Source organism: Chitinophaga filiformis, assembly GCF_900102545.1.
Lineage (GTDB): Bacteria > Bacteroidota > Bacteroidia > Chitinophagales > Chitinophagaceae > Chitinophaga > Chitinophaga filiformis.
In genome coordinates this window covers 1-57,671 of record NZ_FNBN01000015.1, presented here as the reverse complement: position 1 = coordinate 57,671, position 57,671 = coordinate 1, and the positions used below count along the sequence as shown (strand labels likewise).

Genomic DNA, 57,671 nt, shown 5'->3' with positions numbered 1-57,671 from the left:
ATTCTTTGCGTTGTCGAGATATTTAGCGATCTTATCGAAAGAGCGTTCATCGATCACGGCGTTGATAAAGTTGGTGAAATCTTCTGTAGTACCCATTTTCATGGTCTTCAGTTCAGCTACCAGTTTCGCTTTCACGGCTTCTGCGATATTGGATGGCAGGTAAGCGCGGGAAGCGGCGGAGCATTTCTGTCCCTGGTATTCGAAAGCACCACGGGCCAGCGCAATGGCCACTGTATCTACGTCAGCAGATTTGTGTGCCAGTACGAAGTCTTTACCACCGGTCTCTCCTACTATACGAGGGTATGTTTTGTATTTGCTGATATTGGTACCGATCGTCTTCCACATCTGCTGGAATACGCTGGTAGAACCTGTGAAGTGGATACCTGCGAAATCAGGATGACTGAAGCAGATATCACCCAGTACCGGACCGTCGGCATATACCAGGTTGATCACACCTGCTGGCAGGCCGGCTTCCTGTAATACTTTCATGATCACGTGTGCAGCCAGTACCTGGGTATAGGCAGGTTTCCATACTACTACGTTACCGCACATAGCGGCAGATGTAGGCAGGTTACCTGCGATAGCGGTAAAGTTGAACGGCGTGATAGCTACCACGAAACCTTCCAGCGGACGGTATTCCAGGCGATTGTGCACACCTGGTGAACTAACTGGTTGCTGGTTATATATATCTGCGAGATAGTGTACGTTAAAGCGGAGGAAGTCGATCAGTTCACAGGCGCTATCTATTTCTGCCTGGAAAGCATTTTTACTCTGCCCCAGCATAGTAGCCGCATTGATCTGATAGCGGTATTTGGTAGCGAGTAAGTCTGCAGCTTTCAGGAATACGGCAGCGCGTTGTTCCCATGGCGTGTCTGCCCATTTAGCGCGGGCAGCCAGTGCTGCAGCAATAGCGTCTTTTACGTGGCTGGCATCACCTTCATGGAAATGGCCCAGCTTATGTTTTATTTCATGAGGAGGACGAAGGTCAATCGTCTTGCCGGTACGCACCTCCTTATCTCCAATGTACATGGGGATATCAAATTCCTGGGCTTTAAAAGCGGCCAGTTGTTTTTTCAACGCTTCCCTTTCGGGGGAACCCGGAGCATAGCTGTACACTGGTTCATTGGCAGGTGCAGCAAAGTGGAAATAAGCATTATGCATTCTCAGAAGTTTTTATGTTCGATCTTGTTGTTTCTTCCAATTGTTTGCAGGTTGAGTTTAGATTTCTCTCATTAAGCAGGGCCGTTGTCGGCCATAAGCAGGCATCATCTTTCTCCCGGTCTGGTCTGAGTCAGCATTCCATCCTGGTCCGGATTAACATGCGAAGCACCATCATTCCCATCCGTGGCAGTCTTGCCTAATATGCAAAAGTGCTGATAAGTTGAGCATTCTCAAATTATCAGCACAGGGCATATTTGCAAAGTTACGTTATTCTTCTCCTTTGGACATCATCAGGTAAGCCTTGATGAAGCCCTCCAGTTCGCCGTCCATAACAGGTTGAACGTTACCTACTTCATAATCCGTACGGTGATCTTTGATCATTTTGTAAGGATGGAATACGTAGGAACGGATCTGCGATCCCCATTCAATTTTGCGCTTGTTGGCGTTGGCGGCGTTTTTCAGTTCTTCCCTCTTACGCAGCTCTTCTTCATATAAGCGGGATTTCAGCATGGTGAGCGCCTTTTCACGGTTCTCGCCCTGCGTACGTGCCTGCTGACATTCGATGATGATGCCTGAAGGAATGTGTTTCAAACGCACTGCGGTTTCTACCTTGTTTACGTTCTGCCCTCCTTTACCTCCGGAACGGTAGAATTCCCATTCCAGGTCGGCAGGGTTCACTGCAATTTCAATGGTATCATCCACCAGCGGATATACAAAGATGGAAGCGAAGGAAGTATGTCTGCGGGCGTTGGCATCAAACGGAGAGATACGCACCAGCCGGTGCACACCGCTTTCCGCTTTCAGCAAGCCATAGGCAAAGCTTCCGTCCATTTCCAGGGAGGCTGATTTAATACCGGCGCCATCCCCGTATTGTACATCAATTTCAGATACTTTCCAACCCTGCTTTTCGCCGTACATACGGTACATGCGTAACAGCATCTCTGCCCAATCCTGGCTTTCGGTACCACCGGCGCCTGAATTGATAGTGAGCACTGCCGGCATCTCGTCTTCGGGCTCGTTCAGTGTTGATTTAAATTCCAATTCGTCAAGAGCTGTCAGTGCTGACTGGTATGCCTGCTCCACTTCTTCCTCAGTGGCTTCGCCTTCTTTCTGGAAGTCGAGCAGTACACTGCTGTCCTCTATGGATGTTTGCACGCTCTCATAGAGATCCACCCAGAATTTGTTCACCTTGATCTCTTTCAGAATTGACGTAGCCCGGGCGTTGTCGTCCCAGAAGCCGGGGGCTAACGTAAGTTGCTTATCATTTTCTATTTTTGCTATGCGGTCCTGGACGTTAAAGAAAACCTCCCAGGACATGGAGACGGTCCCTCATAGCTTTAAGTTGTTCTGCTGTCATAGGGCGCAAATGTACGGAAAAAGGGGAACAATATTTGCGGGACTTTTATCATATTAATTCCCAGTTATTTAAAAACTATTGCTATCTATGACAACCTCCCATAAAACCCTCTATTACAAGAACAGCGCGGTTTTCAATACAATAGGGTACATGGTGGTAGTTATTGTCAACGCACTGGCCAACCTTAATCTGATCAACAACAAGAGCACTGCCGACATCTCCGACAGATATGACAGCCTCTTCGTACCGGCAGGATATACTTTCGCCATCTGGGGACTCATCTATCTTGCACTGCTGGCTTTTATTGTGTTCCAGTTATGGCTGGCGTTCTCAAAAGGACGTGTACCTGCGCTGGAATTGTTTATGGAGCGACTGCGCGGCTGGTGGCTGATCAGTTGTATGGCCAATTCCTGCTGGCTGTTTGCCTGGCATTATGAGCTGCTGCCACTATCCATCCTTCTCATGATTGCCCTGCTGGTATGCCTGCTGGCCATTCACCTGAACTTTAACATTGCACTGCCGCATCTGCCGGTCACCAGGGCTGAAAAACTGTTTGTACACATTCCTTTCAGCCTCTATCTCGGGTGGATATGCATTGCAACAGTGGCTAATATTGCGGCCTTCCTGGTATACCTGGGATGGGATGGCATGAGCGTTCCGGGGACTATTTTTCTCATAGTGTTATGCACTGTGGCTGCAACGTTGCTGATTATACGCAGACACAATATTGTTGTAGGCCTGGTGGCACTTTGGGCGCTTTCGGGCATTATTGTAAAACGTCAGTCTGTCGGCGGCTCTGCAGAAATGCCTATTGTCGGCGCCTGCATCGGTGCAATGGCAATTATTGCTATCAGTAGTACCTGGCGCCTCATCACCAACAGAAGATTGTCATAACGAATGTCTTTATTCCCGATTCCCTTGTATATATTACCGGAAGCATAGTTTACTCTGCCTGAATGAATTATCTTTAAATATTGGTCTTCCTTTCCGGCGGATTGGTTCTGAGACTATCCAACTATTTATTACTTTTGATGCCATAAAATGCGTTTTTATGTTCCCAACGACTAATCCGACTGCTACAAAAGCCTGGCAACAATTGCAGCAGCATGCTTCCAAAATGAAGGAAACGCACCTGCGCACGTTGTTTGCGGCGGATGCTGACAGATTTAAGAAGTTCACGCTCTCTTTTGAAGATATTTTGTTCGACTATTCAAAGAACATCATTACAGAAGAAACGCTCTCCTACCTCCTGCAGCTGGCAAAGGAAACCGGTGTGGAAGAAGGTATCAAAGCCATGTTCAGTGCTGAAAAGATCAATGCTACTGAAAACAGGGCTGTACTGCACACCGCCCTGCGTAACTTTTCCGGTAATCCTGTAGTACTGGACGGAAAAGATGTAATGCCAGATGTAATGGCCGTGCTGAAGAAAATGGAAAACTTTACCCAGCGTATCCATAGCGGCGAATGGAAAGGTTATACCGGCAAGCCTATACGTTACATTGTGAATATCGGTATCGGTGGTTCTGACCTGGGCCCGGTAATGGTGACCGAGGCATTAAAGCCCTACTGGAAAGAGGGAATACAGCCTTATTTCGTTTCCAATGTGGACGGTACTCACATCGCAGAGACACTTAAAAAAGTAACTCCGGAAGAAACACTATTCCTCATAGCTTCCAAAACCTTCACCACCCAGGAAACAATGACCAACGCGCTCACCGCACGTAAATGGTTCCTGGATGCTGCGAAAGACGAAGCATTTGTAGCGAAACACTTTGCTGCCCTTTCTACTAACGAAAAGGCGGTAAAGGCATTCGGTATTGATCCAGCCAATATGTTCGAATTCTGGGACTGGGTTGGCGGCCGTTATTCCTTATGGTCTGCTATTGGTCTGAGCATCGCGCTGACTGTAGGTTACGACAATTTCAAAGCCTTACTGGAAGGTGCACATGCAGTGGACAACCACTTCCGCACTACTCCGCTGGAAAAGAACATTCCTGCTATCATGGCTTTGATAGGCCTGTGGTACGGTAACTTCTTTGATACCTCCACCGAGGCAATCCTGGCATATGACCAGTATATGCACCGCTTCGCCGCCTATTTCCAGCAGGGAAATATGGAGAGCAACGGTAAATATGTAGACCGTACCGGTAAACCGGTAACCTACGAAACCGGTCCTATCGTATGGGGCGAGCCTGGCACCAACGGCCAGCACGCATTCTACCAGCTGATCCACCAGGGTACTCGTATCGTACCGGCCGACTTCATCGCTCCCGCCATCAGCCATAATCCTATCGGCGATCATCATGTGAAACTGCTGTCCAACTTTTTTGCACAGACAGAAGCACTGATGAATGGTAAGACAGAAGCAGAAGTACGTGCAGAACTGGAGAAATCCGGCCTGAAAGAAGAAGAGATCAAAGCGCTGCTGCCTTATAAAGTATTTACCGGTAACAGACCTACGAACTCCTTCCTCGTAAAAGAGATCACTCCCCGCTCACTGGGTTCACTGGTAGCGCTGTACGAACACAAGATCTTTGTACAGGGTGTAATCTGGAATATTTACAGCTTTGACCAGTGGGGTGTTGAACTGGGTAAACAACTCGCTAACAAGATCCTGCCTGAACTGGAAAGCGCGGATGTAGTTACCAGCCATGATGCATCTACCAATGGATTGATCAATGCCTGGAAACAGATGAAGAAATAATTTCAATCGACAGATATTTATGGCAAAGGGCTTCCGCAGGGAAGTCCTTTGTTGTTTTAAATCGTTTCTGCGTTACCGGATTGACGCCTGTATTGTCAACCCGGGATTGAAACCCGTTTCGTTACGGAGGGGTTGACGCCCCGTTTTTGTTGACACGGGGTTGAAAACCCGTTTCGTTATCCAGGGATTGACGCCCCGTTTTTGTTGCCCCGGGGTTGAAAACCCGTTTCGTTACGCAGGGGTTGACACCCCGTTTTTGTTGCCCCGGGGTTGAAAACCCCGTTTTGTTATCCAGGGGTTGACGCCCCGTTTTTGTTACCCGGGGTTGAAAACCCCGTTTTGTTATCCAGGGGGTTGACGCCCCGTTTTTGTTGCCCGGGGTTGAAAACCCCGTTTTGTTATCCAGGGGTTGACGCCCGTATTGTCAACCCGGGATTGAAAACCCGTTTCGTTACGCAGGGGTTGACGCCCCGTTTTTGTTACCCGGGGTTGAAAACCCGTTTCGTTATCCAGGGGGTTGACGCCCGTATTGTCAACCCGGGATTGAAAACCCGTTTCGTTACGCAGGGGTTGACGCCCCGTTTTTGTTACCCGGGGTTATCACCCCGCGCTACAAACACTAAGACCCCTAAAGGGGTCTACTGAAGCGAATGATATCCGTATTATTAATATGCTTTTGCCATGCTTTTACCATGCCTTTACTATTCCTTTACCATGCCTTTACTATGCCTTTAGGTTGGACTTAAAGCCCCCTGACTATTCATGGTGATACATCGCGTCTGCCTTTAGTCGACCTTTAGCGGAAAGTTATGCGCACAAAAAAACCTCCGGAGAAACCGGAGGTCTTATTTATCATCAAATAAAAATGAATGATCTAAGCTTAGATTACCACTTGTCTACATCTTCACTATGAGAAGAAGCGGATGCAGCAACAGTTGGTTCAGCAACAGCAGCTTCAACTTCTACTACTGATTCAGAAGTTTCAGCTCCTTCGCCATCCTCATCGTCGCGCACATAATCGTGGTTGTAGGCATCAAAATCGAAGTCGGGCATCAACTCAGTTTTCACGTAGTTGATGGTCTCTGTCAATGCATTCAGGAACTTGTTGAAGTCCTCCTTGTACAGGAATACTTTGTGCCTGTCATAACCATTGTCGTTGAAGCGTTTCTTGCTTTCGGTAATGGTCAGAAAATAATCATTTCCACGAGTGGTCTTTACATCAAAGAAGTAAGTTCTTCTTTTGCCCGCTTTCAATCGTTTAGAAAAGATACTGTCATTATTTCTTTCCTGCTGATTGGTATTTTCGTACGCCACAGTTGATAGATTTAAGTTGTTAACGAATCAAATCCTTTTTCCAATAAGAAACAAATATACTATTAGTTTACAAATATCAAAATAATTTTAAATGATTTTGAAAAATGATAGAATATCACTTTACCTACTGGTTTACAGGCATGTATAAGGAGATGATTATTATTCTATTACAGATTCCTCTTCGCCGGACTGCTGACGGGCATACAATTCTGCATAGTAACCGTTTAATGCCAATAATTCGTTATGTGTTCCCGTTTCAACAATCCTTCCGTCTTCCAATACGATGATCTTATCGAAGTCGAACAGCGCAAATATGCGGTGGGTAATGATTATAGCCGTTTTATCTTTAAGATAGGCATAGAGGTTACCGATGATCTCTTTTTCCGTACGGGCGTCAACGGCTGACAGGCAGTCGTCGAATACCAGCAGGTTAGGGTCCTTAATGAGTCCACGGGCAATGGAAATACGCTGTTTCTGCCCCCCGCTGAGCGTTACCCCTCTCTCCCCTACTACCGTGTCAAAGCCTTCCCTGAAGCTCAGAATATCCTTTTCTACCGATGCCTGCCGGGCAGCTGTCTTTACCAGTTCCGGACCTGCCTCGGGGGTACCGAAGCGGATATTATTCATGATTGTATCGGAAAACAGGAACACGTCCTGAGGCACATAACTGATCTGGTGGCGCAAGCTTTCCAGTGTTACCTGGCGGATGTCCTGGTTATCGAGCAGGATCTCTCCTTCCTGCGGATCATACATACGTATGAGTAACTGGGCGAGGGTGGATTTTCCGGAACCCGTACGACCGATTACCGCTACCTTTTCTCCTGGCTTTACCGTCAGGTTAAAGTTTTTGATGGCCTGGATGCCGGTATGAGGATAGGTAAAGGAAACATTCTTAAACACTACCTCTCCCTTAATATGAACAGGTTTGGCACCAGGTGTATCGGCGATAGCCGGTTTTATGTCAAGAAATTCGTTGATACGTTGCTGGCTGGCTGCGGCGCGCTGAATCATGGAAGCAACCATCCCGATGGAAAAGAACGGGAACATCAGCATGTTCACATAGATCACAAATTCGGCCAGGTTACCTACCGTAATATTGCCATGGATCACCTGAATACCCCCTATGAAGATGGTCAGTACCACGCTAAGGCCTATCATGAGGGACATACTCGGCTGAAACAGGGCATCTGTTTTAGCCAGACTCACAGAACTTTGCTTGTAAGCCTCGCTGGCTTCCTCGAAGTGTTTGATACTGGCTTCCTCCTGTACGTAAGACTTGATCACCCTGATACCGGAATAGGACTCCTGGGCAATGGAGGTAATATTAGACAACTGTGCCTGTATACGCTCGCTTTTACGGTGAATGATATGGTTCACATAATAGATGATCAGCGCCAGTACAGGCAAGGGGGATAAGGTGTAGAATGTCAGCAATGGATTTACATCTATCATCAGATACACCACTATCACAATCATGAAGATGGTACGGGTAGCATACATAATAGCCGGTCCTACGTACATACGCACGCGGGACACATCTTCCGTAATACGGCTCATCAGATCGCCGGTACGGTGCATTTTATAGAAGTTCAGGTCCAGTATCTGGTAATGCTGGTAAATTTCGTTCTTGAGGTCATATTCAATGTGGCGACTCATCACAATGAGGGTTTGCCGCTGGAGATACAGGAAAAATCCGCTGAGGAGGGCAAACAACAGGATACTGATGCCATAGAAAGCCAGGACATTGGTAAAGTTGCCACGGAAAGCAGCTTTCAGGCCGGTATCGCTGAGGAGATTGTAGTTGTTAAGATTGAGGGCAAGAAGGTCGAAGATCTGTCTTACCATAATAGGCTGGAACACGCTGAATACAATGGATACAGCAGTACAGATCAAACCGGTCAGGAACCTCCACTTGTATTTTACGAAGTACTTATTGAGCGTGGCCAGGTGTTTCATGTTGGTTATAGTCGGATATCTTTGTCAACCGACCACAAACAGGAACATAAAGCGTTCCTGTTTGCGGTCGGTTGACACTGTCTTATAATTTCTGCAGCGTCTCGGCAATCTTCTTTTCAGCATCTGCCAGGGAAACATCCTGCTTCACAAATTTCTGACCAGTGATGTTCTCGAACAGCTCGATATAACGTTCGCTTACGCTATTGACAAACTCGTCGGTCATCTCAGGCACCTGCTGACCATCTTTACCCTGGAAGCCGTTTGCCATCAGCCATTCACGAACGAACTCTTTACTGAGCTGTTTCTGTGGCTGACCTGCTTTCTGTTTTTCTTCATAGCCTTCTGCATAGAAGTAACGGGAAGAGTCAGGTGTATGGATCTCATCGATCACATAGATGGTATCGCCGATCTTACCGAATTCGTATTTGGTATCTACCAGGATCAGGCCACGTTTAGCTGCCAGCTCCTTACCGCGTTGGAACAGGGCGAGGGTATATTTTTCCAGCTGCTCATAATCTTCCTTGCTTACAAGTCCGCGGGCAATGATCTCTTCACGGGATATGTCTTCGTCATGGCCTTCGTGGGCCTTGGTGGTAGGCGTAATGATCGGAGAAGGGAAGAAATCATTTTCCTTCAGTCCTTCCGGCATAGTTACACCACACAGTTCGCGTTTACCACTTTTGTACGTTCTCCAGGCATGCCCGGTGAGGTTACCACGCACCACCATTTCTACAGGGAAGGTCTCACATTTCAAGCCGATGGTTACACCTGGCAAAGGAACTGCCTTTACCCAGTTAGGAACGATATCCTTAGTAGCTTCCAGCATAACAGCTGCCACCTGGTTTAGTACCTGTCCTTTGTAAGGAATCGGGCGGGGTAATACCACGTCGAATGCTGAGATACGGTCGCTTACCACCATTACCATCAGTTTGTCGTTAATAGTGTATACATCCCTTACCTTTCCCTTATAAAAAGCCGTTTGTCCAGGAAGCTTAAAATTCGACTCTAACATGAACTTAATAATTACCTATTAAAAATGATTAATGAATAGCCCTCATTCACAGGCTGTTGACAAGAACATCAACAAGCGGTTATGTATTCAGGTTCGCAAAAATACTTTAGGTTGAGGGAATTATTACAGATAAATTCTAAGAAAACTTTACGAGCTCCTGGTGATGATTACCCGCATGCGCGTGGATGAGGTTCAGAATATACTCATTTTCAGGGTACTGTGTCAGCCATTCTTTTACTCCAGTTTCTTCCGTAATGGCCGTATCGCGGGGTATATAGCCCATTCCGTAGAAGCGGCCTTTCTCCATCAGGATACAGCTTTGCTCCTGTGCATCACGGCCTGTGCCCATAATGATAAAGGAGGGTTGTTGCTGCTGCATATGATTAATAGCGGCTTTTACCCGAAGGTTGTATGTTTCAGGTCCTTCTTTCTTCTCGCAGGCGCCCCGGCAGGTATGATCGGGGATGGGAGAACAGGCGCCGTTTCCTTTCTGAAGGAAGCACAGACGCGGACAAAGGTCAAACTCCCTGATCAGGCCCCGCAGCATCTGGTGCCCCTGCACCAGCAGCGGAAATGCATGTAATGGCATGGTATACTTCCTGCGTTTCTCTATTGCCAGGCGGAGATAACCCTGCTGGTCTTCGAAACAGTAGAAGCCATATTTAAATTCGATATGTTTCTGGGAGTAGTTGTAGATAGGCCATAGCCGTTTGATCTCCACGCTTTCCAGTATGTTGGCCATCAGCTCTGTACCGGTTACCTCGTGGGAAATACTGTAAATGTTGCGGAGGAACTCCTGGCGTTTACGACTGGCGCTGTTGCCGGTAAAATGGCTGTTCACCCTTTTCCGGAGATTCTTAGCCTTACCAACATATACTACTTTTCCTTTCTGATCATGGAAATAATAAACACCCGGATTACGTGGCAATGCGGTTACCTGTTCCGGAGGAAGATTTGGCGGCAGGAACTGTTCCTTGGAATGCACGCTTAGCGCATTGGCAATGGCGTTGTTGGTGTCCTGTCGCAATAACAGGCCGAAAAGCGTTACAGTAGCTGCAGCATCGCCGGAGGCCCGGTGGCGCTGTGTCACTGTTATCTGCAATGATTTACATAGATTACCCAGGCTGTATGATGGCAGTCCCGGAACGATCTTACGCCCCAGTCTTACCGTGCAGAGTTTTTTACTGCGCAGCTGGTAACCGGCTTTCGCCAGATGATATTGTAAAAAGGAATAGTCAAAATTGACGTTGTGGGCCACGAAGATCTTATCGTGTATAAGGGCATATATATCGGCCGCCACCTCTTCGAAGGAAGGGGCGCTGGCAACCATATCATCTGTAATACCTGTCAGGGATTGAATATATCTCGGAATCGGCACACCGGGGTTGATCAGCGTTTCGTACTGCTGCACTACTTCCTGGCCGTCATAAATAAAAATGGCTATTTCAGTGATACCATTGGCACTGGCATGGCCTCCTGTTGTTTCTATATCTACTATTGCGTACATAACTCTCCACTCAGCAAACAAATATAAATACAAGTTTGTACGTGGAGAATTATATCTTTTATAAAAGAGTTGTTAGCCACCGGGTGCGACATCCTCGAACTCAACAATCAAAACAAGTCCCGGGGACTAACAACTACATAGTTACCATTAATGCCGTAGCGTTATTTATTTCTTAAGAGATTCCTTGATAGCCTTGGCTGAATCCTGGTGAGCTCTCAGTGTAGGCAGTGTATTACCAGCCCATGTTTTCAGATCAGGATCGCTCAGGTTGCCGGATGCCTTTTCAAATTTATCCACGTCTTTATCATGATCATCCACCATCATATCGATATAATGTTTGTCGAAGTCTTTTCCTGACATCTTACTCATTTTGTCGATATGGTCTTTAGCATCTCCGCTTACGCTGTCAGGCAAGGCGATATTCTTACTCTGTGCCAATCCTTTCAGTTCATCGTTTGCCTTGGAGTGGTCACGTACCATCATAGCGGCAAAATCTTTTACCCGCTGATTCGTTGCTTTTTCCTGAGCCAGTTTACCGGCTTCCACTTCCATCATACCTCCATTTGCAGCTTCTATTGCAAAGTCAGAGGATTCCTTGTCAACGGGGGCAGTTTCTTTATTTACGGCCTGTGCGCTATCCACAGCATCTTCATGTTTCGCATTAGTATTTCCTCCATTACAAGCCTGTAACATCCAGGCAGCCAGCAAAGTAGCGGCAAAAAAAGTGAGCTTTTTCATTTGTACCCTTTTTGGTTTAACAATTTGAGATGTAATCAGTAATAACGTGTCGTACCGTTTACGTCTGTTGTTTTGCAAAAAGGGTACCATGCCAGGTTCCGGACAGGACAGATAGCGGGCCAATCCTTGGAATCCATTAATCCTTCTAAGTTTGACAAATGCGACCTGTACCATAATGATTATCAATACTTATATAAGAAATTTGTAGATCAATCTCCCCGTCCTGTCCTTTCAGGCAATACAATTCCAGAACAGTCGTTCTAAAATAATTTGGAACATTCATTCTGAAATTCTAATTTTGTGTCATGGCACGTAACAAAGCATTCGATCCTGAGGAAAAGCTGGCAAAAGCAAGGGATCTCTTCTGGGAGAAGGGATACAATGCTACGTCTATGCAGGACCTTGTAGACGAGATGCAATTGAACCGGGCCAGTATATATGATACTTACGGCGACAAGTACGCCCTCTTTCAACAGTGTCTGCAGAACTACGCGAAAGAGAAACTATTTGACTATAAACAATGCTGTGATAAGGTCTCTCCTATGACAGCAGTGGAAAGTATCGTACGAAGAGCCGTTACCAATAGAAAAGAGGGAAAATCCTGTATGATGGTCAAAACATCCTTTGAACTCGCTTCGATGGATGATGGCATTAAGATGATCGTCAGGGAACAGGCCAAAGCAAGCATCAGCGTTTTACAGGAACTACTGGAGAAAGCAAAACAGATGAATGAAATACCGGCAGAGAAAGACCCTGCTACATTAGCCCAGTTCCTTTACGCCAGCTTCAGCTCCCTCTGGATGATGGACGTCCTTTTTGGTGATAGAGAGATGTTGGAACGTATGGCAGACCATATATTGGATAGCATCAGGCATTGATATTTTTTTACTCTTTTTTGGAATAATCATTCTGGAATTAATAACGACACGACAGGCTATGTATCCAACACTATTATCATCTACTACAATAGGCAATTACGCCATATCCAACAAGGTAGTCATGGCGCCTACCTTGGGCAAGACGCACGTTCCTGCGGGTATTCCGAACGACGTGATGGTGAACTACTATAGCCAGCGGGCCAAAGCTGGCCTGATCATAGCAGAGGGGACCGGTCCTGCGGAGAATGGTATGGGCAAAGCGCACATGCCTGGCATCTACAGCAAGGACCAGATAAACGGATGGAAGAAAGTTACAAAGGCAGTTCATGAGAACGGAGGCCGGATCTTCCTGCAGATCATGCATACCGGACGTATATCACATCCGGCAAACATGCCCGGAAAGGCAGAAGTGATTGCTCCTTCAGCGGTTGCCGCCAAAGGAGAGATCTGGACAGAACAACACGGATGGCAGCCATATGCCACTCCGAGAGCGATGACCACTTCAGAAGTACAGAAAATGGTGCAGCAGTATGTGAAGGCAGCCACCCAGGCTATTGCAGCCGGGTTTGACGGAGTAGAACTGCACGCAGCACATGGCTACCTGATGGACCAGTTCCTGCATCCTGATACTAATCAGCGTACAGATAAATACGGCGGCAGCATCCCTAACAGGGTCCGCTTTATACTGGAAACGGTAGCTGCTGTGAGTCACGCCATCGGCAAACACCGCACAGGTATCCGCCTGTCGCCTTACAGCCAGGTAAACGATCTTCAGCATCATAATGAGATAGATGCAACTTACGCTTACCTGGTGGATGCACTGGACACTTATGGCTTGTCTTATATCCATCTGCTGACAGAACCTTCCACTCCGGCTACACTGATAGCAGGTGTCCGTTCAAGGTTCAATGGTACACTCATCCTGAATGGTGATTATGATGCCGTATATGCGGAACAGACCGTGCAGAACGGATTGGCAGATCTCATCGCTTTCGAAAATCCATGTGTTTCTTCTCCCCTCTCCGGTAAGTTTGAAATGACTTCCAGTGAGCCACTTAAAAAACCCAATTACGCTTGCGCGAATTGTTAATCATAAATCTGAGAGTTGTTTAGTTGTTTACACTTCCGTAACGGGAGAGCTGTTGCGGAAGTGGTTCTTCGGGTAAGAAAATCAGGATACTTAAGTGCAGGATATAAATACGATTAGCTTTAGACAATCGCTTGAAGAACGTTGAATGGATAAATAAAACTTAGGCTGGGAAGAGCAATTCTCTAATAGTACCGGCAGTATAAAATGGGCTGGATCTGTTTTAGGAATAAATATCAGACGTAAACAGATTGGATTTCAAAAAAAACAGCTTAGCCATAGTTATAATGTAACAGATCGGCCCATTTTATATTGCCCGGATCCCCGGGGTTGTCACCCCGGGCTACAAACACGGCCACCCCTGACGGGGTGGATTGACGCGAATATCGCATCATGTTCCCGGGGTTATCACCCCGCGCTACAAACACAACCACCCCTGACGGGGTGGATTGACGCGAATTATCACATCATGTCACCATAGTTGCACCCCGCGATATAACAACGTCACTCCTGCAGGGCGGAAATTATCGACCCACACCCGCTTCAACGCCGAGTTCTTTCCAGTTGAAATATTGTTGCGCGTTATAGTAGCAGATATCTTTAACGACCTTGCCGATCCATTCTATATCATTTGGTAATTCACCATTCTCCACTTCCTGGCCCAATAATTCACATACGATACGGCGGAAATATTCATGACGCGGATAAGATAAGAAGCTACGGGAATCTGTCAGCATACCTACGAAGCGGCTTAATAATCCCATATTGGATAAGGCATTCAGCTGTTTGATCATACCATCTTTCTGATCCAGGAACCACCATGCAGAACCAAATTGCACCTTGCCAGCAATAGAGCCGTCATTGAAGTTACCAATCATCGTTGCCAGCAGTTCATTGTCGGCCGGATTGAGATTATAAAGGATAGTCCGGGCCAGTTTATCCTGGCTATCCAGGCGATCCAGGAACTTCGCCAGTGCTCTTGCCTGTGAGAAATCACCAATAGAATCCCAACCGGTATCAGGACCTAACAAGCGCATCATACGAGAGTTGTTGTTACGTAATGCGCCCAGGTGATACTGTTGTACCCAACCCTTTTCCCAATCCCATTCCGCCAGCTGTAACAGCAATGCAGACTTAATCTGTCTTGTTTCCTGCAGATTCAGTCTGGTACCGCCTCTTACCTTCAGAAAAACAGCGTGGATATCTTTTTCCTGGAAGTCTTCTGCATAGATCTCTTCGATACCATGGTCAGATACAGAACAACCCTGTGAGGCAAAGAAATCGTGTCTGTTCTTCAATGCATCCAGCAGATCATTGTAAGTGGTGATCGTGATGCCGGAGGCTTCTTCCAAACGTTGCAGATATTGATTATATTTTTCAGGGTCATCAACATTCATGGATTGATCGGGCCGGAACGCAGGCAGGATAGGTATTTCAAAACCATCCTGTCTTAATTGCTGATGATATTCCAGCGTATCTGCCGGATCATCTGTTGTACAAACCAATGCTACATTCATCTTACGCAACAGGTTGCGCGTACTGTAAGCGCTGGTGCCCAGCTGTGCACTGGCGTTCTCATAAATGTCTGCAGCGGAAGCAGCATTCAGCACATCATGAATATCGAAGTAGCGCTGCAACTCCAGGTGTGTCCAATGATACAATGGATTACGCAGCGTATAAGGTACTGTCTCTGCCCATTTCTCAAACTTCTCCCAGTCAGACCTGTTACCGGTGCAATAGCTTTCAGGCACGCCGTTGGTACGCATCGCTCTCCACTTATAATGATCGCCGTACAACCATGCCTGCGTGAGATTGCCAAACTTCGTATCTGCTGCTATCTGCGCTGGTGGCAGGTGACAATGATAATCAATTACAGGCATCTCTTTTGCATAGTCATGGTACAAACGTTTCGCAGTATTATTACTCAGGAGAAAGTGTTCATCCAGGAACTTCTTCATTGTTGACATTAATTAATAGTTAGTAAGATTACAGTGACACACCTCTTTTCCAGGGAATGAAATCATCCTGTCCGTTGATAACGGATCTGGCTTTTGTAGTTCCGCTGGCCACATCGATCACATAGTTAAGAATGCGTTCACCAGCTTCCTGAATAGACTCTTCTCCATCGATGATAGTGCCTGTATTGATATCGATGATATCGGGCATGCGCTCATAGAGCTTTGTATTGCTGGATAGCTTTATAACGGGCGTCACAGGATTACCGGTGGGTGTACCCAGGCCGGTGGTGAATAATACGATCGTAGCGCCTGATCCCACTTCAGCTGTTGTTGACTCTACATCATTGCCGGGTGTACAAAGCAGGTTGAGACCTGGTTTACTCACCTTCTCCGGATAATCAAGCACGGCTGCCACAGGCGAAGTACCGCCTTTCTTGGCCGCTCCGGCGGATTTAATAGCGTCTGTGATCAGGCCATCTTTGATGTTACCTGGTGAGGGGTTCATATCGAAACCGGAACCTGCTTCCTCTGCACGTCGCTGATAGGTACGCATGAGATCTATAAAACGTAATGCATCTTTTTCATCTGCACAACGGTCGCTTAACTCCTGCTCCACACCACATAACTCCGGGAATTCGGATAATATTACTGAGCCACCTAATGCTACCAGCAGGTCAGAAGTATAGCCAATAGCGGGATTGGCGGAGATACCGGAGAAGCCATCGGAACCGCCACATTCCAGTCCTATGCATAATTTAGACAGTGGTGCTGGCTGACGGGTGATCTTGTTAGCTTCAATCAATCCAGCCATGGTCTGCTTTACCGCCGCAGTGATCAAAGCCTGCTCAGTACCTGTTTGTTGCTGATCCAGTATGTATAAGGGTTTGCTGAACTGAGGCGACCGCTTTTTAATCTCTTCCTCAAGCATAGAGATCTGTGCATTCTGGCAACCCAGACTTAATACGGTAGCTCCTGCTACATTTGCATGTGTGATATATCCTGCCAGCAATCCACACAGCGTTTGTGCATCCTGCCTGATACCACCACAGCCACCTTCATGTGTCAGGAATTTGATACCGTCTACATTTTCGAAGAGGCGGGGTTGTTGTGCAGCGCCATCATCTTCTGTATATACTGTTTCCAGTATACTATTGGCATCTGCGCCTTGTTTATACTGCGCTGCCAGTTTACGGGCAAATGCTGCATATTTCTTCGGACGGCCATAGCCCAGTTCCTCTACCAGTGTTTCTCTTAATACTTCCACATTCCTGTTCTCACAAAACACCATTGGGATCACCAACCAGTAATTGCCTGTACCTACACTGCCATCTGCCCGGTGATAGCCCATAAACGTGCGTTGCTGCCATTTCGAAATATCCGGTATATGCCAGGATGTTCTTCTTGCAGGCGCCAGCTGAAAGTCGCTGGCAGCATGTTTTACATTGCTTACCGCTATTTTAGCACCGGCTGGTAATGTTTCTTTTGCGCGACCTACCAGCACACCATACATCGTTATTGCATCTCCTGTATTGAGCGCTGTTTCCGTGAATTTGTGCTTTGCCGGTATATCTTCTACCACTGTATATACCTGGCCATTTTCCTGTACACTGTCGCCTTTTTTCAGGTCAGTAAGCGCTACTACCACATTATCATGCGGATGCACTTTTAGCACTTTCCGTTTCGTCCCCGTCGTCATATCTGTATTCATTTTTAAGCAATCGTTATTTCTTCGGATACTCTTCTGATCAATGAAAGAGCTCCTTCCGTCTGCAATGCGCCCAGCATCACTGTCACTGCATGCGCAAAGCCTGTTAATGTGGTTAGGTCTGTACCCCATAGCGTGGTGTCCTTCAATACTGTCTGTACCAGTACTGCCGGTTCCAGCCTTTGCCATTTCTCTTTGAAATAAGCTGCATGATCGTCTGTTACATTACCATCCCGCATAAACAGCAGGTAGGCCGCAAAGCCAAGCGCCATCAATGCAGGCACTTCTTCGTAGCGCTGGTAATGGTGTTGTAATACCGGTATCACCCGCATCTTCATCTTGGAAGTATACTGCATCGTGATGCTTAACCAGCGGTGTTCGATATAAGGGTTCCTGAAACGGTCCAGCACACTTCCCGCAAAGCGCAATGCCGCGTCTTCACGGATGGTCATATCTGTAATAGCGGGTACTATTTCATGTTTCATCAGGGCAGATATACAGCTTTCCATGGCCGTATCTTCCATTGCCTCCTTCACGGTTTCAAATCCCGCTAAGGCTGCAAGTCCGCAGGTAAGCGTATGCGTACCATTCAGCAGACGTAACTTCAGCTCACGGAACACGTTGATATCCGGCGCTAATATTACACCGCTGTCAGTCTGGTAGAAGGACAGTTTCTTCCTGACTGTTTCATGGTCTGTCTCTATTGCCCACAGCGCATATGGCTCAGACATGATCATCAGCTGATCTTCATAATCCAGTTGCTGTTCCACCGCAGTATGCGCTGCCGGAGCTAATGCACCCGGTACAATACGGTCTACCAGTGAATTGCAGATATGATTGGCAGCATTTAACCATTGAATGAAGGTCTCATCCAGCTGATTACGTCTGGCCAGTTCAAGCAGTATATTTTTCAGTTTGGTGCCATTGTCAGGAATCAGTTCCGTAGGAATGATCACCATTCCTTTATCCGGATCTCCTTTGAAATGCTGATAACGACGCAGAAGGAATGCCAGCAGTTTACCGGGAAAAGAGGCAGGCGGCGCAGCATGTACATTATCATCTGATAGAGTAATACCTACTTCTGTCGTATTGGAAATCACTATTTCCATGTCAGGAGAAGCCGCGCAGGCCAGTATTTCTTCCCATTCTGCTGCGGCAGATAATACCCTGCTGATGGCGGCATTGACAATATACTCCTCCACTCTCCTACCCTGCATGATACCCTGTATGCAATGTGTGTACAGGTTGTCCTGTTGCTGGTAGGCGTCTGTATTGCCTTTGTCTGTCGACTTGATCACTACGATACGGCCATTGAAAATGCCTGCTTTATTGGCCTTGTCAATAAAATAATCCGGCAGCCCACGTAACAGTACCCCGGTACCGAATTGCAGCACTTTCTCGGGCAAGTCCCGACGTTCTTCGCCGCTCAATAACTGTTTGTTCAATTGCATATGCCTCGTTTACATTATTTACGCGCTACCTGTTTGAACAGCCATTCAGTAAGATCAACAGCTGCCTGGTAGTTTTCAAAAGATGCCGGTAAGCGGCGTCCGTCAAGATATTCGTTATAGAACCATGGATCGCCTACGGCGAATACTGTTCCTTTACCCATTTTAGATACGGCCATTATTACGTCTCCCTTATCGGTATACACCGCTCTTGCCGGTTGTGCCGTGGTGATGGTAGAGATCTCTTTGATATAAACCTTTTTGGTATGCGGGAATACTTCATTGCCGGCAGGCAGGAATAAAGCGCCCTGTTCAAACTGTTTACCTTCTACGTGATTACGGCTGTCTTCTTTGAACGTAATGCCGAAACGGCTTGTTAATTTATTGAAGGTTTTTATTTCGGAATTACCGGCGTCATTCTGCAGGATCACCAATACGCCTCCTTTCTTTACCCAGTTATATATCTCTTCTGCATGCGCATCCGTCATATAGTTTGGCTGCGTCGTTTCCCTTTCTGTATCCGGGTCAACGATGAGGAAAATGTTAGTCTTTGCAAGACTTGCAGCAGTAGGCGCTGCAGACAATGTATTTATTGCGGCGCCTCTGTTGCGGAAGATATGTCCCCAGAGAGAATAACCACCATTGTCCATCTCATTCCATACGTAATGCCAGGATTCCGGTTGCCCTACAGGACCTTTTCTGAATTCGTTATTGAAGTAATTGTCGATCGTTACTGTTACACCTTTTCCTGTTTTGGGAATAGCTGCCTGCTCCATTTCATTTGCTGCCATCATATATGCCCCTACTCCTTTGGGGTCATTCGTCACGACTTTCTCACTGAGGTAATAAGCATAACTACCATCACGGTAAGGATCACCACCTAATCCGGCAACACTTACAGTACCTTCCAGGTTCACACCACCTTCGGGGGCAGGTCTTACAAACTGTTTTGTTAATCCTTTATAACCTTTATCAGCCACTGCGCTATAGCTGGCGGGAAGATATCCCAGGCGTACGCCTTTGGCCAGTGTATACACAAACATGCAGGAAGCAGAGGCTTCCAGGTAATTGCCTTTTTCCTTTGCTTTATCCAGTACCTGCCACCAGCAACCGCTGGCAGGGTCCTGGTATTTCTTAATGGCAACAGCCAGCCTGTTCAGGATCTGTATCAGGCTGTCCCTGCCGGGATGTCCCTGTGGGAAATATTCCAGTACATCCACCAATGCCATTCCATACCAACCCATGGCACGGCCCCAGAAATTGGGAGAACGACCGGTGGTCTTATCCGCCCATTTTTGGGCACGTGATTCATCATACCCATGATACAACAATCCCGTTTTAGTATCGCGGGAATGTACTTCCATCAGCACAAACTGACGTGTAATATCTTTGAACGCGGCGTCATCATGAAAGAGCGCTGCATACTCAGCATAGAAAGGCTCTCCCATATACAGGCCGTCCAGCCACATCTGGTAAGGATAACGCTTCTTATGCCAGAAACCGCCTTCATTTGTACGTGGATGTTTATCCAGCTGCGCTTTCAGTTTATCTGCGGCCAGTTTATATTTCTCATCATTGGTCACTTTATACAGCAACAATAAAGAGCGGCCATTTTTAATATTGTCTATGTTGTAATCTTCAGCCTTATAAGTACGGATAGTTCCATCCTTTTCGAGATAATGATCAATGCCGGTCTGTATGAAACGGAAGTATTTTCCGTCACCTGTATTCTTCCACAATCCGGTAAAGCCTTCCAGTACCACACCCTGGTCATATGTCCAATGTGCGGGCCTTCCTGCCAGTTGTAACGAATCTCCCCATAACCTGATCATCGTTTCAGCCATCTTTGCAGATTGCGCAAAAGCGAAGGCAGGCAGCAGGAGAAAAAGGATGTTCAATAGTTTTTTCATGCCGTGTGCGTTTTCTTAGATCCAGATAGTAAACACCAGGAGATAAATGCGGTAATAATCCCGCATTTATTCCTGGTGCTTTGGTGTCTGATTAGTTTATCGTTTTGTAATATCAAGTTTCACCTGTTTGCTGTCCTGCACATTGAGCTTGCCGTCATCTTTCGTAACAAGGGTAACATTGGTCAGACTGATATTACTGCCCGCAATACAGTCGCCCGCTGTCTTCGCCTTGATCGTAATATCCTTCAGGTGGATATCGCTGATCGGCATTTCCGGTAGGCCACGGATAAAGATGGCTTTCTCAGCGCCATGACATACTACATTGCTGATATGGAAATCCCTGAACTGTGGCGTTGCCTCCGTTACAGGAAAGAGCTGCACTTTAGGCGCTTCACGCTTTTCGCCCGACAACGGCACAGGGTCTTTCGCCATGTAATACATGTCGAACAGGATAGCCTCTGCCGGAATATCTTTCATGTTGATATTATTCACGTAGATCTTTTCTACTACACCTCCACGGCCACGGGTGGTTTTAAAACGCAGCCCGATATCTGTGCCCAGGAAAGAGCAATTGGATACATAGAGGTTACGTGCGCCACCCGACATTTCACTGCCTATTACAAAACCACCGTGTGCATGATATACGGTACAATTGCTGACAATCACATCTTCCGTAGCCACGCCCCTTTTACGGCCCTGTTCATCTCTGCCGGATTTGATACAGATACCATCGTCACCTACATCGAAAGTGCAGCCCTCGATGCGGGAATAGCGGCAGGATTCAAGATCCAGTCCATCGCCATTCTGTGCGTACCATGGATTCTTTGCATATACATTGCGTAACGTGATATGCTCTGTCAGCAGCGGATGGATACACCAGGCCGGGGAATTCTGGAAGGTCACTCCTTCCAGCAATACATACTTACAGGAGGTAATACTGATCATATTCGGACGGAGGAAATCCTTGATGTCGTCATAGTCAGCCGCCGTCTTACCCGGCTCTATTACACCCGCCAGCTTAGTATGAGAACCTTTTAATGATTTTGCGGAAGGATACCAGGTCTTTTTGTCCTCTCCTTCTATGCCACCGGAGGCCAGCAGTTTAGACCATTGTGATTCCGTCAGTTTATCCTTCTTCACAATACGCCAGGCATCTCCACCACCGTCCAGTATACCATTGCCGGTAATAGCAATATTCTCCACATTTACAGCAGATACAGGCGCCTGGCAACGGATGGCCTTTAAGCCCTCGTACGTAGTTTCCACTAATGGATACTGGTCAAAGTCTGTTGTGAACTGTAAGATGGCATTAGGCGCCAGGTACAGGTTCACGTTGCTCTTCAGCACAACAGGTCCTGTGAGCCATAGCCCCGGAGGTACCATCACTACACCACCGCCTTTGCTGTTACAGGCCGCGATCGCATCATTGATGCTTTTACCATTCAGGGTAATACCATCAGCCTTTGCGCCAAAAGCAACAATGTTGAATGTGTCCCTTCTGAAATGTGGCTCATAGATCTCCGGCAGGTCAAAACGGTACTTTCCCTCAAAGTCAGTCTGTTCCAGGTATTTTTCCAGTCCGATGTGTTTATCCCTGATCTCCCGGGCTACCAGTCCTGCTACCAGGGTAGCGCCATAGGTATTGAAATGAGTATTGTCGGTAACGCCATTGGGCAATGTTGTATAGTGTCCTGCCGGAGTTGTCTTGAACAGCTTTTCAGAGCCCTGTACGCCATGCTGCAGGAGCAGTGCTTCGCTGCTCTTATGCAGGTCAATCAGGGGCACTTTATTGCTGGCAGCCACTTCTCTCACTACACGGGGATAGTCCCCGTGCTGGTCTACAAAAGCGCCTTTTTCATCAAACTTCCGGCGTTGTACCGGGGTAATGAGGATAGGATTCGCACCTTTGGCTCGAGCTTCCTTAACAAAGCGGATCAGGTTATCCTTGTATTCGCCCTCAGGAGCCGCATAACGGGTCGGATCTTCCTTCTTTGAGTCATTATGCCCAAACTGGATAATAACCCAATCTCCGGGCTTTAATTGTGCCAAAACACTATCCCAGCGATGCTCATTAATGAAGCTTTTGGTACTGCGCCCGTTGACGGCATAATTCTTTACGGTCACACCTTTCTGTAAAAAGAGCGGGAACAGCTGCCCCCATCCTCTTTCGGGATTGTCTTCCAATGGCTTGTTGGCCATGGTAGAATCACCGATCATAAACACGCGCGGCGGATCGTCTGTCGCTATCCAACTGATCAACGGAAAAAGCAGCGCCAATAGATACAACTTCATGAGCTTTCGGTTTATAGTATTACTGATAGTTCGGATTCTGAGTAAACTCACTCTTATTCGTCACCGCATCGATCTGGTCCTGCGGGATAGGACGAACGGTATGATATGACTGGAAATTCTTGGCCGCATCCGGATTGTGCGCAGAGATCTGGGCGCCCAGCTTACCGGTACGTTTAAGATCAAACCAGCGTAGCTGTTCGCCTGCCAGTTCACGGGCCCTCTCAGCCAGGATAAAATCAATGGTCATATCTGCATCTGTCACCTGCATTTCAGCTTCATGACCAGGAATGATAGAACGTTTGCGTAAGTTGGTGATGTATTCTGCCGCTTTGGCTTTGTTACCCAGATTGATCTGCGCTTCAGCAGCGATCAGGTACACCTCGCCCAAACGGATAATATAGGCATCACGCGCACTTTGTTCTTCGTCCTTGCTACCACGGGTAGGATCTTCAAATTTCTTCAGGGAGATATAATGGGTACGGTCGGATCCTCCTTCTCCTGAAAGATAACTAGTATTCCTGTCATATACACGATATGGTTTACCAGCGGTATCCCCGGGGGCTACAACGTATTTGGTACATACCACGGCGGTATCACCCAGTTTCATACCTCTACGTCCTGTTGCCGGATTATTACAGAACCATACAGTTTTGAAAGACGCATCAAAACGCGCATCTGCCTTTTCATTAAAGAGCTGCAGCAGGTACAATGTAGGCATATACCTGTTGAAAGGACGGCCATTCGCTATATCACGCTGCATACCCGGCAGGTCATCATATTTCATCGTAAACATCAGGTGGCCATTGTTAGCGCCACGGGAATGCCCGTTAGGATATAAAGTAGCGTCCAGTCTGTCGTTAAACACCAGGTTCTTCATATAATTAACGGCCCATACAATCTCTTTGTTTTGCAGGTTATCCATACGCCAGAGGTCAGCATATTTAGCCTGCAGTGCAAATCCGAAGTTATTGATGACTGAATCGGCCATTGCCGCAGCTTTATCATTCTGACCACGGGTGAGGTACATACGCGCCAGGAATGCCATTGCCGCCGGTTTTGTAGCACGGCCATAGTCGCTGGTAGTGCGCGGCAGATTAGCAGCCGCTATTTCCAGGTCGCGGAAGATCTGCGCATAAAAAGTATCTACCGGGGTACGGTTGGCCGTTGTCTGTACACCGTTTGTTTCCGTCAGCGTAAAGTGAACACCACCCCATGTCTCCACAATATGCCAGTAATAGAAGGCCCGGAGAAAACGCAGCTCCGCCTCACGGATCACTCTTTTGTCTTCTGTGAACCCGGCATTACCAACCCTGGCTATACCTGTATTACAGAGATTAATGGCGGAATACATCTGTCTCCACAATCCCCCCATCACGCTATTGCTTGCCTGAAGATTGATGTACTGTGTGAGATCAGGGTATTTGTCGCCGGTACCACTGGTCCAGAGGTCTGTACCCATTTCAGCAATACTATAACCCTCTTCTTTTCCATACCACCAGCGGTTGTAGGAATAAGCAGCATTTACCAGTGTTTCAAAGCCGTCAGGTGTACTGAACACCTGGTCGACGGTAAGTCCGGAAGGATTATACTCTTCCAGCTGTTTGTTGCAGGCGGCCAGCAAACCGGCGCCCAGCAGTATAACGATAAACAGGTTTATATAACGTTTCATGGTTTGTCAGGTTAGTTGAATGAAATCAGAATTCTACGTTCAGGCCAGCCACATACATTTTGGTCAACGGATTGCTCAGGTCACCGCCCCTCTCAGGATCATAGTCTTTCACTTTACTGAAGGTGAAGAGGTTTTTACCCGTTACATAAACACGCAGATTGCTCATATGCATTGTTTTCAATGCGCCAGCAGGCAGTGTATACCCCAGCGAGATGTTGCGGATCTTTACGAAAGAACCATCCTTATATCCCAGTGTTTTAATGTAAGGCGTACCATCTTTTGATACACTCGCATTTGGACGTGGATAGGCATTCGTTTCATGCTCCGGTGTCCAGTAGTCAAGTGGCGCACTATTTTCCAGTCCCTGCGGATCGTATTTAGCTGCATATTCTGAATTGATCCACTGACCGATACGTGCAAACACGTACACGTTCAGATCAAAGTTCCTGAAGCGGATATCGTTATTGAAACCACCGCTCCAGGTAGGTACCTGTTTACCTACTATTACACGGTCGGCAGAATTCAGCACCCCGTTATTGTCCTGATCACGTACTTTAATATCTCCCGGCTTGTTCTTGTATTTGGCAGCAGCATCTGCTTCTTTTGTCTGCCAGATACCGATCTTCTCATAGTCGAAGAATACTTTTACAGGCTGACCAATGAACCAGCTGTTGGCTACGTCATTGGTGTTGGCATCAGCCAGCGCCACGATCTCTTCCTTGTTCTTCGAGAAAGTGATATTGGATGTCCAGCTAAGTCCATTCACTCTTACATTAACAGTATTGATACCGAGTTCAATACCTCTGTTCCTCGTTTTACCAATGTTCTGGATCACTGTACTTACGCCTGAAGAACTAGGCAATGTTCTCTGCAACAGCAGGTCTTTTGTATGCGTATCGTAGTAGTCGATAGTAGCATTGATCCTGCCATTGAGGAAACCCATATCCAGTCCGACGTCGGTAGTGGAAGACAGTTCCCATTTCAGGAATTTATTACCAACCTGGCTGCCGATGGCGTATCCCATTGCAGAGTTGGTATCATCATAAGAGAATGGGATCTTGCTCAGATAGCTGGCGGTTGCATAAGGCGGCACCGCATCATTACCGGCGATACCATAGCTGGCACGCAGTTTCAGATCGCTGAAGATATGCTGGTCGCGCATAAAGGCTTCGTCAGAGACACGCCATGCTCCCGCAACAGATGGGAAAAATGCCCATTTATTACCAGGCGCCAGTTTGGAAGAGCCATCGGAACGACCTGTTAATGACAGGAGATATTTTCCTTTATAACTATAGTTGATACGTCCTGTGAAGGAGATCAGTTTGTTGGCCATATAGCTGGAACGGATCGCAATACCGCTCACGCTGTTCTGTAAGGCGTAGTATAGCTGTGAAGGTAGCAATTGTCCTTCACCCTGCAGGAAACTGGAATCACGCTGATCGGAGAGTATACTGGCCACGCCGGTTACTCCGAATGAATGATCGCCGATAGAGCGCTGATAGTTCAACACGTTCTCCCAGCTGAGAAAACGTCTGCTGCCATTATTGAGCTGCGAGCGGGAAGCCGAAGCGGTAGCACGGTCGATCGTATTTTTGGCGGCATAGATACCTGTACGTGAGTTATCCAGCGTAACACCGAAGTTGGAACGTAGCGACAACCCTTTTAAAGGTGTCAGCTCCACATAAGTGTTCACGAAAGTGCGGGTTATTCTACCATTGTTCTGATATGCATTGGGTTGTTCATCCGCCAGTGGACTGATCATCGTACCTCCATTAGGGAACATGATCAGGTTACCATTCTGATCATAAGGAACGCCGAGCGGTATGATCTTGTTACCCTGATTCAGGGGATCGCGGCGGCTATCCTGGTTGTAGTAAGTGATCTGGCTCTGCATACCCACTTTCAGGTATTCATTGACGATCTGATCGAGGTTCAGGCGGGCAGAATACCTTTTCAGGTGATCCAGTTTGAAGAGCCCTTTCTCATCGAAATAATCCAGCGAGAGATATACTTTCGTTTTATCTGAGCCACCGGATACACCTACCTGGTAGTCCTGTTGCAGGCCATCATGGATCAGCAGGTCGGCATAGCTTGTCCAGAGATTATTCTGGATAGCATTCACTTCTGAAGCGTTAAAGATCAGCGGATCATCTGCTTCACTTTTCCAGCGGCCGGTAGTGCGGTTCGCTTCACGTTTCAGTGCAACATACTGCGGACCGGTAGACAAAGCGGGATAACCTGCTACCTGCGATGTGCCGACATAGGTGTTTACAGTGACGCGTGGTTTACCACTGGCGCCTCTTTTAGTTGTAACAATGATAACGCCGTTGGCGCCTCTTGAACCGTAAATAGCGGTGGAGGAAGCATCTTTTAATACTTCCATTGACTGGATATCGTTCGGGTTAATATCCTGGATGTTCTCATACTGTACACCGTCTACAATGTAGAGTGGTCCGTTGTCTGCACGGATAGAGCGGTTACCTCTGACGGTCACATTGACCTTAGCACCGGAGGCGCCACTGCTTTTGGTAATATCTACACCAGGCAGTTTACCCTGTACAGATTCCATTACGTTTGTAGATGGGATCTTCTTCAATTCTTCTCCTTTCACAGAAGCAACAGCACCGGTGAGGTCACGTTTCTTTACTTCACCATAACCCACTACCACGACTTCATCGAGTTGTTTATTGTCTTTTTCCAGTTTCACTATGAGGTTGCTGCTACCATTAATGTTTTGTGTCAGCGCCTGATACCCCAGGTAACTGAATACCAATACACCGTTTCTGGCATCGGGAACTGTAAGGGAAAATGCACCGGTGGCATCTGTCTGCACACCTGTTGTTGTACCTTTAAGATGTATGTTCACCATTACGAGCGGCTCGCCTGTTGCTGCGTCGGAGACACGCCCTTTTATAAGCTGGCTCTGTGCAAATGCCATCCCGGCACTACCCAGCAATAGCCAGTAGATCAATAACAGTTTTTTCATAACGTAGTGTTGTATATGTCTTTCTAAATTTGGGTTTTGTTAATCCGCAACGGAATTAGTATTACTACAGTGGCAATACAAAGCAGTACTGGTTTGTATCAGTTCCTTCTACCGATATCCCCGAAACAATTCTACAGCTATATTCATTAATATGGAAAGGTTTGCAGGTATTTATTTACGCAAACGTTTGCGGACTACATGTGTTTTAGTGCATGACATATACAACTACAATTTTATGCCTGCTAATGTGCAGCGGTGATCCGGAACCAATCAAAATCGGCAAACCCCGAATCGTTGATCTGTGAAGCGCGTGTACAGAAGATCCCTACTTTGGCCCCTATCCATCTGCCGGGTTGTGCAGTAAATGGTTTGCCTGCGGGAATGAATTGCTGACCGTCCAGGCTATAGCTAAACTGGCAAACTGCCCCCTTGCTTACCTGTACGCGGAACCAACAGGTGCTGTCTTTTGCAGTGGTCAGTACTTCCTGTTCTTCCGGCGTTCCTTTATCGGCATGCAGGCAGGAGGCATAGACCACCTGTAAAGTATTTCCCTTCTTTACGAGTGAGATCCCCGCATAGTCTGTACCCATGATGATCAATCCCGTACGTTCACCTTCCAGCGAAGGATTGGGGGTAAAGGTCAATTTGGTAGTAGCAGTAAAACTATCCGCAGGAAATTTCTGTAACAACAGGTTGGGGACCTCCCAATAGTTACGGCAGGAATCCGGCATCCTGGCAGAGAACAAACGCAGCACACCACGTGCAGGGAAAGGCATCATCCAGGTGGAGACAGGGTTTGCCTGCCATTGCCATTGTAATCCCAATGATTGACTGTTAAACTCATCCGATTCCTGTGGGGTTATTACCTTGCCTCCCTGCAGCGGCTTACGGTAAGTCATTACCGGTTCTCCTTTTCCATCTTTGTCTGGATCATTACCGATCACCGGCCAGTTATTTACCCACTGTAAAGGTTGCAGGTGTACCACACGACCATAAGCTCCTTTGTCCTGGAAATGCAGGAACCAGCCGGAGCCGGAAGGCATATCTACCCAGGCGCCCTGGTGCGGACCATTGATGGTCGTATTTCCCTGGTCCATTACGATCTTCTCTTCGTAGGGACCATAAATATTCTTCGACCGCATGATCAGCTGCCAGCCGGTACTTACGCCTCCGGCAGGAGCGAATATGTAATAGAAGCCATTACGCTTGTATAATTTCGGGCCTTCCAGTGTTGGCTGCGCACCATGGCCATCAAATACCAGTACCCCTTCATCTGTGACAGCTGTTCCCGCTGCATTCATCCTGTTGAGTGTCAATATGCTTTTAATACCGGCCCTGCTGCCAGCCCAGGCATGCACGAGGTACACTTTGCCGTCGTCATCCCACAGCGGACAAGGATCTATCAGCCCCTTCCCTGCTTTCACCATAACAGGATCTGACCAGGGCCCCGCTGCATTTTTCGCTTTGATCATATAGATACCAAAGTCAGGATCAGGATAATAGATATAGAATTCTCCGTTGTGATAACGGATAGAAGGTGCCCATACGCCATTGCCATGCCTTACTTTACTGAAATGTTCAAAAGGCGGTTGCCTTTGCAGTGCATATCCTGTCAGTTCCCAGTTCACCAGGTCTTTTGAGTGCAGAATAGGCAGCCCCGGTGCAGCATTGAAACTGGAGGCTACTAGATAAAAGTCATTTCCTGCCCGGCAGACGTCAGGATCAGAATAATCGGCATTAATAACAGGATTTTTATAGGAGCCATTTCCGAGGTCCGGTACCCATGATTGTGAGAGCTGCTGCCCGTAAACAGTGGAAAAACAGGTTAATCCGGCAGCTAAAAATATCAGCGCTTTAGTCATCTGTGAGACGTTTTTCATACGTGTTAGAATGACACTAATATAGTATAAAATAAATTATAAGTATATTTACTCATTGCGTTATGAAATTTGAAGCTGCCACTATAAAAGATATCGCCATTGCGCTGGGGTTGTCCACCTCTACTGTGTCCCGTGCCCTGCGGGACAGTCATGAGATCAGTATTGCTACCAAACAGCTGGTTCTCGAATATGCCACCAGGATCAATTACCATCCTAATCCGATCGCGCTGAGTCTGAAGGAAAAACGAAGCCGCTCCATAGGCGTCATCGTTGCGGAGATTGCCAATAGTTTCTTCTCACAGGCGATTAATGGTATAGAATCCGTTGCGAAAGATAAAGGGTATAATGTAATGATCTCGCAGACGCATGAGTCGTTCGATAAAGAAGTGATGACATTGCAATACCTCGCATCGCGTTCTATCGACGGACTGCTAATCTCCGTATCCAGTGGCACGGAGAACCTGGACCATCTGAAGGCTTTACATGAAAGAGGCTTTCCAATCGTGTTCTTCGACCGTATTGTGGAAGAGATACAGACCCACAAGGTGATGGTAGATAATTTCAGGGGCGCTTACGATGCTACACTCCACCTGATCAATAAAGGGTATAAACATATTGCTGTTATTGCGGGGCCTGAGAACCTGTCTATCAGCCGCGAACGCATTGCAGGATACAGGGAAGCACTGGCACATACCCGGGTAAAACCAGGCAAGGCGCTGATCAAATACAGTCGCTATGCCGGACTACAGCTGCAGGAAGTAGAACAGGCCGTGAGCCAGCTACTAAAACTGCGCCCACGGCCTGATGCTATATTTACGGCGTCAGATAAGCTGACCACCAATTGTATGCGTGTACTAAAAAGTAAGGGGATCCGCATTCCACAGGACATTGCCCTTGTCGGCTTCTCCAATTCAGACCTGATTGAACTGCTACACCCACCGTTGACTGTCGTAAGGCAACCGGCCTTTGAAATGGGCCAGATTGCTACCCAACTGTTATTGCAACTGATTGAGAGTAAAAAGCCCGTCAAGGAATTCGAGAGAAAAATACTGAACACAAATCTTATCATACAGGCCTCTTCCTGATACGGCATATTATGCAGTCACCTGCTGTCCGGCCAGTTCCACTGTCAGTTCAGCGATCCTGTTGGAGATACCTACTTCATTGTCGTACCAGGCCACTATTTTCACCAGATTACCTATTGCACGTGTCAGGGTACCGTCTACGATGGAGGAATGTGTATTGCCCAGGATATCCGCAGAAACCAGTGGTTCTTCTGTATACTCCAGCACTCCTTTCAGCGAAGTATCCGCATAATGTTTGAACAGCTGGTTGATCTCCGCTGCTGAAGCAGGTTTCACCAGATTCAAAGACATATCAGCTATAGAACCATCAATCACAGGCACCCTGTAAGAGAAACCATCCATTTTACCTTTCAGGTCGGGCAGTACATCGCCGATCGCTTTTGCAGCACCGGTGGTAGTAGGGATGATAGACTGTGTGGCAGCTCTGGCCCTTCTGTAATCTTTATGCGGACCATCCTGCAGCATCTGATCCATCGTAAATGCATGCACAGTGCTCATAAAGCCGGATGCAATACCGTATTCTTTATCCAGCAGGTATAATACCGGTGCGATACAGTTTGTAGTACAGGACGCAGTGGAAAGAATTTCATCATCCACGCTGATCTGATCATTGTTAACGCCTGCTACGATCGTCTTCACACCACCGCTGGCAGGCGCTGTGATCAACACTTTTCCTGCACCGGCAGCAATGTGTTGCATCGCCAGTTCCTTCTGTGTAAAGCGGCCCGTGGATTCGATCACCACGTCCACTCCCAGTTGTGCCCAGGGCAATTTCTCGGGCGAGCGTTCATTCAGCAGCAGGATATTCCTGCCATTTACAATAAGATGTTTATCATCGTGTGTCACTGTTCCCGGGAATTTCCCGTGAGAAGTATCATATTTCAACAGGTGCGCGAGCAACCCGATATCTGTCAGGTCATTAACAGCTACTACTTCCACTCCTTTCTTGTCCTGTAATGCTCTTAGCGTCATTCTGCCTATACGTCCGAATCCATTAATTGCTACTTTCATCGTGATATATTTTTGGGTGATCAATTAAGTGTTTGTAATGATGTTCTGAAAGAACGGCGGTAATCTGAAGGCGATACCATCATATGCCGCATAAATGTGCGCCGCATAGACACCAGCCCTCCCAGTCCGCATTTGTCAGCGATCTGCTCCATGCTCAGGTCACTGTCTTCCAGGTATTTCCGTGCAATTTCTACCCGCAGTTTTTCTACAAATTTCGCCGGCGTCATCCCTGTTTCTTTGATAAATACACGGTTGAAATTCCGCAGGCTCATATTGCTAAGTTCAGCGAGGTGCTCTACGCGGAGATCTTCCTGTAAATGGCGGACGATCCAGGGATGCAGTTTCCCTGCGATGGAATTCCCCATCGTATGCACCTCTAGTAAAGAGCTGAACTGTGATTGATAACCTGTGCGTTTCAGGTATAAGACCAGTTTGCGTGCTGACTGCAGGGCCAGATCCCGTCCATAGTCTTCCTCCACCAATGCCAGTGAGAGATCTATGCCCGAAGCGACACCTCCCGAAGTATAGACATTACCGTCGCGTGTATAAAAAGGATTAGTGTCCACTTTAATATCCGGATACCGGCGCTGAAAGTCCTGGCTGAACTGCCAGTGTGTAGTAGCATGTTTACCTTCCAGGATACCGGCTTCTGCCAGTGCATAGGTGCCTACACAAACGGAACAGATACGCCGTACCTTCGGATAAGTGTCATGCAGCCATTGAATAAAAGCGCCGCTGGTTTCCAGCATAGACATCGGAAAGCCCGCAATGATCAGTGTATCAATAGGCTTATCGATCGCGTCTGCTCTCACCTCGCAACTCAATTCCATACGGCTTTTTGTCGTGATCTTTTTTGTGCTGAGTGGAGAAGCCAGCAACAGGTCATATCCCTCACCAGATGATGCCCCCATTTCGTTCAGTATGCCGTCGGCCGCAGTGAAGACGTCCACTGGTCCGGCGATATCTAACAGGAAAGTACCTGGCATAGGTACAACTACAATCAGTTTCTTTGTTTTAACCGGCATAAGCTTGCTTGAACGTTACAAATGTAGTATGTGTCTGAGATGGCACAAATGCCATATTTTATACAATTTATGCCATTTAAGGATTCAAAGGCTTTTAATGCTATTTTCTTATCTTTAGCGCTTCAGCTAGTCTTTACATATTTGGATATTACGGAATTACATAATGAACGTGAACTTTTGGGACAGGTCGCAGCAGGTGATGAATCTGCATTCCGTACTATTCTCCGCTTCTATCATCCCAGGGTCTTCTCCCATGCCCTGACTTTCACTAAATCCTATCCGGAGGCGGAAGAGATTACACAGGACATCTTTTTGCGAATATGGCAGCAAAGGGAAAAACTGCCGGAGATTGAGAACTTCCGGAACTTTCTCTACATCCTGGGCCGTAACCAGATCATTTCCGCTATGCGGAAGCAGGTAATGAAAACGGACGCGGCTGCTGAGTATCCTATGGAAGATATGCTGATCCCCGATCAGCAGTACCAGTATAAAGAAACCTACGCGCTGATCCTGAAAGCGGTTGACAAACTCCCTCCCCGTCAAAGGGAAGTATTTACCATGAGCAGGCTGGAACATCTCAGTCATGAACAGATCGCCGAAAAGCTCAATATTTCAAAAGCAGCGGTCAACTGGCATATTGTACAGGCCCTGAATACCCTGAGAACCTATCTGGCCAACTATCCCGAAGTACTTATTTTCCTGATAGCTATCGCTCCAATGTATTAATAAAATAAAAATCTGAATTTATTTCCCTGTTGACCTATTATTCTCCTTTTACGATTGCGTCTTTATATGTGCAAGGGGCAATTATTTATTCAGAAAGGCGAACAGCTCATGGATCAACACGTTTTTACTTCATTACTGGACAAGTATATTGACGGCAGTATCAGCACAGCCGAAAAAGCGCAATTCGCCCGTTTGATGGAGCTGCCGGAAAACCGGGAGCTGCTGGAGCATGCGTTACAGGATGCTATGCTGACTGACAAATACCTGTTCCCCGTACCTGCATCTCAAACCGACCGTTTTATAGAACAGTTTACAGCGCAGGTCCATGGGCTGCCGCCTGCCCCTGTCAGACCTATATACGCTTATCGGCGCTGGGCTGCTGCTGCCGCAGTTCTTCTGTTACTGGGAACAGGCGCCTGGTTCTGGTACAGGCATACGCCTGCCTCCCGCCCTATTGCCTCCAATACGGCCACAAAACCAATACACGATGCCACACCGGGTGTAACAGGCGCGTTGCTTACACTGGATGATGGATCGCAGGTGGTGCTGGATAGCACCAGCAACGGCGTCATTGCGAACCAGAACGGTACAAAGGTGCTGCTCAGTAAAGGCCAGCTCGATTATGAATCCGGCAAAACTTCAGGCGGCATCTCCTACAATACCATGACCACACCCCGCGGCCGCCAGTTTAAACTGGTATTGCCGGATGGCACCAAAGTATGGCTCAATGCCGCTTCTTCCCTGAAATATCCCACCGCCTTCACAGGCAATGAAAGAAAAGTGGAGATTACCGGAGAGGCATATCTGGAAGTAGCACAAAATGCAGACAAACCCTTTATCCTGTCTGTAGCCAATAATATTACCGTAAAAGTGCTAGGCACCAGCTTTAATGTCAACGCCTATCCTGATGAAAGTACGGTGCATACCACACTGGTAGCCGGTAGCGTGCAGGTAGCCGCCGTAAACAGCGATGCAGCTGTTACCCTGCAACCGGGTAAACAGGCAAACCTGTTGAAAAGAACAGGAAAATTCAGTGTGCAGTCGGCCGACGAAGAGCAGGTCCTGGCCTGGAAAAACGGCTATTTCTATTTTGACAGGGCCGATGTACAAACCATCATGCGACAGATATCCCGCTGGTATGATGTGGAGGTGGAATACAAAGAAATACCGGATAAAAAATTCAGTGGTACTATACCTAGAAATGTCAATGCTTCACAGCTGTTTAAGATACTGGAGCTGACCGGGAATGTACATTTTACTATAGAGGGCAATAAAGTAATCGTAAGATCATAAACCAACCATACAACCAAATCAGCCACCACAACAATTGTATTTGTTCACATTTTAAACAGCATTTTATAGAAAACTACAAAACACAATTCTGAAACTGTCTTCCCATTAAAAACTAAACCGGCGATGCGCTAACATCCCGGTTTATTGGGTGACGAATGTAACGTTGGATCACAATTTCTTCAACCAAAACAAATTTATGTATTTAACTGCTTTGTGCAAAAACAAAGAGCGTGGCTTTGTTTTGCCAACCAAAATCTGGATGATCATGAAATTGTCCTTTGTACTTATGCTGGCTTGTACGCTGCACGTCTGTGCGGCAGTAAATGCGCAGACCGTAACATTACACGGGAAAAATATCAGCCTGGAAAAGGCCTTTTCCGATATCCGTAAACAGACGGGCATTAACTTCTTCTATACAGCGGAAGACCTGGACCGTGCCGGGAAAGTGGATGCTGATATCAACAACCTCCAGCTCAAAGATGCGCTTTCCCTCCTTTTAAGGGATAAGGCGCTTACTTTTTCAATTGTGGATGGAGTTGTCATCATTAAGAAAAAAGAGGCTGTAAAAGCCCCGGAAACGGCTTTACCGCCGGGTGACATTACCGGTAAGGTGACCAATGAAAAAGGAGAACCTATCCCGGGCGCTACCGTGATGGTACTGGGTACCAAAAACGGTACACTCACCAACTCCTCCGGCGTATTCACCCTGCGCACCGGCAGCCAGGATGTGACCCTGATGGTAACTGCCATTGGTTTTAAACGGCAGGCAGTGAAAGTGAAGGGGGATAATGCTCTGCAGGTTGTCCTGGAACAGGAAGCCACCAAACTGGATGACGTGGTGATCTCCACCGGTCTGTTCAACCGCCGTAAAGAAAGCTTTACAGGCGCTGTAGCCACCTTCTCTTCCGAGCAGCTCAAAACCGTCTCCAATCAGAATGTATTGAAATCACTCGCTATACTCGATCCTTCTTTTCAGATCGTGGAAAATCTGAGTGCCGGCTCCAATCCTAACCAGATGCCTGATATCCAGATGAGGGGACAAACCGGTTTCCCTGACCTGAAAGGAGACTATACCACCAATCCAAACCTGCCACTTTTCATCCTGGATGGTTTTCAGACCACCCTGGAGAAAGTGAATGACCTGAACATGAACCTCGTGCAGAGCATTACCCTGCTGAAGGATGCTTCTGCAAAAGCCATTTACGGTTCCAAAGCAGGTAACGGCGTGGTGGTGATTGAAACCAAACCTCCTACCGCCGGTAAACTGCGGGTGTCTTACAATGGTAGTATGGACATCACCGCTCCTGATCTCAGCAGCTATAAACTGACCAACTCCATGCAGAAGATTGATGCAGAAGTGCTGTCAGGTAAATATACCTCTGCAGATCCTGCTATCCAGGCGGGACTACTACGCGACTACAGTACCAACCTTCAGGCGGCCCTCGAAGGCGTAAATACCTACTGGTTGTCGCAACCACTCCGCAATGGTATCGGCCAGCGCCATGCCGTAACCCTGGATGGTGGCGACGATGCGCTCCGTTATTCAGTCAGTCTGAACTACAACAATGTAGCCGGTGTAATGAAAGGCTCCGACAGGAATACCGTATCCGGCATCATCAACCTCATATACCGGAAGAGGAATTTCCAGTTCAGGAATAGTCTTACCATTGACCGCAACCGTTCTGACAATTCTCCTTATGGCAGCTTCTCGCGCGTAGCGATGCTGAACCCTTACTGGAGAATGACGGACGACAACGGTAACTATATTAAAACATTCAACAATGGCGCCGTTGGCAATCCACTGTATGACGCTACCCTGAATTCAAAAGATTTCACTACCTATACCAACATCATTGAGAACTTCTATACCGACTGGGATGTGGCCCGCAACCTGCGCATCACTGCCCGTGTAGGTATACAGACACAGAAGAATGACCTGGAGCAGTTCACTCCAGCCAATCATTCCTCTTATGCCAATGTGCTGCCCGGTACAGATGCCTATCTCGATCGTGGCGAATACAGCATCCGTAATGGAAAAATGAGCAGCCTGAATGCCGACTTATTAGCCAACTACTCCTTCCGCCTTAACAAACATCATTTCTTCCTCAACGGCGCGTATTCAGTTACACAGGATGTTACCGCTGCCAATGGTATGACAATGGTAGGTTTTCCGAACGACAAGATGAATGATATCTCATTCGGCTATCGTTATAAGCCTGGTACCAAAGCCCTGGGAACAGAGAATACCAGCCGCTCCATTGCGCTTACGTCAGCACTTAACTACTCCTATGACGACCGCCTGCTGCTGGACCTCTCCTACCGTGGGAATGCCAGCTCACAGTTCGGCGCTGATAGTCGCTGGGGATTATTCTGGTCCGCCGGTGCCGGCTGGAACCTGCACAGGGAAAAATTCATGCAACAGTTCCGTTTTATCAATGTGCTGAAATTACGCGGTAGCGTTGGTACAACTGGTACACAGAACTTCAACTCCTACCAGTCGCTCGCTACTTACAATTACATTACTGACAGGACCTATAACGGCGACATGGGCCTTGACCTCGCTGCACTCCCTAACCCGCACCTGCAATGGCAACAGGTACAGGATAACAATATCGGTGCAGACATCACCCTGTTCGACAGGCTCAGTCTGCGCTTCGATTACTATATCCGGGATACCAAGAACCTGCTGAGTGATATGATCGTGGCTCCTTCCGCAGGGTTTGACACCTATAAGGAGAACATTGGCGAATCCCGTAACAAAGGCTACCAGCTGGGCGCCAGCTTCCGGGTATATAGTCGCAGTGAAACGCGTACTGCCGTGAATGTCTTTGTTAACGTAGCACAGAATACCAACCGCATACGTAAGGTCTCCAACTCACTGGTGCAGCTGAATAAAGAGGCCGACGAAGACAAGGGAGAAGTATCCACTGGCAATAGCGATAGCCGTAAACCCGCTACCCGCTTCGAACCGGGCCAGTCTATGACTGCCATCTGGGTAGTGCCTTCACTCGGTATTGATCCCGCCAATGGTAAAGAGATCTTTATGAAGAAAGACGGTTCACTGACCTATGTATGGTCGGCAGCTGATTATATCGTGGGCGGCGACAGCAATCCAAAATACCAGGGAACCTTTGGCGTGAATGTGCAGCATAGTGGCTTGTCAGCCAATTTCGCATTCAGCTTCAGGGCCGGCGGACAACAATACAATTCCACACTCGTAAACAGGGTGGAAAATGCCGACTTCAATTACAATGTAGATATACGCGCACTGGAACAACGCTGGAAACAGCCGGGCGACAGAACGCTGTTCAAAGACATTGCTGACAGAACAGACACCAGACCCAGCTCCCGTTTCGTACAGGACCTGCATGAACTGCTGTTCTCTTCTGTCAGCCTGGGTTATGATTTCAGTCGTGCCAACTGGCTCAGAGCTGCCAACATCAACCGTGTATACCTGGCGCTGAATATGAACGACCTGGCCAGGATCAGTTCCGTAAAAACAGAAAGAGGGCTGGATTATCCTTTTGCAAGGACCATCTCTACTTCTTTACAGATCACCTTTTAACAGTGCAATTATGAGATTCAGAAATATATTACTGCTGTTCATTCCGGTATTGCTTTCTACGGCCTGCAATAAGTTTCTTGATGTGAAGCCTAAAACACAGATCGATGCAGACAATGCTTTCAGTGACGAACAAGGTTACATGGATGCACTGACAGGTGTTTACCTGAACATGAATGCCAATGCCGTGTACGGACAGGAACTCAGCTTTGGACTAACGGAAGTATTGTCCATGCAGCATAGCCGATTCACCAGCACCTTTCATGAATACTACTACGCCGCACAGTACAACTATACCAATGCAGCTGTCAGAAGTAAGATAGATGGTATCTGGAAAGGGCTTTACAAAGCGATTGCCAACGACAACAATCTGATCAGCCATCTCAACACAGGTGATCAGAAAATATTCAGGGATGTGAATTACAGCATTATCAGAGGAGAAGCTTATGGCCTGCGGGCATTCATGCACTTCGACCTGCTGCGCCTGTTCGCACCTGCCCCTGCTTCCGCTGGCGGACTTACTGCTAAAGCAATTCCCTACATGGATCAGCTGACAGTAAACGCGTTACCCAGGCTCACCGTACAGGAGATCATCAATCGTATACTGGCCGATTGCGCCGTTGCCGAAGCCGCATTGAAAGCAACAGACCCGATCGTACCTGGCAGCACGACGCCTACCACTACTACCGGTTATCTCCGCGACCGCTTCTATAAATTCAACTACTATGCTGTAAAAGCACTGGAAGCAAGAGTATATCTCTACACCGGCGACAAAGCAAAAGCACTCGCTGCGGCCCAGGAAGTGATCAATGCAAGCGTATTCACCTGGATAAATATTCCCGAAGTAGCCTCGGGCAATAAAGTATTTACATCAGAGCTGATCTTTACCTTGTATAAATCAGATATGGATGCATTCACGCAGACCTATTTCACACCTACTTCTACCAATGTGCTGACAAAAACAAGTAGTGATGAATTCCTGACTATCTACGAAACAGATGCCGATATCAGGTATACATCACTTACCCAGCTTGAAAACACCTCAACCAATCTACGGGTGTCTACCAAGCTGGCCCAGCCAACAGGTGTGAGTACAGGTTTTCTCAGGAGAATGCCCATCATGCGCATTTCCGAAATGTATTATATCGCAGCGGAAGCTATGAAGGAAAGCAATCCGGAACAGGCAGTGACTTACCTCAATACCGTGAGAAGAGCCCGGAACGTACTGACGGACCTCCCGGCTACCCTCACTACTGATCAGATACAGGATGAAATATTCAAAGAATATAGAAAGGATCTCTATTGTGAAGGACAGTTATTCTTCTATTACAAACGACTGAACCTGCCGACCATCGTTTATTCCAGCGTGACTGCCGACAATAAGGTATACGTATTGCCTTTGCCTGACAATGAAGTGGAATATGGTAACGGAAATTAATTCAGTAACAAAAAAGATCATCATGAAAACAGTTAATAAAATAACAGGTCTGCTGGTACTGCTGCTGTTTTTCCTGACAGCATGTGAAAAGGATATTTCTTCTTACAATAATGATCCGCGGGTGTATTTCTTTGAAAGGAATACAGACCTTACGCAAACTCGTATTACTTTCAAATCGTTCTCCTTTCTGAAGCTACCGGCGGAAGTCACGAAAGACACTTTCCTGATCAGGGTGAAGATAATGGGGGATGCAGCGCCGTATGACCGTATCGTACGTGGACAGGCCATCCCTGACAGCACCACAGCTCAGGCAGGCAAACACTATGAGTTCATAGACGGCATCATACCGGCTGATTCTATCACCGGTTATCTGCCGGTAGTGTTATACCGTACTGCTGATATTGCCGATTCGTCTGTTACATTGAGTCTCTCTATCGCTCCTACTAAAGATTTCAAACCAGGTGTTACAGAAGACGACGTCTTCACCCTCAGCTGGAGCGATAACGTGGTAAAGCCTTCCAACTGGGATGGATTCATTAGTCTTTCTGCTTATTTCGGTACTTACAGCACCGTTAAATACCGCTTCATCATTGCTACCACTGGCATTGAACAATTCCCTTTACAGCAAAGCGGAAGGGTGCCTCCAAAGGATGGTGAGTTCACTGCAGCGGCTATGAGCGACATTAAAGCTATGTTGAAAGATGCGCTGAAGGCTTATAATGACAGCCATGATCCCGACCTCACAGATGAATTCGGACAACTGGTAACATTCCCATGATGAGGGCTATTATTCACAAACAATGATGCTGACATGAAAATTCTTTCCAGATATATACTTCCGTCACTGCTGTCACTGCTGGTGCTGAGCGCCTGTAAGAAAGACCTGGGCGACTATGACTATACCAAGGTGGGCATGCCTGTAATAGATACGGCCGGCATTGGCAATCCCTATTACATTGAACGCTATGCGTCATTACAGATCGATCCTCCTATCCAATACGAAGGAGGCGACACAAAGGCGTTACGCTACCAGTGGTTGCTGTATCCCAATATTACCAACAGCACCAGTGGCACTATAACAGTAAAGACAATTTCAACGGAAAAAACGCTGAATGTTCCTATCGTCGAGAAAGTAGGCGAATACCGCGTGGAACTGATAGCGACAGACACTACCAACCAGCTGAAGGTAAACATGATCTTCACCGTCGTTGTATCAGTCGGTATTGAATACGGCATCATGGTGCTGCATTCAGCACAGGACTCTTCCGACGTTGATTTCATCACCACTGCCAATGCTGTGCCGGTAGCGGGCATCACACCTAAACACCTCAGGGGCATATTCTCTGCTTCCACCGGCAGTAAAATAGCTGGCGCCCCCCGTTTCATTGCGCAGGAAAGACGCTCCCAAACTACACAGAACTGGATAACGATCGGCAGTGCAGGACATATGGCACGTATGAGTGGCAGTGACTTCTCCTTGCTGAGAGAAGATAAAGCACTCTTTCGCCGTAGTGATGCGGTGATCAATCCACAGGCATTTATGCTGCTCGGGAATGGTTACAGCGCATTGATCAATGATGGCAGACTGCACATGTATACGACCGTTTATGAAACGGATGCCCTGTTCAGTGCTTCTGTGCCGGGCGATTACGAACTGGCGCCTTACCTCGCAATGGGTTCCTATTACAGCGTCGTTGCCGCCGTCTATGATCAGAAACATGCTAAGTTCATTCACCCTGCTTCATTGGTGGGATCCATGATAGACTTCGTTGCTCCGCCAGATACAGTACATCCTCCATTCGATCTGCGCAATATCGGAAAGGACATGTTGTATATGGACCGTGGATTCAACAATTACACACACGCTTTCTTCAAAGACAAGACCGGCAACGGTTACTGGCTGTACGTCATTAACTTCAATACTACTGACAACGGTACTCTCGCCATTAGCGCCAATGACATGAGCATGCTGCCGGAGATAAGCACTGCTAAATTCTTCCAGGCCAGCGAACAGGGATATGTAGATCTCTATGCTACCGACCGGAAGATCTATGCATACAATTACCAGGGCACCAACACGGCCACGCTGGCATTTGACGGATTGCCTGCCGGAGAGACCATCACCTGCATGAAGATCTATAAACCCAATCCCAACTATAACCTGACCACAGTAACAGGCTGGATACTGTACGTAGGTACCTGGGACGGGCAAAAGGGTAAGGTATATGAACTGCAGTTGAATGCACTCAGCGGTCAGATCAACACTACACCATTAAACGTATTCGAAGGATTTGGAAAGGTGGCCGACATCAACGCGAAAGCGAGAGGTGCAGGAACCTATTAACAACGGAAATCAAAAAACATTTATGAGAAAGAATTTAATGCTCACAGCAACAATGATATTGTTGCTGCTGACCACCTACGTGTCTGCACAAAAGGGATTCCGGGTTTCGCCCCAATTCCCTAATGCCGGCGACACCGTCACTATTACCTACAATCCTGACAGTACCATACTGAAAGGACTTGCCCCGGTAACAGGCACGATCTATCTGTTTGTCGATTTTAAATGGGAAGCAGATGACCTGAACATGCAAATGACAGATTCTGGCTGGGCGGCCAGGTATATACTGCCAGCCAAATCCTCTATCATGGTTTGCAACTTCAGTGCGGCAGGCAAAACAGACAAAGGCGGTAAAATGACCTACGCGTGGATGATGAGCGGCGATGAACATAAAATAGTACCCGGCGGTTTTCCGGGATGGGCCTTCATACGCGCCAGATCAATCCACAACAGCGTTCCTGATGCTGTAGACAGTATTGCATTGATCGATGATGAATTAGCATTACAATGGATGATCTGGGAAACAAGAGACCATCATGAAAGTGCCAGAAGGATCTTCTACAATGCGTGCACTTTTATGAAAAATCAATACGGTCGCCGGGCTGATTCCACCATCAGAGAGCAGATCAAATACATTACCGGGCTGCCGGATGTGACAGAAGAAGAGCTGATATCAGTCTCCCGTGCTTACATCGACCTCCTGCATAGTAAAGCCAGTGCAGATTCTATGGACAATATCATCCTGCAGAAATTCCCCACAGGCATCACCGCCAGGGATAAATGGATATACAGGATGTTCCGCGAATCCGATAAACGCGACAGTCTCTGGGAGCACTTCGTGCAAATCTTCCCGCTGAAGAAATTCAGCAACGTAAATACGGAGATCGACCAGATGTACTATCAGAAAGTATACAGGGCCGTGACCTATACCCCGATCATCAAACAGAATAAATACGATATCCTGTATAAGATGATACCGGATGCGCCACTGATCTCCCTGACAGAGTTTCACCGGCAGGTAGTGATGAATCCATTTGAACATAATACAATAAAGGCGGACTTCATCCTTCCTTACTCCCAGGCCATCGTTGATCAGCTGGAAAAATTATCCGGAGAGAAAAGAGGAGCAGAAAGCCAGTTCCTTTCACCCTCCGCCTGGAAGCTGTATGTACTCAAATATAGCAGCCCGGCGTTCTTCGGCCATGCCTCCCTGCTGCATACAACAGGCGATGATAAGCGCGCCCTGGTATATATGGAGAAAGCAAGAGCACATCATGCCCCTGAACGGGTTGGCGCAGAATTCAACGGCCTGTATACTACCCTGCTTGAAAAGAATGGTAAACATGCAGAAGCCATGCAGGTAGTAGAAAACAGTGTACGCGAGAATAAGGTCACTCCTGAAATGATTGCTATGCTGAAAAAGGAATATGTTGTAAAACATAAAAGTGATGCCGGTTTTGACGCCTATTTCAACAACATGAAGAATCCGGAGCAACTGAAAGAACAACAGGAACACCTGAAGTCAGCCCTCATCAGGCAGGCAATCCCTTCCTTCAAACTGGAACAGATGAAAGGAGGATACGCTGAGCTGGCGAAACAAAAAGGTAAGATCGTGGTACTGGACTTCTGGGCTACCTGGTGTGGCCCCTGTAAAGCAGCACTGCCGGGTATGCAGATGGCAGTAGACAAATATAAGAACGATGATAAAGTCGCTTTCTACTTTATTGCCACGCAGGAAACCAAACCAAACTATCGTGAAGAGCTCAAAGCTTATGTAAAGGAGAAGAACTACAATATTAATGTGTTGTACGACGCACCTAATAAGAAGAGCGGCCACCTGGACGACACCTATTCCAAATACGCTGCGCTGATGCACTTCTCCGGTATTCCGCAGAAGATGATCATTGACGGGAACGGCATGGTAAGATGGATATCTACCGGTTACATGGGAAGCCCAAGTGCACTGGCAGATGAAATATCTTATGTTATTGAACTGCTGAAAAAAGAGAATTGATATGTTAAGATTGTTGCTGATTGTCCTATCTATCCCTTTACTGATCCCTGGCCGAATATGCGGCCAGGGATCTCCTTACCGCAGCGATTCTGTCCATTTCAGTAATGCTGATGGCAGTATCCGTTTCGGAGGTACGCTCACTATACCCGCGGGTAAGAAACACTATTCTGCCATTGTGCTGATATCAGGTACTGGTAAACAGGACAGGGATGGCACTATGGCGGGACATCCGATGTTCCGCGTACTGGCCGACTCCCTGACCCGCAGAGGTTTTGCTGTTTTGCGTACAGACGACCGGGGCGTAGGTGAAACAACAGGAAAATATGAAGATGCCACCACGAAAGATTTTGCAACTGATGCACTGGCGGCAGTTCACTTCCTCAAACAACATAAAGCGATCCGTAAAGTCGGCGTCATAGGACATAGCGAAGGTGGCGCTGCTGCGATCATTGCCGCAGGTTCTTCCCGGGATATCGACTTTGTGATCACCCTGGCAGGCCTTGCCATCAACGGACTGGATGCGCTGAAATTACAGAACTATGCCATCACTAAATCGGCGCCGATCAGTGACTATGACCGTAAGCGTTACGATACTATCAATACGCGAATGTTCGATACAGTGTACAGGTATGCCGGTACTCCTGAGCTGGAAAGTAAACTCCGGAGTACCTACGCTGCCTGGAAACACGCGGATGACAGTGCCTTTCTGAAAGATTTCCCGGATAAGTACGATCATATGCGCTTCTTCCTGGAATCTTATATCACACAGGTTAAAGGCCCCTGGTATCAATACCATATCAGGTTTGATCCAGTTCCCTATCTGCAGCAGATCAAGGTGCCTTTCCTGGCCCTGAACGGCGACAAAGACATTATGGTAACCTACCGGGAAAATCTTGACATGATTGCGACTACGCTGAAACAGGCAGGTAACACGCAGGTAACGACTCACGTCTTACCCGGTACCAACCACCTCTTTCAGCACTGCGTAACCTGTACAAGAGAAGAGATCAGCACTTTAAAAGAAGACTTCTCTGCAGAAGCATTTACGACGATCATTCAATGGTTGCAGCCATTTCTGAAATAACAATACTTTTTTGTTGAAGATCAATAGATAAATGACAAACGCGGCTTATTAAGGCCGCGTTTTTGTATTTGGCCCTCCTGATGATTTTGTACATCCTTTTTTAAACACTTTTTAGGCGTTTCTCCGGCACAACACCGCTAACTGCAGCAAAGTATCTGTCTCGTGGCCAGGACGTCCTAATTTGGTCTTATTTTTGCCAATCAGTTACCATTAGGTCAGCCATTCATTCAATATCAACCGGTTGGACATAATAAGACAAGACATGAAAGCAATCACACTCAGGCAGTTTGGCACCACGGACAATTTCTCCTTTACGGAAACTGATACCCCGGCAATTAACGACAATGACGTACTTGTAAAAATATATTCGACCGCCTTCAACCCCATCGACTACCAGATGAGGATAGGCGCCAATGAAAGTAAACGGATGCACTCCCATATCCTGGGAAGGGAATTTTCAGGGGTCATCACTAAAAAAGGGAAGTCCGTTAAGGATTTCGAGATCGGAGACAGTGTATACTGCGCTTCCGGCAGCATGGGGTCTAACGGTACCTATGCAGAATATATCAGCGTGCCACAGCAGATCCTTGCCAGGATGCCTGTCAATATCAGCTTTGACCAGGCAGCAGCCCTGCCTATCAGCGCCCTGACCGCCATGCAATGCTGTAACCGGCTCAAAATATCCCCTGAAGAATCCGTCTTTATCAGCGGAGGTGCCGGTGGTGTAGGTCTTGTACTTGTCAAGATCCTGCTTTCACAGGGCGTCAAAAAGATCGTAACGACTGCCGGTAATCCCGGAAGCAGGCAGGAACTGATCAATGCCGGCCTGAAATACGACCAGATCATCGACTATAAAGCATCCAACGCCGTTCCCCTGATCATCCAGGCGAATGGTAACCAGTTGTTTGATTACTGTATAGACCTCGTAGGCAGACAAATGTCTGAGCTCTGCAGCAATATCTTGCGACTGAATGGCACTTATGTAGACGTTACCAACCTCACAACAGATGAAGCACATGAGAACCTCTTTAATATCGGGGCTGTAGTGGTGCACATCTCCAACTATGCCTATAGCCTGAAAGGCAATTTCTCCTATTATGGCGACCTGTTAAAACGTATCACAGCCCTGGTGGAAAAAGGCGTTATCAGCCCCTCTCCCATCCAGGTTGTCGGCGACTTTGAACTGGAAACCGTCAGAAAGGCACATACCCTCATGGAGACGAACCAGACAAAAGGTCATAAACTAATTATGCACATCAGCGAATAAAAAAGGGTGTATCAACAAGCCGTGGAGCTAGCCTGCTGATACACCCATGAAGAATTAGTATGGCTGGATATGGATAGGCTATTTTTCCGGCGGCCAAACCTGCATCAGTTCTACCGCGCTACTGGCCTCATAAGATTGCACAATGCCGGAAGGACAAGACACCTTGTAATTCCGGTAGGTGATCCCTCTTGTAGCATCCCGGTTGCCCCAGGCCATGTTGATATTCTTCCGGAGCCATGGCAGATATTGCTGTTGCCCTGCATCCTTCACCAGCGTCATGATGTAGTGACCAAAGATCGCCTTCAGCACGCCCTGTTCATTCCAGTCGCCTTCAGCCGGCAAAATACCATCGGCATCACACATCTTCTGCTGTGTATAGTCAGCGCCCTTCTTTGCATTGTCCAGGTAAGACTGCTGACCGGTAGCTTTATACAACATCACCGCAGCACCAATATAAGTGCCCTGATTGTAGGTGTAATCAGAAAATCCTTTATGACCATTGATGTTGTTATCTGCCGCCCTGCCGGTAGTACTGTCGGTCAGGTTCGCCAATGACCAGCTATAGATGTCTTTCGCCTTGTTCAGGTAAGACGTATCCTTTGTGATGTTATACAGTGTCATTGCTGCAATCACTGTCGGGAAGTTGATACAGGAATTCTTGCCTGAATGCCTGAAATCCCACCACATACCACCACCTGCCGGATCGTACGATTCCTTGTACACGTACTGGAACCCTTCAATGGACCTATCCAGGTACTCTTTATTCCCAGTGATCTCATGCGCCCGGGCCAGGGAGATGATCCACCACATCATATCATCGTAAATGAACCATACCACCTTGTTACTCCAGTTGTATCTGTCATAACGGTTGTAACCACCCTGATAAAGGTCATCTATCATCTTACGGTGAGCTGCATCGCCTGTACGTTTATAGGTATCCATGATAAGATCCCAGTACACTGCCTGTGTCCAGATGGCGCCTATATCCTTCCTCTCTGTATTGGAATAATACAGCTTATCTGTAGTGCTGTAGAAATACTGGTTGAAAGTATTAAAAGCAGCCGTAGCATCTTTGGAAGTAAAAGATACCGGCGGCAATACCGGAGGATCTACAGTGCCTCCTCCCGGTGTATTGCTTTTACCACAGGAAATGGTTCCCAGCAGCACAGCAATCGTCAGAAAATAACGTAGTTTATTCATCACAAAAACAAGTTGGTGTCTGTTATTAAAGTTATTACCATCCGGGATTCTGCACAAGCTGCTTGTCATTATTTACATCGTTGGATGGTATCGGGAAAAAGTAATGACGCCTGTTGAACACCCTTGTTTCAAAAGTCACCACCTTTAAGAAGTCCGGCATGTCGGCACTGATATTCAGTCCTGACATAGGTCCATTCTGGGTTTGCTCTCCTATCTTCCAGCGGCGTACATCAAAGAAGCGGTTATTCTCGAAAGCCAGTTCTATTCTTCTTTCCTTGCGGATTGCTTCACGCATGCCATCCTGGCCGGCTGGTACCGCCAGTCCTTCAGTGCCGTATTGCGGAATACCCGCTCTCTCACGGATCAGGTTCAGGTATTTCAGTGCATCAGGATTGGAAGGATCTGATTCATTCACACACTCAGCATAACTCAGGTAGATCTCCGCCAGGCGAATCAGTATCAGGGTACGGTTGGAAATATCCCAGGCGCCCAGTCCCATTGCCTTACGAACAATATAACCGGTAGGAGAATAGTCGCCTCCACCTGTCCGTTTACCGGAATTACCTGTATTATACAAACGGGTAGTGATCTCACCGAAAGACGTGTTTAACCAGGTGCTGCCATCATACGTAATGCCTACATAGAAACGTGGTTCCCTGTTCACCCACTGATTATAGATCTCCTTTTCATGTGTATCATTCGGTGGCTGGAACATAGAAGTACCTTCCTTTACGTATCCGGATAAAGGATCGTCAATGCTTCTGCCGTTCTTCATAAAGAAAGCGTCCACCATATTCTGTGTAGCACCTAAGCCACCACTGCCTTTTACATCGCGGGAGCTGGCACCATTGTGATAAGGGGTCATTTCATATTGTTTCGGACTGACAGAGCTGCCTGTTCTGGCAAAGATCACCTCCTTGTTCCAGTCGGTCAGTAATACATCACGGCAGGACAGGTAGGGATCATAATTACCATTGGCATCGTTCTTTCTGAACAGGTCATAAGTGCCGGGTACAAACGTGGAAAGAAAGGCCTTATAAGCTTCTGCCGCTTTGGTCCATTTAGCAGCATCATAGGTCTGGCTGATCAGGTGTTTACCATCTTTGTTCACCATATCGGCAAAATCGGTGTTACCGTTATATAGCGGGCTGGCGGCATACATCAGTGCATTAGCACGGAAAGCCATCGCAACCCCCTTTGTAATGTGGCCATATTCTTCATCATTCCTTGGTATTACCGGCAGGTCTGCGGCTGCCTTTTCCAATTCTGTGGTCACATACTCCACACACTCATCAAAGGAATTACGTGGCAATTGCAGGTCTGCATCTACGGCAGGTGCTTTTTCACCCAGGATGATCACTGGCCCATAAATACGCATCAGGTAGAAATAATACATCGCTCTCAGCGCACGGGCCTCTGCCTTGTATTGTTTGATCAGGTCGGGCGACAGGTCCCTGATCGCATCTGCATTTTCCATAAATACACTGGCACTGCGGATACCACGATAAAAGTTACGCCAGTAATCGCCCACAAAACCAGAGTTAGCATCCCAGTTACCGATGTTAACATCATTGGATTGCACAAAGCCCCATACGAAATCTGCTTCATCACAACCACCGGTCCACAGACCACGATTGGTTTCTGAACCAGGATTACGTTGCCCGAATTCATCAGGCACACTGCGATACACATCCGCCAGGAAGCGCTGTGCAGTAGACCATGTTCTGAAGGTTTCGTCTAAAGTCAGCCTGTCATCCGGCACCTGGTCCAAATACTTTGAACAGGAAGACGTGAGTACTATAACGAGGAATAGATATAATAGCTTTTTCATCATCATTACTTGTAGGATTAAAATTTCAGGTTCATGCCAAGAGAGAGGGTCCTGATGTTAGGATACCTGGAACCATTGTCTGTATTCAGCTCAGGGTCCCACAGCTTGAACTTACTGAAGGTGAACAGGTTGATACCTTGTATGTATACAGACGCATTGCGGATGCCTGTTCTGTTCAACCAGGTGGTAGGCAGGTTATACGCCAGCTGTGCTGATTTCAGTCGCAGGAAACTCACGTCTTTTATCCACCAGGAGCTGGCCTGCGTATTGTTCTTATTCTCTGCTTCTCCATACGCCAGCCTTGGATAGAATGCATTTGGATCGGGATTATCTACTGTCCATCTGTCTTCTGCAATAGCATATGCATTGGTCAGACCGCCTCCACCGTTAAATGGAATGATCGCTGATCCCTTCAACATTCTGTCTGCATCTGAGATCCCCTGGAACAACAGGCCAAAATTGAATCCTTTATACCCCAGGTCAAATCCAAATCCATACACCGTAGTAGGCAGGTCACCGCGACCTATTTTAGTAACATCATAACTGTTGATAATACCATCGCCGTTCAGGTCTTTATATTTGATATCGCCGGGTTTTACTTTGGACTTATCTCCCGGTACAGCGCTCTCGTTCACTTCGTCATCGCTGACAAACAGTCCTTCAGCGATATATCCGTAGCGGGCCAATACATTATTTCCTCTGTGCTCCATCCATGGGTAAGTCTGCGGCGGACGGTCATCTTCTCTCACCACATCTTTCGTATAGGTGATATTACCTCTCAGTCGCACGTCGACTGCACCAATACGGGTACTGTATTCCAATGAAGCGTCAAAACCTTTATTATCCACGATACCCAGGTTCGCAAACTGTTGGTTCTGCAATCCCATGAAATCTACGTTGGAAGCCCTTTGCAGGAAGATGCCGGTACGATGCTCCTTGAACAGGTCTACGATCACTGACAGGCGGTCTTTCAAAGTACGGAACTCGATACCGAGATCCTGTTTATTCGATACAGACCATTTTACATTCGTTGCATAACGGTTGATATTGATACCACCGAAGTTGTTAAATGCTTTACCATACTTATAAGCATTGTCATAAGTACTCAGGTTCGTGATATATAAGAAACGTTCTTTCGCACTTCCCAGACCGGTATTACCATTGGAATAGCGGAACTTCAGGAAGGTGATAGCGTTCTTCAGCGGTGCAAAGAATTTCTCTTCAGAGATGATCCAACCCACACCCACTGCAGGGAAGAATCCGAAACGGTTACCCGGTGCAAACAGTTCAGAACCGTTATAACCAGCGTTCACTTCCAGGAAATATTTATCTGAATAAGAATAAGCTACCCTACCTGCGAAACCTAAAGATCTCTCCGGGATAGAACTGATAAAATCTCCTGCCAGTGCATTCGTTTTATCGCTGGAATAGAACAAGGCCAGTCCGCCAAAGCGATGCTTACCAAAGCTTCTGTCATAGTTCAGAGAGGCCTCCGTATAAAATTTACGGCTGGTCTGCCTGTCGTTCGAATTATTATCAAATCCGAGATAAGCATTTCCGGTGAATGTTTTCACGAGGTTCAGCGTACCATCTGGTTTATAAGGCATGCTCTGATCAGGATAATAAGTATCTTCTCTCTTGGAGCGGGTAATATAGTTCTGGTTGTATGTATCAAACGCAAACATTACGCTCGCAGTCAGTCCTTTGGTCAATGCATCCAGTTCCTGAGTAGCCCGCAGGTTAGAAAACAACTGATTACGGAACTCATTGCGGTAACCTCTGCGGGTCAGGTCAGCATATGGGTTACGGAAACCACCGTTGGATGACTGTCCGGGCACGAGACCTCCGGGATACATAATAGGATACGCCACAGGCGCAGCGTCCATCGCACTCTGGAAGATATCGCCCGAACTAATGCCGGGATAATTACCGTTGGAGAAATAGCCCTGTAAACCTACATCCAGTTTGGTGCTTTTAGTTACACGAAGATTGAGGTTACTGGTGAAATTATACCGGTTGTATTTCATGGATGAATTATACTTCGCCAGATCATCTGTTTTCAGGAAACCAGACTCGCTGAAGTAACCCAGGGATACATAATACTGTGCATTCTCCACACCACCACTGGCATTCAGGTTGGTGCTGCGGGTATGACCGTATTTATTGAATACAGCATCCATCCAGTCTACGTTAGGATACAGCAAAGGATCGGTACCGTTTTTCGTATTCTCTATATATTCCTGCGAATATTTTGGATTCTGGTTGCGGGTGGTCAATGCCTCATTGGCCAGGTTCATATAAGAGATACCATCCAGCAATTTCGGGCGACGTACAAACGTGTTCACGCCCTCGTTATAGTCCAGGTAGATCTGCGGCTTGCCCACTTTACCTGTCTTCGTTTTCACCAGTACTACACCGTTGGCGCCACGTACACCATATACGGCAGTACCGGCAGCATCTTTCAGCACCGTGAAAGACTCAATATCTTCCGGTGAAATGTTATTAATAGAACGTTCCACGCCATCCACCAGGATCAATGGGCCGGAACTGTTACCATCACCAAAAGTAGAGATACCACGGATCCAGATATCAGCGCTTCCTTTACCTGGTTCACCGGAACGTTGTACGCCTACCACGCCGGCAATACGACCTGCCAGCATCGTCGTAATATCTGCCGCAGGCTGTTTGAATTCTGTTACTTTCACCGTAGACTGTGCGCCTACCAGGCTCACTTTACGCTGTGTACCAAAACCCACTACCGCTACTTCGCCGAGTGATTTGCTGGCAACTTTCATGTGTATATTCAGACTGGTCTGGTTGCCTACTGTTACGACAACTGTTTCATAACCGATGAAGCTGAATGCCAGCATGGCATCCGCCGACTGTACAATCAGTTTGAACTTACCGTCATTACCGGTAGAGGTCATGGTGCTGGCGCCGCGTACAGCTACGCTCACACCGGGCATAGGGGTACCTGTTTCATCGGTCACGATACCAGATACCACTATATCTTCCCTACCTGCTTTTGTAGTGGCAGGAGGCGTATTGCCGGCAGTTGCCTTGCTGATCACAACAATGTTATTGACCTCTGAAAACTCCAGCTGCTTGTTGCGGAGTAACTGTTCCAGCACTACATCCAGTCGCTCGTTGGAGAAAGAGCAGTCCCGGATCGGAAAAGAGCGTAACAGTTGTTTGTCATAGGCAAAAGTAACTTTCGTGGATGAGTGCAGCTCCTGAATGGCTGACTCCAATGACCCGCTTTTCAGGCGGATCGTGACATTGGTTTCTTTCAGGATCTGTCCCTTACCCGCATATACCGGCAGGAAAAGGGAAGCTCCCATCAGGAGAAGGACGGCAGACACTAGCCGTCTTCTGAAGCTTGTGATAATTTTTTTCATACGTAGTTTAGGCGTTAAGATGTTGACGTTAAGCAGAACTCACGTAACATTAATTGCTTACAGTGTTTTCTTGTCTTTGTGTTAGTCCGTTGGTTGTGTTTGTGTTAGTCTGTTGGTTTTATTCATAGAGTGTGACCACGTGGCCGGTCACTTCAATCTTCAGGTTGTGGATAGCTGCCAGTACTTCTGCTGCTTTCACAGGGTCCATGTCGGTAGATAATTCAGTGGTGTACCTCGTCTGCCGTACCCGCAGCTGGGAGGTGGTTAGCATAATGCCGAAGTTCTTCTGCATCAGAACCACCATATCCTCAAAGGAGGCGTCGTTCAGCACCATGCTGCCCTGCCGCCATCCCAGCAGGCTTTTATCAATAGCGTCTATTGTAGTATTGTTTTTCGCGCGATCGTAGGTCAGGGCCTGATCTTTCACCAGTACCGCCGCAGTACTGCCGGTTCGCTGTACACTCACCTTACCATCTGTTACAGCGACGCTCATCCTGTTCACTTCTTTATAGGCGGTTACGTTGAAGGAAGTACCGAGTACGGTGGTAGTCAGCGGGCCACTTTCCACGATAAAAGGAACAGATGGTTCCCCTTTCACATCAAAGAAGACTTCCCCGTCCACGATATTCAGGCGGCGTTCCTTACGCATATCTTTAGGTATACGAACAATAGAACCTGCGTTCAGGGTAAGCTGAGAGCCATCTGCCAGTTGTATAGTTTTTCTTTGTCCCACGGCGGTAGTCACTTCAGTATAGGCAGGGTTGGATTTGTTCACCAGGTAATAGGTCAGCCCTCCTGCCAGTAACAGGAGCACTGCTGCAGCGGCGGCAAGGCTTCTTCTCAGGTAATGGACCTTTTTCTTGCCCAGCTCCGGATAGATACGCTGCCAGATCTCCAGGCGGACAGATTCTTCCTCTTCCGGACTGAGCGGAGTAACAAACTCACTATCAAATGATTGGTACCAGTTATCAATGGCTCCGGCCTCCTTTTCCCCTGTTTGTCCCAAGAGGTATTGCCGGAAGATTCGCTTTAGTTTATCAGTTTCCAAAGTGGACGTTTTACCAGCTTATCTGGAAAATGGAGGTTTGGTACTAGTCCCGAAGAAAAAAAATTCAAGAATCTTATCAAGCTCACTTTATAGGTATCCATTCTCCCCCTTCTACTAAAATTGTTTGGTCAATCTGTAAATCAATATTATCTTAGCAACTAAGATATTTACCCAATAAGATATAAATATGGATACAGACGAAATCACCCGAATAAGGAGACTAAGCCAGGTATATGCATATACTTCTATTCAGATGCATGAAACCATTGGCCGGGAGGCCGGACTTTCCGGTACTGACCATAAATACCTGGGGTTTCTGATACAGAAAGGGCAAATGACAGCAGGTGAGCTTTCCGGTTTAACAGGTCTGACCACAGGTGCAGTCACAGGTCTGATAGACAGATTTGAAAAGAAAAAGCTGGTGAAAAGACGGTTTGCGGAAGACGACAGACGGAAAGTGCTCATTGAACCCAACACTAAAAATATAATGGCGCTCCTGGAACCGCTTTATAAAGAATTCCGGGCACAGTCAGAACAACTGATTGCCTCATTTTCCAGCAAGGAACTCAAAGTTATCGAAGCCTACTTTTCAAAAGCGATTGAGATAATGAATGAGACTACCAATAAGCTCAACAACAAATAACCATAAAAAGAAAGCAAATGACCTATATACTTGATTTTCAGGAAATCGATAGTACAAAGCTTGCGCTGGTCGGGGGCAAAGGCGCCAACCTGGGAGAACTATCCAAAATTGAGGGTATACAGGTACCCGGAGGCTTTTGCATTACCACTGAAGCATATAAAGAAATTGTCGGAAGCAACGACGAATTCAACGCACTGCTGGATCAGTTAGCCAAGCTGAAAGCTGACAATAGAAAAGGCATCAGTGAAACCTGTGCGAAAATCCGGCAGGTGATTGAAGGAATTCAGATGCCGGAAAATATTGCTAATGAGATTATCCGACATGTCGAACAACTGGGTCCCCACAATGCATACGCCGTGCGTTCCAGCGCTACAGCAGAGGATCTTCCAACCGCCTCCTTTGCCGGACAGCAGGACACCTACCTGAATATCATCGGTGCCCGGGCTATTCTGAAACATATCAGCAAATGCTGGGCTTCATTATATACAGACAGAGCTGTCATCTACCGCCTGCAGCATGAATTTGACCATAGAAAGGTCTGGTTATCTGTTGTCATCCAGAAAATGATCTTCCCGGAAGTAGCAGGCATTATGTTTACAGCAGACCCGGTTACATCAAACAGAAAGGTAGTATCCATTGATGCCAGCTTCGGACTTGGTGAAGCGTTAGTTGCAGGACTTGTAAATGCCGATAATTATAAAGTGCGTGAGGACAAGATCATCGATAAGAAAATCTCTGCAAAGAAACTTGCTGTTTTGGCTACAGCCGAAGGCGGTACAAAAGAAGAGGAGATCGAAGCAGATCAGCAAAATGCCCAATCGCTTTCCGATGAAGATATTATAGCGCTGCAAGGCCTTGGGAGAAAGATTGAGGCGCATTTTGGCAAGCCCCAGGACATCGAATGGTGTTTCGCTGATGGTGTATTTTATATTGTCCAGAGCCGGCCCATCACTACCTTATACCCCGTTCCTCAGGCAGATGACCAGGAAAATCACGTCTATGTATCTGTCGGTCATAACCAGATGATGACAGATGCCATGAAGCCATTGGGATTATCTTTCTTCCTGTTAACAACGTCTGCTACCATGCGTCAGGCCGGTGGAAGATTATTTGTTGATATCACATCTATGCTGGCTTCACCTGTCAGCAGAAAAGTGATATTAGAAACGACCCTGGGAAAATCCGATCCGCTTATAAAAGATGCACTCATCAACATAACAGAGCGACAAGATTTTATAAAATTGTTGCCTGAGGATCAAACAGCAGCGGGTCCTGGTAAAGATGATAAAAGCCGGCATTCTATTGACTTCAATGCACAACTCGACAACGATCCGGCCATTGTTGCTGATCTGATTAAAACCAGTCAGCACTCAATAGAAGAGCTGAAACAAAACATCCTGTCGAAATCAGGATCCGATTTGTTTGATTTTATCCTGGAACATCTTCAGCAATCAAAAAAGAACTTGTTTGACCAACGGCATATGGGAGCGATTATGACGGCTTTCAACGCTTCATCATGGATCAATGAAAAAATGAATGAGTGGTTAGGTGAGAAAGGCATAGCTGACACCTTCTCTCAATCTGTGCCAAACAATATCACTTCGGAGATGGGACTCGCCCTCCTGGATGTAGCGGATGCCATTCGTCCTTATCCGGAAGTAATTGAGTATTTACAACAGGTAAAAGACGATAATTTCCTGGACGAACTGCTGCAATTTAAAGGCGGACAGGAAAGCCGGGATGCTATTACTGCTTATCTCGACAAATACGGCATGCGATGTGTCGGCGAAATCGATATTACGAAAACCCGCTGGAGTGAAAGACCGGCTACACTTGTCCCCATGATCCTCAGTAATATCAAAAACTTCGAGCCCGGCGCCAGTACCCGGAAATTTGAACAGGGGCAACAGGAGTCCCTGAAAAAAGAACAGGAGATATTAGATCGCCTCAGGCAACTGCCCGACGGTGAACAAAAGGCCGCAGCAACAAAAGCAAAGATAGACCTGATCCGGACCTTCGCCGGTTATCGGGAATATCCAAAGTACCGCCTGATTAACCGCTACTTCATTTATAAACAGGCTTTACTGAAAGAAGCCGCAAAACTGGTACAAGCCGGCCTCATTCATGAAAAAGAAGATATTTACTACCTCACTTTTGAAGAATTACATGAAGTGGTACGCAGCAATAAAGTGGACTACCAGCTTATCAACAAACGAAAGGAGGAATACGAATCATACAAGAAACTGACGCCACCGCGTGTTATCACATCTGATGGTGAGATCGTTGCCGGTAAGTATAAACTGGAAAACTTGCCGGCCGGCGCTATTGCAGGTCTGGCGGTTTCTGCCGGAGTGATAGAAGGACGGGCTCGTGTTATTCTGAACATGGAAGAGGCAGATCTGGAAGAGGGTGATATATTAGTTACCTCCTTTACTGACCCCAGCTGGACGCCTTTGTTTGTATCCATAAAAGGGCTGGTTACTGAAGTAGGCGGATTGATGACCCACGGAGCAGTTATCGCACGCGAATATGGTTTACCGGCAGTTGTCGGCGTGGATAATGTCACCAGGCTGATTAAAGACGGACAACGGATCCGGGTAAATGGAACAGATGGATATGTAGAGATATTATCCGGCGAACAGTGATTATAAAATGCTAACAGATAGCCTTCCGTCCATTTTGAATCTGGAAAGACCTGTGCACGTAGCACGGGTCTTTTTTTATAGCTGAGCTTTCTGTAAGCTTCAGGACCGGACAATTTGTCCAGATTCTTGAATGCCCCCATATTGTCATACCTATTGGGGTTCCCCTGGGAAGGGTATGCATCCGGTGGGGATTCGGCGCGACCTATAACCTATAGGCTCTTTACTATAGCATTACAGGCACTGTTCTATAGCGATGGCTATAGAATGGTAGGCCTAATGTAGGACTACAGAGCCTATAGATTAAGGATCGTAGGATAGTCGGAGTATAGTCGTACCCTATTGGCACTATGATCGGGAATTGTTACAGGTCCACCCCAAAGGCATGGTAAAGGCATGGATAAAGCATAATAAAGGCATGGCAAAAGCGTACTCCCAATACCTGATCATTCGCTTCAATAGACCCCGTCAGGGGGCTTAGTGTTTGTAGCACGGGGTGAA

The 57,671-nt window shown here is 47.1% G+C and carries 37 protein-coding genes (1 of these 37 running past the window's edge); 16 read left to right on the top strand and 21 right to left on the bottom strand.

Annotated elements, in window-relative coordinates:
* A protein-coding gene (pruA, locus tag BLR32_RS32670) for an L-glutamate gamma-semialdehyde dehydrogenase (RefSeq protein ID WP_089838716.1) crosses the window boundary here: on the bottom strand, positions 1–1,161 show its 5' portion. Its footprint begins 474 nt before the window's first position; the window shows 1,161 of its 1,635 coding nt (coding positions 1–1,161); it begins with the start codon at positions 1,159–1,161; its stop codon lies off the left edge, out of view.
* 267 nt (positions 1,162–1,428) lie between these two features.
* Positions 1,429–2,518, bottom strand: a protein-coding gene (gene prfB / locus BLR32_RS32665; RefSeq protein WP_143011671.1) for a peptide chain release factor 2 whose coding sequence is annotated in 2 segments (ribosomal slippage) — positions 1,429–2,457 and positions 2,459–2,518 — 1,089 coding nt in all. Because the reading frame shifts where the segments join, the coding sequence is not laid out codon by codon here.
* 87 nt (positions 2,519–2,605) lie between these two features.
* On the opposite strand from prfB, the gene BLR32_RS32660 reads away from it, so the two are divergent.
* Both BLR32_RS32660 and pgi read left to right on the top strand, forming a co-directional pair.
* Positions 2,606–3,412 carry a hypothetical protein gene (locus BLR32_RS32660; RefSeq protein ID WP_089838712.1) on the top strand — a complete coding sequence of 269 codons (807 nt, stop codon included), beginning with the start codon at positions 2,606–2,608 and terminating at the stop codon, positions 3,410–3,412.
* 157 nt (positions 3,413–3,569) lie between these two features.
* Positions 3,570–5,222 carry a glucose-6-phosphate isomerase gene (pgi, locus tag BLR32_RS32655; RefSeq protein WP_089838710.1) on the top strand — a complete coding sequence of 551 codons (1,653 nt, stop codon included), beginning with the start codon at positions 3,570–3,572 and terminating at the stop codon, positions 5,220–5,222.
* An 885-nt stretch (positions 5,223–6,107) separates the two neighbouring features.
* Here pgi and BLR32_RS32650 read toward each other — a convergent pair.
* The 5 genes from BLR32_RS32650 to BLR32_RS32630 all read right to left on the bottom strand — a co-directional run bounded on the left by BLR32_RS32650 (position 6,108) and on the right by BLR32_RS32630 (position 11,749).
* Complete coding sequence (locus BLR32_RS32650) at positions 6,108–6,536, bottom strand: DUF3276 family protein (protein ID WP_089838708.1); 429 nt, start codon at positions 6,534–6,536, stop codon at positions 6,108–6,110.
* A gap of 159 nt (positions 6,537–6,695) precedes the next feature.
* Entirely contained in the window at positions 6,696–8,492 is a 1,797-nt protein-coding gene (locus BLR32_RS32645; RefSeq protein WP_089838705.1) for an ABC transporter ATP-binding protein, read from the bottom strand.
* Between the two features lie 82 nt (positions 8,493–8,574).
* Positions 8,575–9,504 carry a phosphoribosylaminoimidazolesuccinocarboxamide synthase gene (locus tag BLR32_RS32640; protein ID WP_089838703.1) on the bottom strand — a complete coding sequence of 310 codons (930 nt, stop codon included), beginning with the start codon at positions 9,502–9,504 and terminating at the stop codon, positions 8,575–8,577.
* A 136-nt stretch (positions 9,505–9,640) separates the two neighbouring features.
* Complete coding sequence (locus BLR32_RS32635) at positions 9,641–11,011, bottom strand: exonuclease domain-containing protein (RefSeq protein ID WP_089838701.1); 1,371 nt, start codon at positions 11,009–11,011, stop codon at positions 9,641–9,643.
* A 165-nt stretch (positions 11,012–11,176) separates the two neighbouring features.
* Complete coding sequence (locus BLR32_RS32630) at positions 11,177–11,749, bottom strand: DUF4142 domain-containing protein (protein ID WP_176842516.1); 573 nt, start codon at positions 11,747–11,749, stop codon at positions 11,177–11,179.
* A gap of 305 nt (positions 11,750–12,054) precedes the next feature.
* On the opposite strand from BLR32_RS32630, the gene BLR32_RS32625 reads away from it, so the two are divergent.
* Both BLR32_RS32625 and BLR32_RS32620 read left to right on the top strand, forming a co-directional pair.
* Entirely contained in the window at positions 12,055–12,627 is a 573-nt protein-coding gene (locus tag BLR32_RS32625) for a TetR/AcrR family transcriptional regulator (RefSeq protein ID WP_089838698.1), read from the top strand.
* Positions 12,628–12,685: 58 nt separating this feature from the next.
* Entirely contained in the window at positions 12,686–13,717 is a 1,032-nt protein-coding gene (locus BLR32_RS32620; protein ID WP_089838696.1) for an alkene reductase, read from the top strand.
* Positions 13,718–14,238: 521 nt separating this feature from the next.
* Here the strand turns inward: BLR32_RS32620 and uxaC are convergent.
* The 8 genes from uxaC to BLR32_RS32580 form a co-directional block, all read right to left on the bottom strand.
* Positions 14,239–15,672 carry a glucuronate isomerase gene (gene uxaC / locus BLR32_RS32615; protein ID WP_089838694.1) on the bottom strand — a complete coding sequence of 478 codons (1,434 nt, stop codon included), beginning with the start codon at positions 15,670–15,672 and terminating at the stop codon, positions 14,239–14,241.
* 28 nt (positions 15,673–15,700) lie between these two features.
* Positions 15,701–17,380 carry a UxaA family hydrolase gene (locus BLR32_RS32610; protein ID WP_245705581.1) on the bottom strand — a complete coding sequence of 560 codons (1,680 nt, stop codon included), beginning with the start codon at positions 17,378–17,380 and terminating at the stop codon, positions 15,701–15,703.
* Between the two features lie 2 nt (positions 17,381–17,382).
* Positions 17,383–18,828: a tagaturonate reductase gene (locus BLR32_RS32605; protein WP_089838693.1), complete on the bottom strand. Its 1,446-nt coding sequence runs from the start codon at positions 18,826–18,828 to the stop codon at positions 17,383–17,385.
* A gap of 14 nt (positions 18,829–18,842) precedes the next feature.
* Positions 18,843–20,735, bottom strand: coding sequence for a DUF4350 domain-containing protein (locus tag BLR32_RS32600; protein WP_089838691.1), 1,893 nt, complete (start codon positions 20,733–20,735; stop codon positions 18,843–18,845).
* 96 nt (positions 20,736–20,831) lie between these two features.
* A complete protein-coding gene (locus BLR32_RS32595; RefSeq protein WP_089838689.1) occupies positions 20,832–23,027 on the bottom strand; it encodes a glycosyl hydrolase family 28 protein in 2,196 nt (731 codons plus the stop codon).
* A gap of 19 nt (positions 23,028–23,046) precedes the next feature.
* The gene (locus BLR32_RS32590) at positions 23,047–24,696 is read right to left on the bottom strand and encodes a RagB/SusD family nutrient uptake outer membrane protein (protein ID WP_089838688.1); all 1,650 of its coding nucleotides are present in this window, start codon (positions 24,694–24,696) and stop codon (positions 23,047–23,049) included.
* Between the two features lie 25 nt (positions 24,697–24,721).
* Positions 24,722–27,682: a SusC/RagA family TonB-linked outer membrane protein gene (locus tag BLR32_RS32585; protein WP_089838686.1), complete on the bottom strand. Its 2,961-nt coding sequence runs from the start codon at positions 27,680–27,682 to the stop codon at positions 24,722–24,724.
* Positions 27,683–27,924: 242 nt separating this feature from the next.
* On the bottom strand, positions 27,925–29,562 hold the full coding sequence (locus BLR32_RS32580) for a glycoside hydrolase family 43 protein (RefSeq protein ID WP_245705580.1): 1,638 nt from the start codon (positions 29,560–29,562) through the stop codon (positions 27,925–27,927).
* A 62-nt stretch (positions 29,563–29,624) separates the two neighbouring features.
* Here BLR32_RS32580 and BLR32_RS32575 point away from each other — a divergent pair, with 62 nt between their 5' ends.
* Positions 29,625–30,647, top strand: a complete 1,023-nt coding sequence (locus BLR32_RS32575) for a LacI family DNA-binding transcriptional regulator (RefSeq protein ID WP_089838684.1) — start codon at positions 29,625–29,627, stop codon at positions 30,645–30,647.
* Between the two features lie 9 nt (positions 30,648–30,656).
* On the opposite strand, the gene gap is transcribed toward BLR32_RS32575, so the two are convergent.
* On the bottom strand, positions 30,657–31,658 hold the full coding sequence (gap, locus tag BLR32_RS32570) for a type I glyceraldehyde-3-phosphate dehydrogenase (protein ID WP_089838682.1): 1,002 nt from the start codon (positions 31,656–31,658) through the stop codon (positions 30,657–30,659).
* A gap of 20 nt (positions 31,659–31,678) precedes the next feature.
* Positions 31,679–32,683 carry a GlxA family transcriptional regulator gene (locus BLR32_RS32565; RefSeq protein WP_089838680.1) on the bottom strand — a complete coding sequence of 335 codons (1,005 nt, stop codon included), beginning with the start codon at positions 32,681–32,683 and terminating at the stop codon, positions 31,679–31,681.
* Between the two features lie 177 nt (positions 32,684–32,860).
* Between BLR32_RS32565 and BLR32_RS32560 the strand changes: the two genes are divergently transcribed.
* From BLR32_RS32560 to BLR32_RS32520, 9 genes are all read left to right on the top strand, one after another.
* Positions 32,861–33,409, top strand: a complete 549-nt coding sequence (locus tag BLR32_RS32560; RefSeq protein ID WP_176842515.1) for an RNA polymerase sigma factor — start codon at positions 32,861–32,863, stop codon at positions 33,407–33,409.
* A 108-nt stretch (positions 33,410–33,517) separates the two neighbouring features.
* Positions 33,518–34,702 carry a FecR family protein gene (locus BLR32_RS32555; RefSeq protein WP_176842514.1) on the top strand — a complete coding sequence of 395 codons (1,185 nt, stop codon included), beginning with the start codon at positions 33,518–33,520 and terminating at the stop codon, positions 34,700–34,702.
* A gap of 265 nt (positions 34,703–34,967) precedes the next feature.
* Positions 34,968–38,267, top strand: coding sequence for a SusC/RagA family TonB-linked outer membrane protein (locus BLR32_RS32550; protein WP_176842513.1), 3,300 nt, complete (start codon positions 34,968–34,970; stop codon positions 38,265–38,267).
* A gap of 10 nt (positions 38,268–38,277) precedes the next feature.
* The gene (locus BLR32_RS32545) at positions 38,278–39,702 is read left to right on the top strand and encodes a RagB/SusD family nutrient uptake outer membrane protein (RefSeq protein ID WP_089838672.1); all 1,425 of its coding nucleotides are present in this window, start codon (positions 38,278–38,280) and stop codon (positions 39,700–39,702) included.
* A 22-nt stretch (positions 39,703–39,724) separates the two neighbouring features.
* Entirely contained in the window at positions 39,725–40,480 is a 756-nt protein-coding gene (locus BLR32_RS32540) for a DUF4843 domain-containing protein (protein WP_176842512.1), read from the top strand.
* 33 nt (positions 40,481–40,513) lie between these two features.
* Positions 40,514–42,046: a PKD-like family lipoprotein gene (locus BLR32_RS32535; RefSeq protein ID WP_089838668.1), complete on the top strand. Its 1,533-nt coding sequence runs from the start codon at positions 40,514–40,516 to the stop codon at positions 42,044–42,046.
* A gap of 22 nt (positions 42,047–42,068) precedes the next feature.
* Entirely contained in the window at positions 42,069–44,057 is a 1,989-nt protein-coding gene (locus BLR32_RS32530) for a TlpA family protein disulfide reductase (protein ID WP_089838666.1), read from the top strand.
* 1 nt (position 44,058) lies between these two features.
* The gene (locus BLR32_RS32525) at positions 44,059–45,141 is read left to right on the top strand and encodes an alpha/beta hydrolase family protein (RefSeq protein WP_089838664.1); all 1,083 of its coding nucleotides are present in this window, start codon (positions 44,059–44,061) and stop codon (positions 45,139–45,141) included.
* 262 nt (positions 45,142–45,403) lie between these two features.
* Positions 45,404–46,408 carry an NADP-dependent oxidoreductase gene (locus tag BLR32_RS32520; protein WP_089838660.1) on the top strand — a complete coding sequence of 335 codons (1,005 nt, stop codon included), beginning with the start codon at positions 45,404–45,406 and terminating at the stop codon, positions 46,406–46,408.
* A gap of 78 nt (positions 46,409–46,486) precedes the next feature.
* Here the strand turns inward: BLR32_RS32520 and BLR32_RS32515 are convergent, their stop codons facing one another.
* From BLR32_RS32515 to BLR32_RS32500, 4 genes are all read right to left on the bottom strand, one after another.
* A complete protein-coding gene (locus BLR32_RS32515; RefSeq protein ID WP_245705579.1) occupies positions 46,487–47,608 on the bottom strand; it encodes a glycoside hydrolase family 76 protein in 1,122 nt (373 codons plus the stop codon).
* A gap of 34 nt (positions 47,609–47,642) precedes the next feature.
* The gene (locus tag BLR32_RS32510) at positions 47,643–49,439 is read right to left on the bottom strand and encodes a RagB/SusD family nutrient uptake outer membrane protein (protein ID WP_089838815.1); all 1,797 of its coding nucleotides are present in this window, start codon (positions 49,437–49,439) and stop codon (positions 47,643–47,645) included.
* Positions 49,440–49,456: 17 nt separating this feature from the next.
* Positions 49,457–52,837 carry a TonB-dependent receptor gene (locus BLR32_RS32505; RefSeq protein ID WP_089838657.1) on the bottom strand — a complete coding sequence of 1,127 codons (3,381 nt, stop codon included), beginning with the start codon at positions 52,835–52,837 and terminating at the stop codon, positions 49,457–49,459.
* Between the two features lie 118 nt (positions 52,838–52,955).
* On the bottom strand, positions 52,956–53,885 hold the full coding sequence (locus BLR32_RS32500; RefSeq protein ID WP_089838655.1) for a FecR family protein: 930 nt from the start codon (positions 53,883–53,885) through the stop codon (positions 52,956–52,958).
* A gap of 187 nt (positions 53,886–54,072) precedes the next feature.
* Here BLR32_RS32500 and BLR32_RS32495 point away from each other — a divergent pair, with 187 nt between their 5' ends.
* Positions 54,073–54,528 (top strand): MarR family winged helix-turn-helix transcriptional regulator, encoded by a 456-nt coding sequence (locus BLR32_RS32495; RefSeq protein ID WP_089838653.1) that lies wholly within the window; start codon positions 54,073–54,075, stop codon positions 54,526–54,528.
* Positions 54,529–54,545: 17 nt separating this feature from the next.
* Positions 54,546–57,173, top strand: coding sequence for a phosphoenolpyruvate synthase (gene ppsA, locus BLR32_RS32490; RefSeq protein ID WP_089838651.1), 2,628 nt, complete (start codon positions 54,546–54,548; stop codon positions 57,171–57,173).
* Positions 57,174–57,671 lie beyond the last annotated feature (498 nt).

Bases quoted from the DNA above. Each gene is read 5' to 3' on its own strand.
- BLR32_RS32660 (WP_089838712.1), top strand. From the start codon at position 2,606: ATGACAACCTCCCATAAAACCCTCTATTACAAGAACAGCGCGGTTTTC.
- pgi (WP_089838710.1), top strand. From the start codon at position 3,570: ATGTTCCCAACGACTAATCCGACTGCTACAAAAGCCTGGCAACAATTG.
- BLR32_RS32645 (WP_089838705.1), bottom strand. From the start codon at position 8,492: ATGAAACACCTGGCCACGCTCAATAAGTACTTCGTAAAATACAAGTGG.
- BLR32_RS32640 (WP_089838703.1), bottom strand. From the start codon at position 9,504: ATGTTAGAGTCGAATTTTAAGCTTCCTGGACAAACGGCTTTTTATAAG.
- BLR32_RS32635 (WP_089838701.1), bottom strand. From the start codon at position 11,011: ATGTACGCAATAGTAGATATAGAAACAACAGGAGGCCATGCCAGTGCC.
- BLR32_RS32630 (WP_176842516.1), bottom strand. From the start codon at position 11,749: ATGAAAAAGCTCACTTTTTTTGCCGCTACTTTGCTGGCTGCCTGGATG.
- BLR32_RS32625 (WP_089838698.1), top strand. From the start codon at position 12,055: ATGGCACGTAACAAAGCATTCGATCCTGAGGAAAAGCTGGCAAAAGCA.
- BLR32_RS32620 (WP_089838696.1), top strand. From the start codon at position 12,686: ATGTATCCAACACTATTATCATCTACTACAATAGGCAATTACGCCATA.
- uxaC (WP_089838694.1), bottom strand. From the start codon at position 15,672: ATGAAGAAGTTCCTGGATGAACACTTTCTCCTGAGTAATAATACTGCG.
- BLR32_RS32610 (WP_245705581.1), bottom strand. From the start codon at position 17,380: ATGAATACAGATATGACGACGGGGACGAAACGGAAAGTGCTAAAAGTG.
- BLR32_RS32605 (WP_089838693.1), bottom strand. From the start codon at position 18,828: ATGCAATTGAACAAACAGTTATTGAGCGGCGAAGAACGTCGGGACTTG.
- BLR32_RS32600 (WP_089838691.1), bottom strand. From the start codon at position 20,735: ATGAAAAAACTATTGAACATCCTTTTTCTCCTGCTGCCTGCCTTCGCT.
- BLR32_RS32595 (WP_089838689.1), bottom strand. From the start codon at position 23,027: ATGAAGTTGTATCTATTGGCGCTGCTTTTTCCGTTGATCAGTTGGATA.
- BLR32_RS32590 (WP_089838688.1), bottom strand. From the start codon at position 24,696: ATGAAACGTTATATAAACCTGTTTATCGTTATACTGCTGGGCGCCGGT.
- BLR32_RS32585 (WP_089838686.1), bottom strand. From the start codon at position 27,682: ATGAAAAAACTGTTATTGATCTACTGGCTATTGCTGGGTAGTGCCGGG.
- BLR32_RS32580 (WP_245705580.1), bottom strand. From the start codon at position 29,562: ATGAAAAACGTCTCACAGATGACTAAAGCGCTGATATTTTTAGCTGCC.
- BLR32_RS32575 (WP_089838684.1), top strand. From the start codon at position 29,625: ATGAAATTTGAAGCTGCCACTATAAAAGATATCGCCATTGCGCTGGGG.
- gap (WP_089838682.1), bottom strand. From the start codon at position 31,658: ATGAAAGTAGCAATTAATGGATTCGGACGTATAGGCAGAATGACGCTA.
- BLR32_RS32565 (WP_089838680.1), bottom strand. From the start codon at position 32,683: ATGCCGGTTAAAACAAAGAAACTGATTGTAGTTGTACCTATGCCAGGT.
- BLR32_RS32555 (WP_176842514.1), top strand. From the start codon at position 33,518: ATGGATCAACACGTTTTTACTTCATTACTGGACAAGTATATTGACGGC.
- BLR32_RS32550 (WP_176842513.1), top strand. From the start codon at position 34,968: ATGAAATTGTCCTTTGTACTTATGCTGGCTTGTACGCTGCACGTCTGT.
- BLR32_RS32545 (WP_089838672.1), top strand. From the start codon at position 38,278: ATGAGATTCAGAAATATATTACTGCTGTTCATTCCGGTATTGCTTTCT.
- BLR32_RS32540 (WP_176842512.1), top strand. From the start codon at position 39,725: ATGAAAACAGTTAATAAAATAACAGGTCTGCTGGTACTGCTGCTGTTT.
- BLR32_RS32535 (WP_089838668.1), top strand. From the start codon at position 40,514: ATGAAAATTCTTTCCAGATATATACTTCCGTCACTGCTGTCACTGCTG.
- BLR32_RS32530 (WP_089838666.1), top strand. From the start codon at position 42,069: ATGAGAAAGAATTTAATGCTCACAGCAACAATGATATTGTTGCTGCTG.
- BLR32_RS32525 (WP_089838664.1), top strand. From the start codon at position 44,059: ATGTTAAGATTGTTGCTGATTGTCCTATCTATCCCTTTACTGATCCCT.
- BLR32_RS32520 (WP_089838660.1), top strand. From the start codon at position 45,404: ATGAAAGCAATCACACTCAGGCAGTTTGGCACCACGGACAATTTCTCC.
- BLR32_RS32515 (WP_245705579.1), bottom strand. From the start codon at position 47,608: ATGAATAAACTACGTTATTTTCTGACGATTGCTGTGCTGCTGGGAACC.
- BLR32_RS32510 (WP_089838815.1), bottom strand. From the start codon at position 49,439: ATGAAAAAGCTATTATATCTATTCCTCGTTATAGTACTCACGTCTTCC.
- BLR32_RS32505 (WP_089838657.1), bottom strand. From the start codon at position 52,837: ATGAAAAAAATTATCACAAGCTTCAGAAGACGGCTAGTGTCTGCCGTC.
- BLR32_RS32495 (WP_089838653.1), top strand. From the start codon at position 54,073: ATGGATACAGACGAAATCACCCGAATAAGGAGACTAAGCCAGGTATAT.
- ppsA (WP_089838651.1), top strand. From the start codon at position 54,546: ATGACCTATATACTTGATTTTCAGGAAATCGATAGTACAAAGCTTGCG.